This window comes from Lawsonibacter sp. LCP25S3_E2 (genome assembly GCF_052117285.1).
Classification (GTDB): domain Bacteria; phylum Bacillota; class Clostridia; order Oscillospirales; family Oscillospiraceae; genus Lawsonibacter.
This window is the reverse complement of record NZ_JBQKJL010000002.1, coordinates 166040-222089: the sequence shown is the minus strand read 5'-3', so window position 1 is coordinate 222089 and position 56050 is coordinate 166040. Positions and strand designations below refer to the sequence as shown.

Here is a 56050-nt window from a genome sequence, read left to right as displayed (position 1 = left end):
ATAAATCCTTGCAAAAGAGGGGAGGAGCGCTTATGATAGAGGGGTGTGTTAAAAAACTGTTAAGGAGAGCGCGTTTATGAGAGAGTTGACCCCCCAATTGGTCCATTCCTTAAAGAGCTATTCCAAGGAAAAATTTGTAAAAGATCTAATTGCCGGCATCATTGTCGCCATCATTGCCCTGCCTTTGTCCATTGCCCTGGCCCTGGCCTCTGGAGTGTCCCCGGAGCAGGGCCTCTATACTGCCATCGTGGCGGGCTTTGTCATCTCCGCCCTGGGCGGGAGCAAGGTGCAGATCGCCGGTCCTACCGCCGCCTTTGCCACCATTGTGGCCGGGGTGGTGGCCCGCAGCGGCATGGCCGGACTGGCCACCGCCACCGTTCTGGCGGGCGTGCTGCTGATTCTGATGGGCGTGCTGCGCATGGGCAGCATGATCAAGTTTATTCCCTATACCATCACCACTGGCTTTACCGCCGGCATCGCCGTGACCATCGTCATCGGCCAGCTGAAGGACTTCTTTGGCCTCACCTTTCAGAACGCTCCGGTGGAGACCATGGAGAAGCTGGAGGAGGTCATCCATACCTTTCACACGGTGAACCTGACCGCCGTTGGGGTGGGGGTGCTGGCCCTGGCCATTTTGTTCCTGTGGCCGAAGCTCTTTCAGAAGATTCCCGCCTCTCTCATTGCAGTTCTGGTAACGGCAGGTGCTGTAAAGGGATTAGACCTGCCGGTGAATACCATCGGGGACCTGTACACTATTTCCGGCAGCCTGCCCTCGCTCCAGCTGCCCGACTTCTCCTACGGCACCATTTCCGCGGTGCTGCCCGATGCCTTCACCATTGCGGTGCTGGCGGCCATCGAGTCTCTGCTGTCGGCAGTGGTGGCCGATGAAATGATCAAGGCCCGTCACAACTCCAACATGGAGCTGGTGGCCCAGGGGGTGGGCAATGCTGCCTCCGCCCTTTTTGGAGGGATTCCGGCCACCGGGGCCATTGCCCGTACTGCTGCCAATGTGAAAAACGGAGGCAATTCTCCGGTGGCGGGCATGGTCCACGCGGTGGTGCTGCTGCTGGTGCTGGTGCTGCTCATGCCCTACGCCGCCCTCATCCCCATGCCCTGCATTGCGGCCATTTTGTTCCAGGTGGCCTACAATATGAGCGGCTGGCGCACCGTGGTGAGCATGGTCAGGCATGCCCCGAAAAGCGATGTGGCGGTGCTGGCCCTCACCTTTGTGCTCACGGTGGTCTTTGACCTGGTGGTGGCCATCGCCGTGGGCCTGTCCCTGGCCTGCCTGCTGTTTATGAAGCGCATGGCCGATGTGGCCGAGATCAAGGAGTGGGACTATGTGGAGGAGACCGATGACGACACCGGGCGCATGATGCCGGTGCCCAACCATGTGATGGTCTATGAGATCACCGGGCCTATGTTCTTTGGGGCGGCGGACAAAATTCCCCACATGGACCGGGACACCCACCGCCGGGTGCTGGTGCTGCGCATGCGTGCGGTGCCCGGAATGGACATTACGGCCCTCAATGGCCTCATGCGCCTGTACATGGAATGTAAGGACAAAAACATCCAGGTGGTCTTTTCCCATGTGAACGAACAGCCCATGTCTGTGTTCAAAAAGTCGGGCATGTACGACCTGGTGGGGGAGGAGAACTTCCAGCCCAACATTCATGCGGCCATTGCCAGGGCCGTGGAGCTGGAACAAGAGCCTGTATAAACGAATCCGAAGGAAAACGGCGGGGATGCTTCCCCGCCGTTTTTTGCTTATTTACATTGCTGGTCCAAGGCATAGGGGTCCAGCACCCGTACGGTCCCATAGCCGACGTCCACCAGCCCCTCTCGGGCAAAGGCGTTTAAAATCCGGCTCACCGTCACCCGGCTCACCGACACGGCGGCGGCAATGTCCTCCTGGGTGCAATGGGCCTCTCCGCCGTCAGGGGAGAGGGAGAGGAGAAACCGGCCCACCCGCCACCGGGCGGGGCGGAAGGCCATCTGGTCCACCTGGCCGGACAGCAGGCGCACCGTTCGGGCCAGATATTTCATCATGGCCAGGGCCAGTTCCGGATGTTTGGCGATCTCCTGGGTGACCAGCTCCCGGTCAATGGCCACGATCTGACAGTCGGTGAGGGCCATGGCGGAGGACACACGGGGCAGCTCGTCAAAGAAGGAGGCCTCGCCAAAGAGGCTGCCTGCGCCGTACACATGGAGGATGCGCTCCTCACCGTCCTCCGACTGGATAAAGCTCTTTACCCGGCCGCTTTTCAGGTAGTAGAAGCAGGTGGCCGCGGTATTCTGCAAATAGATCAGATAGCCCGCCCCGCAGAGGATCGGGGGACGGCTTTGGGCAAAGGGCTCCCAGATGTGGGCGGGGAAGTCGGGGGTGAAGTCCATAGACGCTCGGCCTTTCGTAGAATTTTTTCAATTGTAACATAGTTTACATTCTTTTGACAAGGGGCCTGGTAAGATAGGGACAAATCATCCGACAGGGAGGAATATTCCATGGGAATGACCATGACACAGAAGATCCTGGCCAAACACGCCGGGTTAGATCAGGTAGAGGTAGGCCAGCTCATCGAGGCGAAGCTGGATCTAGTCCTGGGCAACGACATCACGACTCCGGTGGCCATCACCGAGTTTGAAAAGGCGGGGTTCACCCAGGTCTTTGACAAGGACAAGATCGCCATTGTTCTGGACCACTACACCCCCTGCAAAGATATCAAGTCCGCCCAGCTGTGCAAGCAGGCACGGGAATTTGCCCACAAGCACAGCATTACCAATTTCTTTGATGTGGGTCAGATGGGTGTGGAGCACGCCCTGCTGCCTGAGAAGGGCCTGTGTGCCCCCGGTGAGATCATCGTGGGTGCCGATTCCCACACCTGCACCTACGGGGCTCTGGGGGCCTTCTCCACGGGTATCGGTTCCACCGACATGGCCGCCGGCATGGCCACGGGCCTGCTGTGGTTCAAGGTGCCTGCCGCCATCAAGGTCACCCTGAAGGGAAAGCTGCAGCCCCATGTGTCCGGCAAGGATGTCATCCTTCACCTGATCGGTGAGATCGGGGTGGACGGGGCTCTCTACCAGTCCCTGGAGTTTGCCGGGGAGGGCGTTGCCTCCCTCACCATGGACGACCGGTTCACCATCTCCAACATGGCCATCGAGGCCGGCGGAAAGAACGGCATCTTCCCTGTGGACGAAAAGACCATGGAGTACATCAACGGCCGGGTGAACCGCCCCTGTGAGGCCTTCCAGGCCGACCCCGACGCGGAGTATGTCCGGGAGGTAGTCATTGACCTGGATCAGCTGGAGCCCACCGTGGCCATGCCCCACCTGCCGGAGAACACCAAGGTGGTCAGCGAGGTGGCCGGACTGCCCATCAACCAGGTGGTCATCGGCTCCTGCACCAACGGCCGGATCCAGGACCTGCGCATTGCCGCAGCCATTATGAGAGGCAAGAAGGTGGCCCCCAACGTGCGCTGCGTGGTCATTCCCGCCACCCAGGAGATCGTGCTCCAGGCCATGAAGGAGGGCCTCATTCAGGACTTTATCGAGGCCGGCGCCGCTGTCTCTACTCCCACCTGCGGCCCCTGCCTGGGCGGCCACATGGGCGTGATGGCCGAGGGGGAGCGTACCGTCTCCACCACCAACCGGAATTTTGTGGGGCGCATGGGCCATGTGACCAGCGAGGTCATTCTGGCCTCTCCCGCCGTGGCGGCCGCCTCCGCCATCGCCGGCTGCGTGGCCGACCCCCGCACGCTTTCTTAAAAGAAAGCTAGAATGTTGTGCGAAACTGCGTTTCGCCTCTGGGGTGTTCGGAAGGGGAGAGAAAAGAAAAAGTCTGATTCGTTTTCTGTTCCCGGCTCTGATTCCCGGTTTCGCTTCGATTTCCAACAATCAGAAAGGAATGACGTTCCATGAAGGTTTATAAATACGGCGCCAATGTAGACACCGATGTCATCATCCCGGCCCGGCACTTGAACGATCCCTCTCCCGCCGCTCTGGCCTCCCATTGTATGGAGGACATCGACGAAACCTTTGCTTCCACCGTCCAGCCTGGGGACATCATTGTGGCAGGACCGAACTTTGGCTGCGGCTCCTCACGGGAGCATGCCCCTCTGGCCATCAAGTCCTGCGGCGTGAAGTGCGTCATTGCCCCCTCCTTTGCACGCATTTTCTACCGCAATGCCATCAACATTGGGTTCCCCATTGTAGAGTGTCCCCAGGCGGCGGAGGAAATCCAGCCCGGTGATGAAGTGGACGTGGACTTTTCTACGGGTATCATCACCGATGTGACCCAGGGCAAGACCTGGCAGGCGGCTCCTTTCCCTCCCTTTATTGAGGGGATCATCCAGAGCGGAGGCCTGCTCAACTCCCTGAAAGCGCGGGGGGTGGCGAAATGAACTATAAGATCGCGCTGATCCGGGGCGACGGCATTGGCCCCGAGGTGGTGGGCGAGGCCGTGAAGGTCATGGACGCCATCGGTGAGAAGTTTGGCCACACCTTTACCTATACGGATGTTTTGATGGGCGGCTGCGCCATCGATGCGGTGGGTAAGAGCTATCCCGATGGCACCGCCGAGGCCTGCAAGGCCTGCGATGCCGTCCTGCTTGGCGCCGTGGGCGGACCCAAGTGGGGCCACTCCACCGACCCCCAAAAGCGGCCGGAGACCGCTCTGCTGTCCATCCGCAAGGATCTGGGGCTCTACGCCAACCTGCGCCCCGCCGCCCTGCGTCCCGCCCTGGCCGAGGCCTGCCCCCTGAAGAAGGAGACGGCGGAAAAGGGCATTGACCTGATGATCGTCCGGGAGCTCACCGGCGGCATCTACTTCGGCAAGCGGGAGCGCTACCAGACGGAGGACCGGGGGGAGGAGTGCGCCGACCGCATGGCCTACTCTGAGATGGAGATCGAGCGCATTGGCCGCCGGGCCTTTGAGCTGGCCCGGCTCCGGGGCAAGAAGGTAGCCAGCGTGGACAAGGCCAACGTGCTGGAGACCAGCCGCCTGTGGCGGGCCGTTATGCACCGTCTGGCGGAAGAATATTCCGATGTGCAGTATGAGGACGTGCTGGTGGACAACGCCGCCATGCAGCTGGTCCGGGATCCGGGGCAGTTTGACGTGGTGGTCACCGAGAACATGTTTGGAGATATCCTCTCCGATGAGGCCAGCATGATCACCGGTTCCATCGGTCTCTTGCCCTCCGCCTCCATCGGGGACCAGGCCCCCGGCCTCTACGAGCCCATCCACGGCTCCGCCCCGGACATCGCCGGGCAGGACAAGGCCAATCCCATTGCCACCATTCTGTCTGTGGCCATGATGTTCCGCTATTCCTTCCACCTGTCCCAGGAGGCTAAGGCCATCGAGGATGCGGTGGATGCCGTCCTCAACGAGGGCTGGCGCACCGCCGACATCGCCAAGGCGGGGGAGCAGGCGGTGGGCACCATCCGCATGGGCGAGCTCATCCGCCAGCATCTGTAAGGGAAAAAACCACCGGCCGTGGCTGGCGGTCAAATGTCTATTTTGCATTTTGAAAAGGGGAGCTGTGTCACAGCCCCCCTTTTTTTATGCCTTTTCCCTAAAATTGAGAAAATTCTGCAAATTTCCAATTTACCTCTTGCATTTTTGGGTCGGCACACATATAATAATGCGTGCATGATTTAAGTAACGGGAGGAATTTTGGTATGAAGGAACTTTCCAAACTGGCCCTGGGCGTGGAGCCCTCTACCACCATGGCCATTGACAGTATGTTCAAGCAGATGAAGGCGGAGGGATTGGATGTCATTGGCTTCGGCGCCGGTGAGCCCGATTTCGCCACCCCTGACCACATCAAACTGGCCGGCATTGCCGCCATTCATAATAACGATACCAAATATACCCCCTCCGCCGGTACTCTGGAGCTGCGCAAGGCGATCTGCCAGCGGCTGCGTGAGGACTGCGGCCTGGAGTATGAGCCCAGCCAGATCGTGGTGTCCAACGGCGCCAAGTCCTGCGTGTATGAGGCCCTTCGGGCCCTGGTGAACCCTGGGGACGAGGTCATCCTGCCCGCGCCCTACTGGGTGAGCTACATTGAGCTCATCAAGATGGTGGGCGGTGTGCCCGTGGTCATCGAGACACGGGAGCAGGACCAGTTCAAGCTGACCGCTCAGGAGCTCCGGGAGGCCATCACCCCCAAGACCAAGTGCATGATCCTCAACAACCCCTCCAACCCCACCGGCATGATGTATTCACGCAAGGAGCTGGAGGAGATCGCCAAGGTCTGTGTGGAGGAGGACATCTATGTCATCTCCGACGAGATCTACTTCCAGCTGGTCTATGATGAGGAGGAGTTTGTGAGCTTCGCCTCCATCAGCCCCGAGGCCAAGGAGCGCACCCTGATCATCAACGGTGTGTCCAAGTCCTACGCCATGACCGGCTGGCGCATCGGCTATGTGGCCGCCAACCCCCAGGTGGCCAAGGTCATCTCCAACTATGTCAGCCACTGTGCCGGTTCTCCCTGCGCCGTCTCTCAGAAGGCCGCCCTCACCGCCTACACCGCCTCTCAGGAGATGGTGGAGACCATGCGCCGCGCCTTTGAGCGCCGCCGCAACTATATGGTGGAGCGCATGAACCAGATCGAGGGCGTCAGCTGCATTCGCCCCCACGGCGCCTTCTATGTGATGATGAACATCGAAAAGCTCATCGGCAAGGAGATGCACGGCACCGTCATCAAGGACGCCGACGACTTCGGAAACCTCTTCCTGAAGTACGGCAAGGTGGCTGTGGTGCCCGGCACCGGCTTCGGCGCCCCCAACTTTGTCCGCTGGTCCTATGCCACCTCCCGCGCCAACATTCAGGAGGGTCTGGACCGTCTGGAGCGCTTCCTCAAGGGCGAGGTCATCTGATTTTTATCCTGCAAACGACTCCCCTGGCCTTTTGGCCGGGGGAGTTTTTTGTTGGAAGGGCCTGGGCAGGGGAGTGTGGGTGTCGTGGCCTGTTTGCAAAAGTTCTGTAAATTTTGCCGAGGGGAGTGGCGAAAAAAGGGAAACTGGTCTATAATGAAAACGGTAAACCCGCGCCCCCGAAGGGAAGGCGGGGAGAGAGATCAAATCGTCGAAAGAGAAGGTTGTGCCCATGTCAACAAACCGTTATGAAAGCCCCTTGTCCTCCCGCTACGCCAGCGACGAGATGCAGTATATTTTTTCCGCCGATAAGAAATTTTCCACCTGGCGGCGGCTGTGGGTCGCTCTGGCTCGGGGGGAGATGGAGCTTGGGCTCCCGGTGACCCAGGAACAGGTGGACGAGCTGGAGGCCCACATCACCGACATCGACTATGAGAAGGCCGCCCAGTGGGAGAAGAAGCTGCGCCACGACGTGATGGCCCATGTCCATACCTATGGGGAGCTGTGCCCCAAGGCTATGCCCATCATCCATCTGGGGGCTACCAGCTGTTATGTGGGGGACAACACCGATGTGATCCTTATGAAAGAGGCACTGGAGCTAGTTCGGGACAAAATTGTCCGGGTCCTTTCCCACATGGCCAAATTTGCCGATGAATACAAGGCCCTGCCCACCCTGGGGTTCACCCACTTCCAGGCCGCTCAGCTGGTCACCGTGGGCAAGCGGGCCACCTTGTGGATGAATGAATTGCTGATGGACCTGCAGGAGGTGGAGTACCGCCTTTCCACTTTGAAGCTGCTGGGCTCCAAGGGCACCACCGGCACCCAGGCCTCCTTCCTGGAGCTGTTTGAAGGGGACCATGAGAAGGTAAAGGCCCTGGAGGAAAAGATTGCAAAGGAAATGGGCTTTACAGCCTGTGTCCCGGTCAGCGGCCAGACTTATTCCCGGAAAATGGACTATAATGTCCTGTCCACCCTGTGCGGCATTGCCCAAAGTGCCAGCAAATTTGCCACCGACCTGCGCCTGCTGTGCCATTTGAAGGAAGTGGAGGAGCCCTTTGAAAAGAACCAGATCGGTTCTTCCGCCATGCCCTATAAGCGCAATCCCATGCGCTGTGAGCGTATCTGTGCCCTGGCCCGGTATGTGCTCGCCGACGCCATGAACCCCGCCATCACCGCGTCCACCCAGTGGTTTGAGCGTACCCTGGACGATTCGGCCAACAAGCGCCTGAGCGTTCCGGAAGCGTTTTTGGCGGTGGATGCCATTTTGAATATCTGGGCCAATGTGGCCGCCGGGCTGGTGGTCCATCCCAAGGTCATTGAGAAGCACATCCTGGAGGAGCTGCCCTTTATGGCCAGCGAAAACATTATGATGGATGCGGTGAAGCGGGGCGGGGACCGGCAGGCGCTCCACGAGCGCATCCGGGTGCTGTCCCAGCAGGCCGGTTACCAGGTGAAGGAGTTGGGCAAGCCCAACAACCTCATTGACCTGATGGCCGCTGACCCCGCCTTTGGCATGACAAAGGAGGAGCTCTCCGCCCATCTGGAGCCCAGCCGGTATATCGGCCGCTGCCCCCAGCAGGTGGAGGAGTTCTTAAAGCATGAAATTCAGCCTGTACTGGAGCGGTATGCCTGGGCTTTGGAGGGCCGGGATACAGAGCTGAATGTATAAGAGAGGGGAGAGAACGGGTTGCACAACCACCGAAAGAATCCATATGTGGCGGCAGGATTGACCGCCTTTGCGGTGATCGCGGGGGCGCTGCTGCTGTTTTTCTTCTTGTTCCATGCCAAGGAGGTACTTTCCTTTCTGGGAATGATAGGACAGATCCTGCGGCCCATCTTTATGGGAGCGGTGATCGCATTTCTGCTGCTGCCGGTCCACCGGAGGATTTTGTCCTTTTTACTTTCCATGACCCCGGATAAGCGGCTGGAGGACAAGAGAAGCCTGAAATTTCTCAACTTCCTGGCCATTCTGTTCAGCCTGCTGCTGGCCATCTTTGTCCTTTACATCCTGCTTGCCATGGTGATCCCCCAGGTGTGGCAGAGCATTGTGGACCTGGTCAACGCCATTCCCGGCTATATCGAGCAGGCCCAGGGGTGGCTCAGGACCTTCCTGGAGGATAATCCCGAGATCCAGGGGGCGGTGCTCTCGGGCTATGAATCTGCGGCCCTGTCCCTGGAACAGTGGCTCAACTCGGACATCCTGCCCAATCTCCAGTCGGTCAGCGCCACGCTGGACTGGATGCATAAGGAGGTTCTCCCCAACATCACGGGTGTGGTGTCCGGCGTGTCTGCCATTCTGCTTGCCACGCTGCTGCTGGTGAAGGACCTGCTCATTGCCATTATCGTTTCGGTGTATCTGCTGGCCATGAAGGACACCTTTTCCGCCCAGTCCAAAAAGATCGTCTACAGCGTGTTCCGCACCGATATTGCTGACCTGATCGTGGAGGAGACCCGCAACGCCTACCGGATCATGAGCGGCTTCATCAATGGCAAGATCGTAGACTCCCTGATTATCGGCATCATCTGCCTGGTGTGCTGCAACATCTTCAAATTCCCCTATCCGGCCCTGCTGGCCACCATCGTGGGTGTGACCAACGTGATCCCTTTCTTCGGGCCGTTTATCGGGGCCATTCCCTGCATTCTGCTGATTTTCATTATCGACCCCATTCAAAGCGTGTATTTTGCCCTATTTATTCTGGTGCTTCAGCAGTTTGACGGCAACATCCTGGGCCCGAAGATTCTGGGTGATTCCACGGGCCTGGCATCCTTCTGGGTGCTCTTTTCCATCTTGCTGTTCGGCGGCCTGTTTGGCTTTGGCGGGATGGTGCTGGGCGTACCGGTGTTTGCCATGTTCTACAGCGCGGTCAGCCGCCTGGTGCGCTATGGCCTGGGCAAGCGGAAGCTGCCTCAGAACACACAGGACTATCTGGGTAAAACAGGTCCGCTTAGGAAAGACCCCCTCCCAATGAAGGAAGAGGAATAAAAAAAGACCGCCCTCAGGGCGGCCTTTTTTTATTGGATCTTTGGGGCCTTCTCCTTGCCGGAGATATCCTCCATATCGATGCGCCAGACACCGGTGGCCTTCAGACTGCGGGCGATGGCCCGCTCAAACTGGTCAGCGTCCATGGCCTGGGGGGTGAGCTTCTCGCATAGAGCCCGGAGGGCCAGAATTTTCTCCGCGTCATCGGTGACCTCGTGGACTGTGCCGGTGACAATGGCGGACTGGAAATAGGTGGTGTACTCGTCGGGCTCCAGAAAGGCGGGGCGGTCGCCTCCCACAAAGGTGAGGCATACCTTGGGGCAGGCGCGCATAAGCTCCACCTTCCGCCCCTGGCGGGCGCAGTGGAAGTAAAGGGACCGGTCCACCCGCACCAGGGAAAGGGGCAGGCAGTAGGGGGTATCCTCGCCGGTGTTCAAAGCCAACACCCCGTGGCTGCACCGGTCTATGAGCTCCAGAGAAAACCCCTCGTCACGGGCGCGGTCCTTTCGTCTCATCTCCATGTTTACGCCTCCTCCTTCTTTTCCAGAAGCTTGGTCACCGCCAGATAGAACTTCCCAGGGTCGGCCCGGAAGACCTCGCCCCAGGCGTCGGCCTGGGCAGCGGTGGGGGAGAACAGCTCCAGATGGAGCAGAGGAGTCTCCAGGTCGTTGAGGGTCAAGTGGAGCGTGGCGGTCCCGTCGGGGTTGCCGGTGACCTTGGACTGGACCTGTGCCTCCCGGCGCAGGGCATCGTTCACCTTCACCAGGTTCTCGTCGCAGTGCAGACGCACCGAGTAGGGCAGGCTGCTCTCACAGATCTGGCTGTTGCGCCGGCCCTTGTCCGTGATGGAGTAGCGCCCGTCTTCCTTGGACAGCTGCCCTGTGGCCACCATGTGCTCCACTGCCTGGGTGAGGGAGAAGTAATCTACCCCCGCATCGCACAGTGCCAGTTCAAACAGCTGCAAAAAGGTGATGGGGCCGGCAGTCCGGTCCATGATGTAGAGGACCAGCAGCTTCAAATCCAGCTCGTCCTGGATAAATCCGATGGCCATCAGGCACACGCTCCTTTCACGCTTTCCATTCTCAAGCTACTATTATATCCAAAAAAAACAAAAAGGGCAAGCCCGGCCTGCCCAGTCGGGGCACCAAAATTCGCCTTGCACATAAGATGGAATGGAAGCAAACTCCAAATGGGCCTTTACCCGCCCATAACCATCCAAATTTAGGAGGGAACGATATGCCAGAAAAGGTCGTGCCCGGCCCCGTGTGCGATGAGCGCAATATCCGGGAGGCCGTGTGCATACACACGAAGAAAATCTTTGATTCCTGTAAGGATCGGGACTGTGTTGAGGATCTGCGGGTGTACCCCACCCGGTGCTCCCAGGAGGTCATTGACCGGGCCCAGTCCGTCAAGGCCAAATGTGCTGAGCTGCTGTACGCGTACATCGATGTGGAGCCTGTCACCTTTAACCGGGGCTTCTATACCGTGGATGTGCGGTTCTTCTACCGCATTACCGCCGATGCCTTTGTGGGTGCCGCCCGGCCGGTAGAGGTCTGCGGTCTGGCGGTGTTTGAAAAGCGTGCGGTGCTCTTCGGCAGCGATGGCGGCGCCAAGGTCTTCTCCTCTCAGGTAGGGGAGAACGGGGCTGAGATCCAGTGCCTGCCCCGGACCAGCGTGCCCACAGCGGTGGTAGAGGCGGTGGATCCGCTGATCCTCAACCTGAAGCTGGTGGACGTGTGCCACTGCCGCCCCTGCGACTGCTCCTGCACGGACATTCCCATGGGTGTGGCCGCCTGCTTCGGGGATGAGCTGATGATGAGCGGTGACCAGCACCGGCTCTTTGTCACCCTGGGCCAGTTCACCATCATCCGTATGGAACGGGATACCCAGCTTCTGATCCCCGCCTATGACTACTGCATTCCCACCAAGGATTGCAGCTGCACGGGCGGCTGTGACGATCCCTGCCAGGAGGACCCCTGCGAGATGTTCCGCAAGGTCCAGTTCCCGGTGGGCGAATTCTTCCCGCCCAGCAGCCAGACCGGCGGAAACAGTAACGGCAATAGCCAGCACTGCTGCCGCTAAGCAAAAAAGGCGCCGCCCCATGGGGCGGCGCCTTTTGGCTTAGTCACATCAGGGGAGCGAATACACGCAAAATGCTCCGGTACAGCTGGAGCAGGATGTTCAGGTGCTTAGCCCGGCGCAGGGAGATGGATTCGCAGACCTTTAAGGTCTCCTCAAAATCCTGGCGGATGTCCCGGATGCAGGGGGCTTCGCACAGCCACACGCCATCCTCAAAGTGGAGGAAGAGACTGCGGTAGTCCAGATTGACAGTGCCCACGGTGGCAAAGCGGTCATCCACCACAAAGTTCTTCGCGTGGATGAACCCAGGGGTGTACTCATAGATCTTCACACCTGCCTCCAGCAGGGGCGGGTAGTGGGCGCGGGTGACCTGAAAGACATATTGCTTGTCGGGAATGTGAGGGGTAATGAGGCGCACATCCACGCCGGACTTTGCGGCGTTGCACAGGGCGGTATTGGTGGCCACGTCAATCACCAGATAGGGAGTGGTGATGTAAATATACTTTTTGGCCTTGGCGATCATGTTGAGGTATACCGCCTGGCCCACCGCCTCGCTGTCCAGCGGCGTGTCGGTATAGGGCTGCACATAGCCCGTCCAGGGCCGCACCGGGGCGGCGGGAGGACGGAAACGGTCAAAGTCCTCATCCCAGGAGGCGATGTGGTCCCACATGGTGAGAAACATCACCGTCATGGACCAGACCGCGTCCCCCTCCAGGAGGATGGCACTGTCCTTCCAGTGGCCGAAGCGCTCCTTTACGTTGATATACTCATCGGCCAGATTGATCCCCCCGGTGAAGCCCACCTTCCCGTCGATGATCATCAGCTTTCGGTGGTCCCGGTTGTTCAGGCGCAGGGACATGACCGGAAGAAAGCGGTTGAACACCCGGCACTGGATGCCCTTGCGGGTGAGGATCTCATTATAGTCACGGGGCAGGGTAAACATGCAGCCCATGTCGTCATACATCACCCGGACCTCTACGCCCTGGGCGGCCTTGCGCTCCAAAATGGCAAGGATGCTGTCCCAGAAGACGCCGGGCTGGATGATAAAGTACTCCAGGAAGATATATTTCTCCGCCTTTTCCAGCTCCTCCAGCATACGGGGGAAGGCGGCATCTCCCAGGGGGAAATATTCCGTCTCTGTGTTGGTATAGGCGGGGCAGGCGGCCCGTCGCTCCAGAAAGCTGGCCTGGCCGGCGGCGTCTCCCCCCAAGGGGAGCAGGTCATCGGACTTGAAGTCATCCCGGAGGACCTGGGCGGTCTTTTTCAGCATGCCCTGCATACGGCGCCGGGTGCGCTTTGGCACCGCGCCTCCGCCTACCATCAGGAAGAACACTCCGCCAAACACGGGGAAGGGGAGGATCAGCAGCAGCCAGGCGATCTTGTACCCCGGCTCCATACGGCTGCCCACAATGGCCAGAGCGGCCAGGACGCTGATGGCGACGAGACACCAGTAGAAGGTTTCCGTATACTCGGAAAAGGTGACCACCATGACCAGCAATGTGGCGATCTGGGCCAGCAGGGACAGGCCCACAAAGACCGAGCGGTGGAACAGGATGTACAGCAGTTTTTTCAAGGGCAGTCACCTCCCGGCAAGAAAAAGAACATCAGGTTTGAGGATGGATGGAGCAGGAGATCCCCGCCTCATCCAGGGTAATGACCCCGTAGGAGGAGCGGCTGGAGCCGGGATTGAGCACCCACAGTCCATCCTCCAGCTGGCAGCACAGGGCCTGGTGGGTGTGTCCGAAGAGAAGAATATCGGCTCCCACGGCTCTTGCCTGGGCGTAGGCCCGGTCATAGCCGCTTTTCACGCCCCACAGGTGTCCGTGGGACAAAAGAATGGACTTGCCCCCCAGGGTAATCTGCTTGATGGCCTCCGCACTGGTCCACCCGTCGCAGTTGCCCGGCACCATGCAGATGGGCAGGGTGGGATAGACCATGGAGGCATACTCTGCATCCTCCATCAGGTCCCCAAGATGGATGACGTGGTCCGGCTTCTGGGTGTCGATGGCATGGTAGATGCCGGCCATGGAGCGGTGAGAGTCGGAAAGCACAAGAATTTTCAAAAGTGTCACCTCCGGATTTGGGGCGCATATACTGGAGTAAACCGATGGGGCGGCACAGCCGCCCTGGATGGGAGGAATTGCCATGAAAGAAACACAGGCTTCCGGGGCCATGGGCCCGGAGGAGATGCGGATAAACCAGCAGGCCATCGCTTCCCTGGCCGGAACGGAGGACGCCAAACGCCTGATGGAGCTGCTCCAGCGCCAGGGGGGACAGGTTCGCCAGGCGGCCCAGGCTGCCACCCAGGGAAATCCCCAGCAGCTCATGGAGATGATGGACCGGCTGATGAACTCCAAAGAGGGGGCGGATCTGGTGGAGCGGATCGGCGAGCAGGCAAAGAAGGCCGGACTATGAGCGCCGGCCCCGGAGGGAGGTGGGCAGGAAGTGGCGGAGTTTGATGAAAAACTGAATGCGATCCTGGGAAACCAGGAGGCCATGGCCCAGATCATGTCCCTGGCCCGCTCCCTGTCCGGGGACGGACCGGGGGAGGACCCGCAGCGAACAGAGGATGAAGAGGAACAGGAGATGGAGGGGGAGGAGGCGTATCATACCGCTGCGCCGGCCCAGCCGGACCTGTCATCCATGCTGGGACAGATTGACCCCGCCCTGCTGCGTACCGGCATGGAGGTCATCCGCCAGGTCCAGAGCACCGAGGACCGCAACGCCGCCCTGCTCCAGGCCCTGCGGCCCTTCCTGCGGGAGGAACGCCGGGGGCGGCTGGACCGGGCCATTCAAATTGCCCGGATGACCCGAATGATCCGGGCGGCCATCACCGCCCTGGGAGAAAGGGGGCAGGAGGAAGGTGTATAACCGTTACATACCCCAGGACAGCTGCAGCTGGGTCCCAACAGACCGGGAAAACGTCCGCCCTGCGTCCCGCCGGCAGGAGGGAGAGCGGGTCAAGCTGCCGCCCTTTTTGTCCGGGGAGGGGCTGTCTGCCCTGTTTTCCCACAAAGGCGGCGGAGGAGGGCTGACCAGGGCCCTGCGGGCCCTCCACCTGGAGGACATTGACACCGGGGACATTCTGCTGCTGCTCATCGTGCTCTATTTATTTGCCGAGGGCGACGACCTGGATTTGGTCATCGCCCTGGGATTGGTTCTCATTATGGGATTTGGGGAAGATCAGCAGCCTTAAGCGTCCCCTTCCAGGGTGTGAAGCACCGTGCCGTCGGGCAGCTCAAACTCTCCGTCGGTGGGGCAGGGGGACTGGGCGGGGGAGTAGGCGGTCATACGGTAGACCAGCACCCCGTCCTCTTCCGATTCGGCACAGACCAGCAGCCCGCTGTCTACGCTCACCCAGTAGCGCTGGACCACGGAGGAGTCGGGAAACTGGACCTGGGCATAGACACAGGGCAGATCTCCCTTTGTCACATAGCCTGCGTCGGTGATCCAGTCCTTCTCCAGCTCCACCACTGTCTCATAGGTGGGGATGTGCTGGCTGAGGTCAGAGGTAAATTCATCGGCTGGGGCGGTCTGATACTTGCTGGAGCCCTCGTACCAGTAGTAGAGGGTGCCATCCCCCGTCAAGTCGTGGCGGATGACTCCGGAGGGAAGGGCCTGGCGGCTGTGGGCCCAGCCTCCGTCCCGCCACACCTGGACCTGAACCGAGGAGGAACCCCCCTCCCAGAAGGTCTCTACCGTGAGCTCCTGGTAGTAGCTCTCCGGCCGTGCCAGGGTGGCTACCACGCTGCCCACGGTCTGGGGCGTGACCGACACCGATTGGTACTGGCCGGAGCCGGACAGGGAACCGGCGGAGGTGTCTGTACCGCTGCTGGAGGCAGGGAGGATGACCTCTGAGGTGCGCAGACCGAAGAGACTGCGGCCAAAGCTGGTAAACATGGCAAGGACAATGAGGACAATGATCGCTCCTACAATGATCTGCCGGTTTTTTTGTTCCACCCTTCACCCCCCTTTCCCATCTGTGGTTTTATTATGCCCCGAAGGGTTCTGGGGCAGTCTCCCGCAGGCCGAAGTGCCAGGCAATGGCGTCGGCGATGCGGCGGCAGGCCTGGCCGTCTCCGTAGGGGTTGACGGCGTGGGCCATTTTGTCATACTCGGCCTGGTTGGACAGAAGCTCCGAGGCCATGGAGAAGATGTCCTCCTCCTCCACACCGGCCAGGCGGACGGTGCCCGCGGCCACGGCCTCGGGCCGCTCGGTCTCTTTGCGCAGGACAAGCACCGGCTTGCCCAGGGCGGGGGCCTCCTCCTGAAGGCCGCCGGAGTCGGTCATCACCAGGTGGCACCGGGCCATCAGGTTGTGCATCTCGTCCACTGCCAGCGGGGCGATGAGGTGAATGCGGGGATGGCCGTCCAGATACTTGTGGGCCGCCTCCTGCACCACGGGGGAGAGGTGGACGGGATAGATGAGCTCCACCTGGGGGAAGGCATCGGCAATGCGGCGCAGGGCAGTCATGATGTTGGTCATGGGTTGGCCGTAGTTTTCCCGGCGGTGGCAGGTGACCAGGATGACCTTTCGGTTGACATAATCAATTTGATTCAACGCATCTTCTGCAAAGGTAAAATCCTTTACAACAGTTGTCTGCAAAGCGTCAATGACGGTATTGCCCGTGAGGAACACCCCTTTGGTGATGTTCTCGCGGGCCAGATTGTCCCGGTTGGCCACGGTGGGGCAGAAGTGGAGGTCGGCAATGGCACCCACCATCTTCCGGTTCATCTCCTCGGGGAAGGGGGACCACTTGTCATAGGTGCGCAGGCCCGCCTCTACATGCCCTACGGCGGTGTGGGAATAGAAGGCGGCCAGAGCCCCGGCGAAGGTGGTGGAGGTGTCCCCGTGGACCAGCACCAGGTCGGGCTTGGCCTCATGGAGGACCTCCTCCACGCCCAGCAGGCACTTGGAGGTGATGGCGGAGAGGGTCTGCCGGGGCTGCATGATGTTGAGGTCATAGTCAGGCTTGAGCTTGAAGATATTCAGCACGCTGTCCAGCATCTCCCGGTGCTGGGCAGTGACGCAGCACAGGGCCTCAAACTCCGGACGGCTGGCCAGTTCCAGGGCCAGAGGGGCCATTTTAATGGCCTCGGGCCGGGTGCCGAAGATAGTCATAACTTTGATCTTGTTCATTTGTCGGATTTGTCCTCCTCGCCAAAGAAGTTGTCATTGCCGGCGATCTGGGTGCCCCTGTGTTCCCTGCGGGTGGCGCTCCGGCTGTCCTTGCCGGAGGGGCCCTCGGGCCGGTTGTGATTCAGGAAGAGCATGGCGGCCACGCCCCCGGCGGCAAAGAGAGCGGCCAGGAAGAACATGGCCTTCACCACGCCGATGGTGGTGAGCACTACGGCGGAAAGGCCCAGAATAGCACTGATCACATAGAGGGTGGCCACCGCCTGCTTCTGAGAAAAGCCCATGTCAATCAGCCGGTGGTGGATGTGGCCCCGGTCGGGGGTCATGGGGGACTGGCCCTTGGCCAGGCGGCGGATGATGGCAAAGGTGGTGTCGAAAATGGGCAGGCCCAGCATGAGGAAGGGGACGGCGAAGGAGATGATGGCGTAGAATTTAAACAGCCCCTGAATGGACACCACCGCCAGGATAAAGCCCAGGAAGGTAGAGCCCGTGTCTCCCATGAAGATCTTAGCCGGGTTCAGGTTATAGGGGAGAAAGCCGATGCAGCCGCCTGCCAGGGCGGCGGTGAGCACGGCGGTCTCCGGCTCGGAGACGATGAGGGCGATGACCAGCAGGGTCATGGAGCTGATGGTGGATACGCCGCAGGCCAGGCCGTCCAGGCCGTCGATGAGGTTGACGGCGTTGGTGATGCCCACGACCCAGAACACGGAAATGGGGATGGAGAGAATACCTAAGTTCCAGAAGGGGTCGGAGCTGAAGACATTGGGGTTGGACAAGACCAGGATCTTGTTGCCCGCCAGCACGGCAATAAGGGCCGCGCCGATCTGAACCAGGAACTTGGGCACGGCGGGCAGGGCGTAGATGTCGTCAAAAATGCCCAGGATGACGATGATGACCCCGCCCAGGAGCATCCCCCGCATCTGGGGGGTGAGGGGCAGGAAGATGAGCACGCTGAGCATAAAGCCGAAGAAAATGGCCAGGCCACCCATCCGGGGGATGGGGTGGTCGTGCATTCTCCGGCTGTCCTTGGGCACATCGACCGCACCCACCCGAAAGGCCAGGGAACGCACTACCGGGGTAGTGAGCAGGGCCACCAGGGCGGAACACAGCAGGGCGGCGGCAGCCATGCCGATGACAGGAAGCTGAATGGTCATAGCGATTTCCTCTTTTGTCAGAATAGTCGCCCGGACTTAGCGGGCCACAAAGCCGATCTTCTTATACACCTTGCGCAGGGTCTTATTGGCCACATAGGATGCCTTCTGGGCGCCCTGGGTGTAGACCTGCTCCAGATAGGCCTTGTCGGCCAGAATGCGCTGGGCCTCCTCCCGGATGGGGCGCAGGGTCTCCACCACGGCGTCGCCCACGGCGGGCTTGAACTTGCCGTAGCCCTGGCCGTCAAATTCCTGCTCGATCTCCTCAAAGCTCTTGCCGGTGACGGCGGAGTAGATGTTCATCAGGTTGGCCACGCCGGGCTTGTTCTGGGGGTCATAGCGCACACAGCGCTCAGTGTCGCTGTCGGTGATGGCCCGCTTGAATTTGCGCTGGATATCCTCGGGCTTCTCCAGAAGGAAGACGCAGCCCTCGGGGATGGACTTGGACATTTTGGAGTCGGGGGTGGTCAGGCCCATGATCCGGGCGCCGGCCTTGGGGATGTAAGGCTCGGGCATTTTGAACACGTCGCCGTAGATGCCGTTGAAGCGCTGGACAATGTTTCGGGTGAGCTCCACGTGCTGCTTCTGATCCTCGCCCACGGGGACGAAGTCGGGCTGATAGAGGAGAATGTCCGCGGCCATGAGGGAGGGGTAGGTGAACAGGCCTCCGTTGATGTTGTCCTTGTGCTTGGCGGACTTGTCCTTAAACTGGGTCATGCGGGAGAGCTCCCCGAACATGGTGTAGCAGTTCAAAACCCATCCCAGCTCCGCGTGGGCGGGGACGTGGGACTGGATGAACAGGGTGTTCTTCTCCGGGTCCAGGCCGCAGGCGATGTACTGGGCCAGCTGCTCCAGGGTGCGCCGGCGCAGGTCGGCGGGGTTCTGACGCACGGTGATGGTGTGCATATCGGCCATGAAATAAAAACAGTCAAACTCCTCGGCCCTGGCCCCCCAGTTTTTGATGGCCCCCAGGTAGTTGCCCAGGTGCAGGTCGCCGCTGGGCTGGATGCCGGAAAGCATTACTTTTTTGTTTTCCATCGGTGTTGCTCCTTTGTTCCGGGTGTCCGGGCGGACGCCCATATAATATCACTATATTGTATCACTTCAAAGGGGAAATGGCAACAAAAACAGGAGCCTTTTTCTCCCGGCAGAGAAAACAAGTTTCCTTTGACATTTCCCCGGAAATCGGATATGCTGAAGGGGACAATTGAATCGATTTCCAGAGATTTTGCGCGCGGTGCGCGCAGGAAGCCGGGTGAGAATCCCGCACAGGAACGCTGCTGTATGGACGGAGCCGTTCCCCAGGGAAAACGGAGGTTTTCCAGCCACTGGACCAAAGGTCTGGGAAGGCGGGGGGCAGGTGTTGAGGGCCGAGTCAGAATATATCTCTGAAAATCATGTACGAACCGGATTTTTCCGGGGAAACTCTTCGGACTCAAGAGGTACAGGTGTTTGCATTGACGGGAAACCGCCAGTGCTTGTTTGCGCTGCAAAAAAGGCCTCTGAGTCCCCGGACTCAGGGGCTTTTTTATGCCCCGAAAAAGGAGGAACTTATGAACCACGTATGCAAACAGATCCTAAGTGCCGCCCTGGCCCTGGTCCTGCTGGCCGGCTGCGCCGCGCCCCAGACCCCTGCCGCCTCCCAGGCGGCCCAGTCCACGGCGGAAAGCACCCCTCAGGGGGATGGGCACTACCCGGTGACCATTACCAACTATAACTACGCCGGGGAAGAAGTCTCCTACACCTATACCCAGGCCCCCCAGCGGGTGGTGTGCATCTATCAGGGGTGCATTGAGACCATGATCGCCCTGGGGCTGGAGGACCACGTCATCGCCTCCTACGGCCTGGACAACCAGGTGAAGGACCAGTGGCAGGAGGGGTTTGCGCAGATGCACTATGATGAGAGCGTTTTCTCTCCCGACAAAGAGACCATGACCCTTCTGGAGCCCGATTTCATCTTCACCTGGCACTCCGCCTTCAGCGAAAAGAAGCTGGGGGACGTGGACGGCTGGAACCAGAAGGGGGTGGGCACTTACATGTCCCAGAACTCCGGGGCGGCGGCAGAGCGCACCATGGAGCACGAGTATGAGGACATTTTGAACATCGGGAAGATTTTCCACGTAGAGGACAAGGCCCAGGCCCTGGTGGACGAGATGTCGAAGGCCGTGGAGGAGACCCTGGCCGCGGCGGCAGGCCGGGAGGCGGTCACCGTGGCGGTGGTGGAGCCCCTGGACGGGGTGTTGAGCAATTACCACGCCAACACTCTGGCCGGGGACATGGTGCAAAAGCTGGGGGGTACCCTGGTAAAGCCCCAGGGCAATGAGATGGGCAAGGAGGAGCTGGTGGCCCTCAATCCGGAGGTCATCTTCGTGGTGTACATGGCCTACTCCGGGGATTCTCCGGAGCAGGTGATCGCCGCCCAGCTTTCCGCCATTACCCAGGACCCGGCCCTGGCCTCCCTGTCGGCGGTGCGCAATGGGCGGGTCTATCCCATTATGCTGGGGGACATGTACGCCAGCGGCCCCCGTACCCTGGACGGCATCCGGGCCTTTGCCGCCGGGCTTTATCCGGAAGCATGAGGAGGAACGCTGTGGCAAACAAACAAGGGGCAAGGGGCGCGGGGGTCTACCGGGCGGCTCTGCTGGCGCTGGCCCTGATCCTGCCTTTATCCCTCATGGGGGCGGTGTGCCTGGGGACGGTGGAGCTGCCCGTTTCCTCGGTCTATACGGTCATCCGCCATGAGCTTGCCCATCTGTTTCTGGGCACGCCTTTTCCCCCGGAGTGGGCCCCAGGGACAGCGGTACACGACGTGGTGTGGCTCATCCGCCTGCCCCGGCTGGTGCTGGCGGCGGCGGTGGGAGGCGGGCTGTCCCTGTGCGGGGTGGTCATGCAGGCGGTGGTCAAAAATCCCCTGGCCGACCCCTATGTGCTGGGGGTGTCCTCCGGGGCATCCCTGGGGGCCACCCTGGCCATCCTCCTGGGGACGGGGGCTATGCTGGGGGGCAACTTTGTGGGCCTTATGGCCTTCCTGGGGGCCTTCGGGGCCTCTCTGGCCGTGGTAGTTCTGGCCGGAGTGGGAGGGCGGGCAAGCTCGGTGCGGCTGCTGCTGTCCGGGGCAGCCCTGTCCGCGGTGTGCGCAGCGGTGTCCAATTTTCTCATCTACCTCGCGGACGCCGACCACGCTGCCGCCCAGGTGCTCCGCTGGACCATGGGCAGCTTTGGCTCCGCCAGCTGGCCGGGCAACGGGGTGATGTGTCTGGTGTGGGGAGGCGCCGCCCTGTTTTTCTGGAGCCAGAGCCGGAATTTGAACCTCATGCTCCTGGGGGACGAGACCGCCCTTACCCTGGGCACCGACCTGTACGGACTGCGGATCGTCTATCTGCTGATCTGTGCCCTGGTGGTGGGCTTTGGGGTCTATTACGCCGGGATCATCGGCTTTGTGGGGCTGGTGGTGCCCCATGTGCTGCGCCTGCTCTTCGGCAGCGACCACCGCAGGCTCATCCCCCTGTCCGCCCTGGGGGGCGGGGTATTTCTTCTGTGGGCGGATGTGCTGTGCCGCTCCATTCTGCCGGGCAATGAGATCCCCGTGGGCATTCTCACCGCTCTGCTGGGCGCACCGGTATTTCTCTGGCTTATGGCCAGAAAACCCTATGGATTTGGAGGCTGAGCCATGAAGCTGGAAGGAAAAAATCTGGAGGCCCTGCTGGGGGGAGCCCCCATTTTGAAGGGGGTGAGCCTACACGCGGAAGGCCGGGAGCTGGTGGGGGTCATCGGCCCCAACGGCAGCGGCAAGAGCACCCTTCTCAAGTGCCTCTACCGGGTGCTCCGGCCCAGCGGCGGGGCGGTGTGGCTGGATGGACAGGAGCTGGAGAACCTTCCACGGAAGCAGTCCGCCCGGAGCATGGCGGTGGTGGCCCAGCACAACGACCTCTCCTTTGAATTTACCGTTCAGGAGATGGTCCTTATGGGCCGCTCTCCCCACAAGCGCCTTCTGGAACGGGACAGCGGGGCGGACCTGGCCATTGCCGAAACAGCTCTGGCCCAGGTGGGATTGCTGGAGCTGGCCCAGCGGCCCTTTTCCTCCCTGTCCGGGGGAGAGCGCCAGCGGGTGATCCTGGCCCGTGCCCTGGCCCAGCAGGCCCCCATTCTCATTCTGGACGAGCCCAACAATCATCTGGACATCAAATTTCAGCTCCAGCTCATGGAGCTTCTCCGAGGCCTGCCCTGTACCGTGGTCGCCGCCCTTCACGACCTCAACCTGGCGTGTATGTATTGCGACCGGCTGTATGTGATGAAGGACGGCCGGGTGGCCGGGGAGGGGAGACCGGAGGAGGTGCTCACCCCCCAGCTCATCCGCCAGGTCTATGAGGTGGAGGCACGGGTGGAGCGAAACGGGGCAGGGGAGATGCAGATTTTCTACTGTGCCAATCGTCCGCGATAAAAAAGACGGCGGGGATGTCCCTGCCGTCTTATCTTTTGTCCTCCCGGACCAACACGCCGCCGTCCTCCCGAAGGGTGAGCAGCAGCCGCTTGCCTTCATAGGTTCCCCGGCACCGGGCCAGCAGGTCCCCATGTTCGCCCATCAGCTCCAGAGTAAAGGCCTGGGAACCGTCCTCCAGCTGAAAGCCGCAGCGGTCCCCCCGTTCCAGAAGCCCCACGTCCTGGGGGGCGCTGACCGATTCAGACTGGGTTTCCGTGGAGAGGGTGATGGTGTAGATGACCTGGGGGCTGTCGTTGCATACCACCACATCGGCATTCCCCACATCGGACAGGGCACATCCGGACAGGGCAAGGGCTGCCAGGACAGCGGAAAGAAAAATGGCAAGACGTCTCATAAGATTCCTTTCCAAGGACGTAAAAGCCCTTTTGTATCAAGTGATAGAAAGCAAAATTCCTTTATCGTTCCAGCGACCAGGGCTCCTCCGACCAGCCCAGGTATTCCCCCAGCAGGAAGGGGCCGTTGTAGCGGTAGTAGGAGTAGGAGGTCTCCATCCAGGTGAATTTCCGCATGACGATCTTCTCTCCCTGCCAGGTGCCCTCCTCCTCGGGGGCCCCGGTGAGGCCCAGGTAGAAGGTACCCACGGTGAGCACCGCCAGCACCGTCAGGGCACAGCCCACCTTCAGACAAAGGGGCACCCACGGTTTGGAAAAGTGCTTCCGGGCGTACCAGGCAATGGCCACAAGCAGGGCGATGGAGAGCAGGGCCCAGAGATAGACTGGGAGGCTGTGAAGCCAGTCCCTGAGATGAAACCCAAAGGCCTCCTCCGCTCGGGGCAGAAGGAGCACCAGGGCCAGAGCCGGGGCCCACAGGGCGAACAGCACCCCCAGCACCAGGCGGCAGCCCTTCTCCCGCACCAGGAGAAATACCCCCAGTCCAAAGGCTGGGATCCACAGGAACACGGACAAAAAACCGATCAAAACCAGATAGAGGGGCAGATAAAGAAGCGCCATAATTTACTCCTTTTCGTCAGGGACAAACTCCAGAATGTCCCCCGGCTGGCAGTCCAGGGCCTGGCAGATCGCTTCCAGGGTGGAGAAGCGGATGGCCCTGGCCTTGTTGTTTTTCAGGATGGACAGGTTGGCCATGGTGATGTCCACCTTCTGGGCCAGTTCCCCCAGAGACATCTTCCGTTTGGCCATCATCACGTCCAGATTGACCACAATTTTCATTCTGACGCCCTCCTTAGATGGTCAGGTCCTGGTCCTCTTTCAGCTCAGAGGCCTGGCGAAACAGGACGGACATCACCTGAAAGAGGAGCCCGGCCATGAAGAAGGCGGGAATGAACAGTGCGGTGTAGGTAAAAAGGGGAGCAGGCGTTCCGTCGGCCCACAGCCACAGCCCCAGACGCACCAGGGCCGCCCCGGCAATGATCCAGCAGCATACCGCCGCCCGGTGGAGGCAGCGTGCATTTGTCATTTGAAAAGGCTTTTGGGCCAGAATGGTATCCAGCACTTTTTTTGCCTGCCAAAGGATGACGGCGGTACAGATGCCGCACAGCCAAAGAAAGAGCGTGACCAGGCTCAGAATTTTGTCTGTCCATACTCCCCACAGGGCCTCGGACAGAAACTGCCACACGGACTCCAGCGCGGAGCCCCCCGACAGTCCAAACATGGCCCGGAACACCAGGAAAATCTGGTCGGTGCCTGCACCCACCGCACGGATCGCCAGCCCCGGCACCAGGGGCATGACCAGAAGGTTACAGACAAAGGCAATGAGCACCAGCGCCCGCAGCACCCTGGCCAGACGCTGTACGGAAGGTTGTTCCATGGGAAATTCCCCCTTTCAGTTGGCCCCATGCTATCACGGGAAAACTCGAATGTCAATATAAATTTATTGTTTTTCGATAAAATTAAGAAATGAAAAGAGGACGGCTGACAGCCGCCCTCCAGGGCTTATCTATAAGGCGAAATTGCTTTACAACGCCTGATTTTACACAGCAGGCTCCAGCAGCCCCGCCGCACGGCAGATCCGTTCCCGTGAGATGTGGTTGACCAGGGAGATGACCCGGCCCACGCCCACCATGGCCACCAGAGTGCCCAGGCCAATGCCCACCACATGACCTGCGGCGATCAATCCCAGCGTGCAGGTAGAGGCCACACAGCACACATCAAAGATATTTTTTGCCACGCCCTGCTCCCGGCCTGTCTTTTCCCCCAGTGCGGCCACAATGCCGTCTCCGGGGTTGGGGACCAGGCGCATGTTTACGGTGAACGCCGCCCCAATGCCGGTGCAGACGATGGCCAGCAGCAGCACCAGAAGATTTTTCCAAAGGGGCTCCTGGGCGGCTTGGTGGGGGATCAGGGCGGAGTAGAGGTTTAATACCCGGCTGAAAATAAGGCTCAAAGGGAGCTGCCCCAGGTCGTTGATGAGGTATTTGCCCCGGTGGAGGATCAGCTCGCCGATCACAAAGAGGGTGTAGAGGAGAAAGGTCATGTCGCCAAAGTTCAGGTGCCAGATCTCAGATACGGCATAGGACATGGAGATGATGGGGGAGACCCCCAGTCCGGACTTTGTGTTCAGGGTGAGGCCCAGGGCCAAAATCAGCATGCCGACGATGTAAATGATCCAGCGATTGAGGGTTTTCAAAAATGTTCGCGCTCCTTATGCATGGTATGGCTCAAGATTCGGTGCCGTTTTTGGCGAAGTAGTCGCACCAGGGCCGCAGGGTACAGCTTTGGCACTGGGGCCGCCGGGCAACGCACACCGCCCGGCCGTGGAGGACCATGCGGTGGCAGAAGTCGTTGGACTCCTCCGGGGGGAGGACCTCCCGCAGCTGCATTTCGACCTTTTGGGGGTCTTTGGTGCCGTCGGTGAGGCCCAGAAGGCCTGTGATGCGGATGCAGTGGGTGTCGGCCACCACCACACCGGGGGTGTGGTACACGTCACCCAGAATGAGGTTGGCGGTCTTTCGGCCCACGCCGGGCAGCTTCAGCAGGTCCTCCATGGTGTCGGGCACCTTGCCCCCGTACTGGGACAAGAGCATCTGAGAGGCCAGCACAATGTCACGGGCCTTGGCCCGGAAAAAGCCGGTGGAGTGGATGTACTGCTCCACCTCGGCAATGTCGGCCCCGGCCAGGGCCTCCAGGGTGGGGAAGCGGGCAAAGAGGGCGGGGGTCACCTGGTTGACCCGCTCGTCGGTGCACTGGGCAGCCAGGCGCACAGAGAACAGAAGCTCATAGTCCTTTTCATACTCCAGGGAGCAGATGCCGTCGGGATAGAGGCGCTTGAGCTCCTCAATGATGGCCCGGATGTCAGAGGGGGATTTTCGTTTGTTCATGGAAAAACTCCTTCAAAATATTTTTTCCATTGTACCACGGCACGTTCCAAAGATGAAGGGGGAGAACAATTTTTTTCTTGCCATTTCCATGGCTTTCCTTCATAATTGAGACGAGGTGAATACCATGGAAAGCCTGTTTTCCTGCCCCCTGTGCGCCGCCCCTTTGGCGTGCACCCACACGGGGCTTCTCTGCCCAAACCGCCACAGCTTTGACCGCTCGGCGGCGGGCTATGTCCATCTTCTGCCCCCCAACCGCAAGCATTCCCAAAACCCTGGGGATGACAAGGAGATGGTGGCCGCCCGGTCGGCTTTTCTGGACAAGGGGTACTATGCCCCCCTCCGGGAAGCCCTGTGCCAGCTGGCTTTGGACTGTGTGACCGGAGAGAGCGCCCCGGTGGTGGTGGACAGCGGCTGCGGAGAGGGGTACTATACCGCCGGGCTTTATGAGGCCCTCCAAAAGGCCGGACTGTCTCCCCGGATGGCGGGGGTGGACATTTCCAAATTTGCCCTGCGCCGGGCGGCCAAACGCCTGAAGGAGGGGGAGTTTGCTGTGGCCTCGGTCTACCGCCTGCCCCTGCCCGATGCCTGCGCCCACCTGCTGGTCAATGTGTTCTCACCCCTGGCGGAGGAGGAGTTTGCCCGTGTGCTGCGCCCCGGAGGACACTTTCTCTATGCCGTCCCCTCCCAGCGCCACCTGTGGGAGATGAAAGAGGTCCTCTATGAGCGCCCCTATGAAAACCCTGTAAAGCGGGAAGACTATACAGGATTTATCTGGGAAGGGGTGCGGGAGGTGCGCTATGCGGTCACCCTGGAGAGTTCCGAAGACATCATGGCCCTGTTCCACATGACCCCCTATGCCTGGAAGACCCCCAGGGACGGGGTGGAGCGGCTCAAACAGATGGAGCGCCTCACCGTTGAGATCGGCTTTGATTTTCACTGTTACCGGCGGGTATAACCGCCCAAAGAAAGGAATGTTATGAACCATCCGATTGTATGGGCCGCCGTGGGCACGGGCATCACCTTTTTGATGACCGCCCTGGGGGCGGCCACGGTCCTTTTTGTCCGGGGGAAGTCCACCCCAAACCTGCAGCGCCTGTTTCTGGGGTTTGCGGCCGGAGTGATGGTGGCCGCGTCCGTGTTCAGCCTGCTGCTGCCCGCCATGGAGGAGGCGGAGGCCTCGGGGCTTCCGGCGTGGCTGCCCACGGCCGGAGGCTTTGTGCTGGGTGTGCTCTTTTTGTGGGCCATGGACTCCCTGCTGCCCCACCTCCACCCGGAATCAGACGGGCCGGAGGGTCTGCCCTCTTCCTGGCGCAGAACCACCCTTCTGGTGCTGGCCGTCACCCTCCACAACATCCCGGAGGGGATGGCGGTGGGATTGTCCTTTGCCCTGGCCGCCCAGCACAGCGGCGGGGGACTGGGGGCCGCCATGGCCCTGGCCATTGGCATTGGCCTGCAGAACTTCCCCGAGGGGGCGGCCATCTCGCTGCCTCTGCGGCAGGAGGGGATGAGCCGGGGACGTGCCTTCCTCTACGGGGCCATGTCCGGCCTGGTAGAGCCCATTTTCGGCATTCTTGTCGTCCTCTTTGCCGGGAGCATCGCCCCGGTGATGCCCTGGCTTCTCTCCTTTGCCGCGGGGACCATGATGTATGTGGTCACCGAGGAGCTGATCCCCGAGGCCCATCTGGGGGAGCACTCCAACATCGGCACCATGAGCGTGATGTTCGGCTTTGTGGTGATGATGATTTTGGACATCGCACTGGCATAAAGAAGAAAGCGCCGCCGGTTCCCCGGCGTTCCATAGGGACAATTTATGAACCTACCCATATAACTTAATATTTGTTCCTGTGGTGGGAGGCTGTGTTTCGGCACAGCCTCCCTTTTTTTGCTCATGCAACCTCGTTTGGGATTTCTTCTGCCATGGACTCTGCCATACTCTGGGGCAGTTCATCCACCAGACCAATGTCGCGGTAATAGATACGCACCTCCTGCGGTGCTGTGCGGGAGTATTTCTCCGCACGCTCACCGACCTCCACTCGCTTGATGAAGATGCGCAGGATCTCAGCAGTCAGCTCCGGGATCTCGCTGTATCGCTTGGCATTCTCAATGAACCGGGCAATATTGGAGCTGGAGTCTTTCAGTTCCTGAAGCCTTACTTCCATGGCAGGGAGCTGTTCCTGGATCTCTTTCTGCTCGGCGGTGTACTCTTGAGAGAGGATGCGATACTGCTCGTCCGGGATGCGTCCAAGTACACTGTCCTCGTAGAGCCGTTTGAACAGCTTCGTCAGCTCGGACTGGCGCTTCTGCATGGTGTCGATCTTCTTTTGGAGCATAGCGATCTCCTGCTGTGCCTCCTTGCCCTGCTTCTTGCGGATATGCTCTGCAAACCGCAGCTCATTCTGACGAGCGAAGTGTGTGACACGGCGTATGTCATCCAACAGGATAGCATTGAGTTCCTGTTCCCGGATGTAATGAGCGGAGCAGATGTCTTTGCCTTTCTTCTTGTAGGTGGAGCACATAAAGTTGTTTTTCACCGCATCCATGGTGTGCGCCCGGTGCAGTACCATGGTGCCTCCACAGTCCAGGCAGTAGACCAGTCCAGAAAAGATATTCTGCTCAGCCATATTGGCTCTGCGCCGTTTGTGCTTGCGGATATCCTGTACGATCTCCCAGGTCTGTTGTGTAACCAGTGCCTCGTGCGTATTCTCAAAGCGGAGCTGCTCAGCCTCGGGACGCTCAATGCGCTTCTTATTCTTGAAGGACAGGGTGGTGGACTTCAAGTTGATGGTGTGGCCCAGATAAGTCTCATCCTCCAGAATGCCAGCGACAGTGTTGGTGGACCAGTTGTACGGCTGGGTGATATCCACTCCGGTCAGCTCTACTCCGTGCTTCTGGTACCGCTCGATGATGGCAGTCTCAAAGGACACGCCCTTGAGCCGGGGCATGTGGAGCGTGACGTCGCCGGAGGTTGTGGTGAGATTCCGGTCATAGTGGCCGCTGCGGTAGCCCTGACGGGCCTCGCTGCGCTCATAGCGGGCGGCCTGCGTCAGGGACTCCGCCTCCTTTTCCAGCAGCTCGTTCAGGGTTTCTTCTACACTTCCTCGAACTAATTCTTTGAGCTGCCCCTTGATAATTTCCTCATTCAGCTGTACAATTTTCTCGGACATAGTTTGCTTGCTCCTTTCGAATGTTTGTGTGGTAACTTCATTCTACCAGAGCCTGCAAGCTATGTCTTCTTTTATGCGATTTTCAATTTGCGCAACTTATTGTACCTTATCTAATGAAATGACGCGGTATCACTGTTAAAAGCGGCGGCTAAAGGAGGTAGCCGCCATGAAGCACATACCCTATCGACAAAATCCGACGGTCATTGACATATCAAAAAAAGCCCGACCACCGCCGGGAACCTCTCTACCCTTGACTATGAACTGTCTAATCATCTAAATACTGCTTACAATACCTATACGCCTGTCCGGGCTTTTCGGACAGGCGTATTTTGCTGCTCAAAAAATTTTTTGAAAAAATTTCAAAAAATCTTCGGCGTTTTTCAAAAACGCCGTATTGCCCCGCGAAAAGGGGGAAGCACCACCAACTTTCCAACGAGAAAGGAGGTGAGAATGTGGAACCTAATAGCAGGGAGTTTTACAAACAATGTGCTTTTCAGAAGTTTTGTAATACGGTGCTGCACAATGAAGCGTGTGACGCTCACAGGGAGCTGCACAGGCATAAGGCAAGGGAAGTCACCTTTTCCGATTTGCCCTTAGACGAAGCGCGGCAGCTTCATACCTTTGATGAATATTTCAAACGGGAAACCGCCGAAACCGTCTTTGAGAAAGCCGGGAAGAAAATCACGCCGAAGCTGCTTCTTGAAGCAATCCGTACTTTGCCGGAAGAAAAGCGCAAAGCCGTACTCCTGTACTATTTCGAGGGAATGAACGACACCGAGATTGCGAAGTTGTTCAATACATCGAGAAGCACGATACAGTACAGGCGGACAAGCTCTTTTGAGAAATTAAGAAAATATCTGGAGGAAAATGCTGATGAATGGGACGAATGGTAACGAACCCGGCTACCCGGAAAATGCCCTTGTTCCCTATCCTGTCATTGTGGCAGCGACAAAGGGCGACCCGGACGCCATGAAGATTGTCTTGCAGCATTTTAGCGGCTACATAGCCCGCCTCTCCATGCGGAAGCTGTACGACGAGCGCGGGAACGTCTATTTCGGCGTAGACCACGACATTCGGGAACGGCTGCAAGCAAAACTGATGATGGCTGTCCTCACCTTTAGGACAGAGGAATAACCGCAACGGCGGCGGGACGCTTTCTCTCACCCCCTTTTCCGTTCCGCTGTTGACGCGGGTAGCACAGCCATTTTGAACCTTGAAAAAGAAAGCGGCGCAAGATAACGGCGGCGCAGCATAGGGCAAATCGGATACGTTCCTTTTGCGTCGAGCCATACGGCGGGTGCGCCATGACGCTATCCGGGCGAGGTTATCACCGCCCGGACAGCCGAGCGACCAACACCGCGCCGGAAAGCAAGTGTAGCGGTTTGCGGGCAACGACACGCAGAATATACAATGATACTTCCTTACAGCCACAGTCCGAGCGTTAAGAGCGTCGCAGGCAGTGGGTAGGGCTGCATGAGAACCATGCCGGGGTGAAATTCCCATGAGGTTATGCTAATAACCGTCCGATTAAAGCCTTTGTTTTATTGAATAGTGGACTTGCTGCTATTCATAGACTGTATTATATGTTTGCGAAAGAAAGGGGGATTTTCTTTGACGCAAAACCAAACGCCCGTTACCACAACGGAGCATAAAATCGGAAAAGTTACTTACCTTGTATGTTCGTCTGCAAGTGAACGCGCAACGGACACACTGGATAAAAAGATAAAAAAGCTCATTCGCAAAGACATGGAGCTGAACCCCGTAAACGCCTGAAAATAGGGCGTTTCTTCACATTTTATACATGACACAGGCAGCGGTATGTGGTATAATATAAACAGTACAAATACCATGCTTGTCTGTCGTCGGAAAGGAGGACAAAATGTTACAGACAGACAAGATTACCGCTTTATATTGCAGATTGAGCCAGGAAGATATGCAGGCCGGGGAAAGCGAGAGCATACAGAACCAAAAGCTGATTTTACAAAAGTACGCTGACGAACACCACTTTTTCAATACGCGCTTTTTTGTAGACGACGGATTTTCCGGCGTGAGTTTCGAGCGTGAGGGGCTTCAAGCCATGCTGCATGAGGTTGAAGCCGGGAACGTGGCGACCGTCATAACAAAAGACCTTTCCCGTCTGGGACGCAATTATCTGAAAACCGGCGAACTGATAGAGATTGTTTTCCCCGAATATGAAGTGCGCTACATTGCCATTAACGACGGTGTAGACACAGCGAGGGAAGATAACGAGTTTACCCCTCTGCGGAACTGGTTCAACGAGTTTTACGCCCGCGACACCTCAAAGAAAATCCGGGCTGTTAAACAGGCAAAGGCACAGAAAGGCGAGCGTGTCAACGGCGAAGTGCCGTATGGTTACATAGCCGACCCAAACGACCGCAATCATCTATTGCCCGACCCGGAAACGGCGCACATTGTAAAACAGATTTTCGCTATGTATGTGCGCGGCGACCGTATCTGCGAAATCCAGAACTGGCTACGGGAACATGAGGTACTTACTGTTTCAGAACTGCGCTACCGTCGTTCCGGCAGTTGCCGCCACCCGCGCCCGCACCCGACCTGTATTTATAACTGGCCGGATAAGACACTGTATGATATTCTTGGACGCAAAGAATATTTGGGGCATACCATTACGGGCAAGAGCTATAAGGTATCTTACAAATCGAAAAAGACGAAAAAGAACCCGGAGGAAAAGCAATACTTTTTCCCCAACACGCACGAACCTTTGATTGACGAAGAAACCTTTGACCTTGCACAGAAACGGATTGCTACCAAACACCGCCCTACAAAGGTTGATGAAATTGACATTTTTTCGGGACTTCTCTTTTGTGGAGATTGCGGCTATAAAATGTATCTGCAACAGGGAGCCGGGACACTGGAACGCAAACACGCCTACACTTGCGGAAAGTACCGAAACAGGATAAGGACTGGCGAGCTTTGCACTACCCATTATATCCGAAAGAGCGTCCTTAAAGAACTTGTCCTTGCTGATTTACAGAGGGTGCTGTCCTATGTGAAAGAGCATGAACAGGAGTTTATCGAAACCGCCAACGAGTGCAGCGCAAAGGCAGTACAAAAGACGCTGACACAGCAGCGGAAAGAGCTTGACAAGGCGCAGAGCCGCATTAGCGAGCTGAACATCTTATTCCGCAAGCTCTACGAGGACAACGCTTTAGGGAAACTTTCTGATGAACAGTTTGCTTTTCTGACTTCCGGCTATGATGAAGAAAAAAAGACGCTGACCCGGAGGATTGCGGAGCTGTCACAGGAAATCGACAACGCCACCGAGCGCAGCGCGGACGTGAAAAGGTTTGTCGCACTGGTACGCAGATACACCGCCATTACCGAACTGACCTACGAAAACGTCCATGAATTTATTGACCGTATTCTTATTCACGAACTGGATAAGGAAACGAACACCCGCAAAATCGAAATCTTTTATAGCTTTGTCGGCAGAGTTGATACGGGCGACAAGCCTACCGAAAGTATCTCCTATTTCAGACAGATAGGAGCCGACGTAAAGAGTTATGCTATCTAACATACATCAAAAAGAGGTAAGATAACGCCCTCTGCAAAAAAGGTTACGTTATCTTACCTCAACAAAATTCGTTCCCGAGTAACCGTCGTCATACAGGAAGAGGGTGTTGGTGAATCCTTTCTCAGCTGCATACTTCTCCAGCAGAAGTTTTTGATTCTGAATACTGTTCGAGTCATCCGCCTTATTTGTTTTCTGCGTATCCTCCTGACTCAGTCGGCCATAGAGGACGGTATATTTTTCGTTGCTTGCCATTGCTACTCCTTTCCGGGCAAGCCGATACGGTAACAACAAACATACCGTATCTCCTGCCCAATGTCTATCCTCAAATCGAACCTTTTTCTAAATCACTGTCGATGATTTGGAGCATCTGTTCCGTAGGTGTTTTTGCTTTCTCGGCAGCTGAGAAGATGGAGCGGACAAAGAATTTGCGTCCGCCCACAATCATCTCACGGCGCAGCTCCGTACCATGTTCCGTTTCGTGATAGGATGTATCCCGGTAAATTGGCGTGATCGTATTCTCGTCCCGGAAGCCGATCGCTCGCTCCGGCATATAACTGCCCAGGATACCCGTCTCCATATACACTTCGAATTCACTTTTCATAGCGTTCCTTTCCCCCAAAACCAATTCGGGCAACAAAATAGCAGACCGTCACATGGTCTGCTGCCAAGTCTGTTCTTCTTCGTGATCGTCCTCGGCGTGGCCCTGGGCGATTTTCTTTTGCTGCTTCTTACGGAGCGTTTTCCTGTATGTATGCGGGTGCATTGTGGTGCTGTCCATCACGGGAGCATCAGACTGAGATTGCTCCAGACGGTATCCAAGCCCCACCACAGCAGAAGCAATGCTGCTGTCCCCATCAGCAGGACCGCCCATGTGGGGCCATCCAGGTGCGGCAGCCGCAGTCTGGGCAGCCTGATGCTGGGCAGAGAAAAACGCTTCTCGCTCTGTTTCCCAGCCTGTTCGCTCATTTGCTCCAGATGCTTCACCGCTTTCAGCAGTTCGTCCATCTGCGTCCGGGTCGGGAGCTGCGCCAGCAGTTCGCTGGCCTTCTTGAGATAGCCAGTCTGTCTCTCGGTGTGGTACCCCAGTGTGCAGAGGTCGCTCAGCAGATCCTCCCACTCCGCTTTCGTGGGACACACTTCGGGAGGCGGTGTCAGCTCCTGCGCTGGAGGCTGCGGCGTGGTCTGTACCATCTGCGCAGGTCGGTTCTTTTCCAGCAGCTCGTCCATGGATAATTTCTGCTCTGATCCTGAATTCATATTCCATACTCTCCTTCAGATATTTGTCCCCGAACAGCAGGCGGTCACGGCACTGCCAGCCGCTGGGTGTGGTGTAGGTGATATTCCGCCGGGAGGTTTCCCAGCGTACCTTGTAGCCCTCGCTCTCCATCAGCGCAATAAACTCCTCACGGGTAGAGGCGTGGCGCATACAGTCGTTGATGATGTTCATGAGCTGCAGTTTTTTGCTCTGGCCACGGGCTGCAGTGTGATACTCGCCGACCGTCATGGTCTTGGTTTTCTGCTTCCTATCCTTGGGCTGGAACACAGGAAGAGAAAATTCCATACAGACCTGGTCGTTGCGCTGCCGCAGTTCCTGGAGCTGCTCCTTTGCGATGTGCAGTTTCTTTCCCGTGTCGAAGTTGACCGAGTTGATGAGAAAGTGGGAATGAATGTGTTCCCGGTCTGTGTGAGTGCAGACCAGAACTTCATACCCCTCATAGTACTCAGCCAGCTTCAATGCTGCTGCATGAGCGGTGGCCGGATCGACCGCTTCACCTTTCGGGAAGCTCTGCACCATGTGGTAGAACAGTACGCCGTCGGTTTTGTGATGCAGCCGCTTGGTAGTCATGAAGTCTGCGTAGACAGATTCCGGCTGGCAGTTGATTCCTGTAATCAACCGCTGCCCCTCGAACTCAGTTTTCTTGTCCTGCATGGTGTACCGCATCACGGCTCCCATGCACCCGGTGGTCTGGCCCCGCTTATAATTGGTGAAGCTGATAATAGCCATCCCTCACCACCGCTTTCGTTCCAGGATTAACCGGACAGCGGCGCAGAGGTCAGAGAACGCCTGACGCACGCTGTCCAGATTGACCACCGTGACGCGCCCCATGTGCGCCAGGGTGACGAGCTGATTCAGATTTCTTCCGATGGACTTCAGCTCCTTGAGCACTTCTTTCAGTCCATCAACGATCACCACCTGCTTTCCCAAACAGCAGGCCGTCACATAGTCGCTCATGGACATCCCGGAGCGTTTCGCCAATTCCTTGATGGCCTCCCGGTCTGCGGACGCCATCCGGGTGCTGAATTTGATGTCTTTTTTCATGTCGTTTCCTCCAGTCTTTCGTAAAAATGGGGTGTGGGGCAGTGCCCCGCAAACAGGCGGAAGGCGGGCGGCGGCTGTGCCGGTGACCAGACAAACGCGATGCTGGCCACCTCCAGGGAGGTGATTTCACCGCGCCGGACACCTGCACTCCTCCTTCGGCCACAAACGGCCAACACGGCGTTTTTCTTGCTTTGCGGTGGGTTACTCGCTGCGCCCGGAAACCGCCCGCAAATGACCGCACGGCGCCCCGGCAGGGTCAACAGGGTCGACTGCCGGGACACCCTGGGTATCGTCACTTTCGGCACGGCGCAGCTCAATGAGCCGCTTTCCGTTGCTGCGGCGCACCACAACGGAAATGCCGATTTTGCTTAGTGCGTCAAGGTTTTGCACGATCTGTCGGGACACTTTCTTGGGGGAGATACGCTCCACACCCACAGGGTCGATTCGTTCAGACAGCTCTGTGGGAGTGCCGATAAATTCGGTTCGGTCACGCATCAGTTCAGAGAGAAGATAGACGATGCGATCGCCCAGCAGCTCTGGCTGTGTCCGGCTGTCCGACACCAACTCCCACACATTTTCACCGTTGCGCTCCAGTGTCAGCTCCCGGTATTCAATGTCACGGCCAATACAGGAAAGCTTTGCCCTGCCGCTTCCCCGCCGTTCCTCCACCAGCGTAAAGCTGGAATCCACCGCACCGCTGATGGCAGTGGTCCCGGAGATGCGATTGAACACATCGTCGGCGGTTTCCTTGCGCAGATGATGGATCAGCAGGATGGCGATACCGTGCTTGTCCGCCAACCGTTTCAGCGCAGAGAGGTCGCGGTAGTCGTTGGCGTAGGTTGCGTCACGAGCCGGACGAACCATCTGCAGCGTGTCGATGATGACCAGTACCGTGTCCGGGTGGGCAGTGAGGAATGTTTCCACCTGCTCCTCCAGCCCCTGTCCAATGAGGGCGCACTCCGTGCAGAAGTGGACGCTGCTTGGTGCGTCTTCGGTGATCTCAAAGAGCCGGTTCTGGATACGGAGAACGGAATCCTCCAAGCAGAGATAGAGGGTGGTACCTTGCTTCACGGACATCGCCCAGACGGGTTCGCCCTTGGCCACCATGACGGACAGCCACAGAGCCAGCCAGGACTTTCCCACCTTGGGAGAGCCGGCAAGGATGTGCAATCCCTGAGACAGCAGCGTGTCCACCACGAAGTTGAGTGGTGTCAGCGGCAGGCTCATCAGGCTCTCACCGTCGATGGTTTGCAGTCGTTTTGTTTTACTCATCAAGATCATCCCCTTGTAAAAAAGATAAGGACAGAACCACACGGCCACCGTGGCTCTTGTCCTTTCACTTGATTATTGGGGGGATTTTGATAAAATGAGAATATCGCAAGACAGGCTGAAAACAGATATAGGACAGAGGAGGTGGCCCTATGCCACTGGGGATCAGGCAGAACAACAATTTCCTTCATCTGACAATGGATGTCTGGCAGGATCAGATCTTTTTCAACGAGACCGTCTACCCGGCCGGCTACTTTGCCGCCGAACTGTTGAATGTTCCCGAGGAGACCATGCGGGAACTGGTCACCCACGGCGGCGCCATCAGCCATCAGGTGGAGGCCCTGGCCTTGGCAGAGAGAGGTGAATTTATCAACCTGCTGGACGGGACCCGAACCTCTCTGGAGAAGTTGCTGGATGCCCTGTGGCACTGTCCGCCGTACAGCCTGATGGACAAAGGGCAGGAGCAGCGCACATTGGAAGTGCTGTTTTCCCCGGCGTCCCACAACGACCTGCTGAAGCCGGCTTCGCCCGTCCGGGAATTTTTCTTCCGCTATCTGGTCGCTGCCTTCAGTATCCCCCTGGGCATCCAGCACTTCGCCGTGGCGGCACGATATTTTGAGGAGGGCTATCTGCGGCGGCTGAAGAAGCGGACGGAGACCTTCTTCGCCATGGCCGCCCACGACTGCTTCAACAGCGAATGGTTTTGGGATATGATGCGTGATTTGCCGGTACCGGATATTGAGCCATTCACCATCACACCGGATCTGAGATCCTCCTATGTCTTTGCCCGACACCCGAAACAGGAAAAGGAAACCGTATTTGTAAACCGGTATTTCTTTGACCATGCCATCAGCTTCTACATCTTTGACCTGATGAACGGACTGCAGCACGGCCATGCGCCCAGCCGGTGCTGTGGCTGTGGAACATACTTTCTGACCACCAACGGCCATATGCCAAAATACTGCGATGGGATTGCGCCTCAGGATCCCCGCATGACCTGCCGGCAGTACGGCGCTATGATGCGGCAGAAGGAGCAAAACAAGCAACACCCGGTCTACCGTCTGTTCACCACCCGTACCAACACCATTCGAAAGCACCACCAGAGAGGAAAGATCTCCGACGAGCTGCGCAATGAAGCGCTGTATGTAGCGGAGAGCCTGCGGGATAAGGCGCTCATGGACAACGACTATGCTGCCAACGGCTATGCCTGCGATATGGAGCAGGAAGCGATCTATGCCCAGGCAAAAGCGCGTATTGCCCAGGAGGAGAAGCCGTGAGCATGTACCGCTGTGATGATCTCTGCCTGAGTAACGAGGAGCTTGCACTGCGGATACAGGAAGGCGATCCGCAGGCCGCACCGCTCCTGCTTTCCCAGAACGAGGGATATCTGACTATGCTGGCCACAAGCTACTGCGAGCAATTTTCTCAGGATTTTTTGGTGGACGACCTCAAGCAGGAGGGGGCGCTGGCACTGCTGGACGCAGCAACGCGGTTTGATCCCTCCTATGGAACAAAGCTGCTGACCTACGCAACCCCCGCCATTGAGACGGCCATGCGGGACTGTGCTGCCCAAGGTTCTTTTTCCTTGTCGCTCCCGCTGGACCGTTACTACCAGCTGCGCCAGGTGGCGTTTCTCTATGCCACCCATGAGCAAGAAACCGAAACAGATTTTCTGCCTGCCATTCAAGAGAAGCTGACGGTCTCTGCCAAAGTAGCCAAGCGTCTGCTGGAGGAATACCGTACCGTGTTTCAGATCGAGTCTTTGGGCGAGCGTGTCTTTGACCTTGGTTGTGGTGGTGACCCCGCCAGGGCCTACGACCGCTTCATGCGCCGGAAGCTGCTCCTCCAGCGTATGGAGGAGCAGCTGAGCCCCAGAGAGCTGAATCTGGTGCGCTGTTATCTGGGGATTGGCCAGCCCAATGAGCAGGGCATGACCTTTCAGGAACTGGCCATCCGGCTCAACTACAACGGACCCAGTGGTGCGGAGAAAGCATATAAGGCTGCCATCCGGAAACTGAGAAAGCAGTTGAACGGCGGCACTTACGGCCAGTGGCTCTCCATCCAGAAAGCCATTCGCAAGGCCAGAGCGGAGGCAGAAGCTGATTCCGGTTACTATATGCCGCCGCAGACCACCTGGATGGACGAAAAAGAACTGGCAGAGCGGTTTCTCTGTGAAGTTGTTTCGCTGATCCATGTCCATGAGATATTCAGCGACGCATTGGAGCAGAACGCAGAATAAGCAGTGCGGCACCAGTCTTTGTCCTGATACCGCACTGCTTTTCATTTATCCCATGATCCCGATTTTATTACCGTTCTCGTACATATCCTCGGCGTATTCCGCATGGTTGGGTCCCTGGCTTTCTATCCAGCCGAAACCTGGCACGTAGACCATGTTGTCCGGTGCGCTGTCAGGCGAAGCCGGGGCAGGTTCTGGTTCTTGTGGGGTGTGACATCCTGTTCAGGTAGAACCGGTACTTCACTCGCTGATGGCGTTTGAGCAGGCGATGGCTCCGGGACAATGTCAGCTTCCTCACCCAGTTCCGGCAGTGTTGCTTCCGCCTTTTCATCCTCTGGTGATATAACTTCTTCCATCTCTGCTATCTCCGGAACTTCGGGCTGTGTGGCGATTTCAGCGGCTGGTGTGGGCAGTGCGGGTGTTTCCCCGGCTGGCTCGTCCTGCGGCCACACAGCGGCACACAGGGCCAGACAGGCGGCGAATGTTGCAGCGGCGACGATTCGTTTCTTCATGTTGCTTCCTCCATTCCGGACATGGAAAGAGCGCTCGATCTCTTCGCCGTACAGCGAGAGACTGAGCGCTCTTTTTCATATTGATTCAGTTCCATGGAGAGCTGCCACGCCAGCTCAAATCCAGAGATAAAGCTGTCGATGGAGCGTTCCTCCGCCATCAGACTCTGGGCATCCATGATTCGAAGTACCAGCCGCCGTTCCGGCTTTTCTAACGCTTTGATCAGTGCCTGGTGGCATTCTTCCACTTCCTGCTTCTGTTCCGAAAACTCGGGTGGGGTATAGAAGCAGTCGTACAGGTTCTTGAGTAATGTTTTCATGCGTTGCACCTCCTGGTAGCAACACACCATACCACAGAACGAGGGGAATAGCCAACAAAATATTTTAAAAATCACTCGTAGAGAAAAAGCGTTTAGATTCGCGATAACTTTAATTCATGCAATCGAAACAACTCGCGAAAAAGCGAAATATGTTGAAAACAGATGTGGTTCGTAGTAGTATAATTTTATAAATCCTTCTTATTCGGGGTGAAACCATGAAAGTAACTTACAAAAAATTATGGGTCCTTTGCGCTGAACGAGAGATGAGCAAAGCTGAGCTACGCAAGCGTGCAGGACTTTCTTCTGCTACTTTCACTAAACTTCGCAAAAATCAAGAAGTAAATCTATCGGTTCTCCTTAAAATTGCAGATGTTATGAATTGTAATGCAGGAGAAATGATGGATTTTATCAGAGATGACACATCGGCTTACAATTCCGAGTCGTTGTAACAAGAACGAGGGTGACGAGGGATGCCATTAACTCATGTATGCGTGTGGGATTCTAAAATTGGATATCGTCGTATCACGGTAGAAGAGGCTTGCAAGATGTATCCCTATGGTGCGTCAGCACGAAGCGGCCATTTTGTGTGTGAATTATGCGCACAAAATGTTTTACTTACCGCCCCTGGTATGAATGTTCAACACTTCCGTCATGATCCGGCCTCTCCCAATAAAGAATGCGACGAACGCCAAGCCTCTTTTGATCCAAACTACGGTCGATCGCTACGAGCACTTAACAGCCATATAATGCCTTTGCGCCTTGTTGTAACAGGATCGATATTTTCTCTACAATTAGGGTTCTTCTACCCTCCAGACAACAAGGCACACTGCGACAAAATTAAGATAGCCGGAGATTCACACCAAGTTTATGAGTACTCGTTTGAGCGAATTGAGCGGATTGGAACCACCTACTTGAGTGTTGGCTCTATTCCAAGCCAGATTTACTGTGTTGAATACATAAATGCTAATCCCGAATTAAGAAGATTTTGGTCCAACAATATACCGGGAATCAACCAGGCTGGCTCCTTCTTTGACGGACGAACTGGCCAGATTCTACAATCTGGCGGAAAGGCGTATGCCGGAAATTTCTATTATTTATTGCAACGGCATCCAATATATACTTTCCCTGCAGATATCGAAGCAATAGAAATAGCCAAAACGCGCGCAAACTCTTTCAATAGTTGGTATTTATATAAAATTCGCATTAAAAAGTTTTCAGAACGCTCCGCAAAGTTTTTCCTTAAATATGCTATTTTCTTAACTGAAAAACCAACCAAATTCTATCCTATATGGCCAGCATACATCCAGGATCCGTATTTTATATACCACAACTCAGCGGAATTTTACTTCTATTTATGCGGTGATGATGCCGAACTGAAATCATACCCCGCAACTGCGAATGTGCTGGGTACTCAAGACGGGAAATTATACAAGCTCTATACCAGGGAAAGAGAACAGTTAATCTCACTTGGAAAATCTGGAGCATTGGGATTCTCCTATTTGGTAAAGCAACCCCTGCGCAAAAAGGCGCCGTTACCAGCAATAATCATATCTGATCATTCTGGCAACACGCTAAATGAAGAGAGCTATGCAAAACTCCCTAAATTAAAGTGCATATCAGTTTCTTGCCCGTATGATGGGAAGGCTGTGGTTCAAAGAAACGGTAAGACCGAATATATCTACAAGCTTTCTGGCGAGGAGCATTTAACAATCGACGAACTATCATTTGGCACAGAGATACATTTTTATCAAGGCTGCGACTACATTCGCTCCATTCGTTTTGAGCAGGAAACCGTCAACATGGATGTTATGTTGCTGGATGCTGTACTTGTCAAAAAATTGAGTTCTTGCTCTGGCCCGATGATTCCTGTAACGCATGCAGTTGGAAGTTTTGTCAGTAAATTCTCGAAATATCCCCAAACGCAAAAATGGCTCTGCATGGCTTTGCGGCGAGGCGAAATTTCCCGTACAGCTTTAAATTTGCTCAGGAAAACCATTCAAAATAATTTTGGGAGGGATAACAATGGTTGATACCGAAGTTTCATTCACTTCGTTATGTTATATTGAAGACCATCATGATGATCGTGTATGGTTGCATCGTTTGGCAGACATTGAAAACGGCAAGTTACATATACCGTTTAAATCAGATCGTGAGGATAATCGATTTGAAAATCGTGATTGTTGGTATCAGTATCAGTTTCAATACCGAGATGGTGGACCATCTGCCATCGGAACAATAGGCGTATGGGAATGGAGCGCCATTCCCAAGCCCGATAACCCTGCAATCGATCAGATACTGTCTTATTATGTTCAGGATGTTTGCCCCGTTCGCATTGTGCCCCTCAAAGCAAAATCGATAGAGGATATCGTTGCACAACTCAAAACTGGAACTGTATATACCCAAACATATTTATGTAACACACTTTTTTGCTACGAATCGAAGTTTGGACAACTTTCGGGAGTGCTATGCCGCGCAAATGAATTCGATATTGTGGATCGATGCGCAAAACTTTCGGAAACTATCTACTACCTGCCCGTCTACACAATTTCCTCCGGGGATGTCTTTAATGGGGATGATCGCAACCTAAGATTTCTAAAAACACTTCAGATGGGAGAGCCTTCTGGATATATTTCAATAGGAAACACAGACGACGTTATTCGCACACTCATTCTTGAACGCACCACATGGCCTTTGTTTAGGGAGTGTATTGGTGCCACCAAGGCAGAATGGAAACATTGCAAACTTCTTCTTGAGAAGATTTGTGGAGAATCTTTGTACGACGCAATTGTTCAAAAACTAAATTGTACTCCGGACCAGGCAAAACAGACAGTAGATGATTTTGTTAATCGAGCAGATGCATTGATTAAAGTCGGCGATATCGACATTAATGTATTGGCTGAAATCGCAAAGAATCACGATGGATTAAGAGAATTATGTGAAAAAGCCGTATCCGTGGAATGGCATGATTCTCATGCTGCTGAAATTGCCAAAGCCGAGTCAGAAGTTTCAGAAATGGAACAAAAAATATCTATTGCAGAAAAACAGCACAGTGAGTTGCTTGGAGAAATTGCCGCAAAACAAGGTGAACTGGACCGGTTAATTGCCGAGATAGAGCAATACGAATCGATTGGAAAAGAAACGCTGGTCGCAGTGCGCCAGAAAATTGCTGACGCGCAAAAAGATATGGCAGGATTCATTGCTGATATTTCTGTTTTTCTGCCTCAGTCAAATGCAACCTTGCCGTATGGGAATCCCCCTGCCTCATGGCAATACAGCAGTACCAGTGGCCAATATTCTGATGAGGATATTGAACTCGCAGAAAGCTGGCGCAATGAATATGATGCAATCTATCAGAATTTGTCATGTGCGTTGGGCATTGAACCAGACTTCTGCTCAATGCTCACTGCTTTTCTGTATGCAACCCATATCAACAATGTGCCAACTTTGATTGCAGGCCCTGGGGGACAGGATATTGCTGAGGTGCTGTCTGTTTCGATGTACGCAAACGGAGCAGGACAATTGACTTTAGGAGATGAATGTGACCTTTCTATAGTGGAAAGAATCAGCGAGGCTGACGATTCTATTGTGTCGGTTCAAAATATGTTCGGAAAAGGGTGGACGGATGCATTACCGCAGAAGTTTACAAGACTCAAAAAGCAGATAATCTGGACCCATCCATATGTCGAGGATATGCTTATTGAGCCGAAAGGCCTTTATAATTACATGCTCCCCGTCCTGAGTGAATGTTTTATAGGAAGTTTACCTGCTCTCGAGACATGGCCAAGTAAACGCGCTGAGAAGTTCCAACCATATGTTTCTGAGGAAAAACAGTCTCTCCGGATATCTGCATTTAAGCGTTTGGGCCTTAGCAAACTCCTATTGGGCCAGTTAACTCGTGTCCTGTCCGATGCAAAATGCATTTTGGAGAATCCCGCAAAAGATAAGGACTTGGAACTGCTCTTTGGTGTGCTTCCTCTCTGCGTACTTACCGGGAGATTGGATGTCTTAAAGGATGTTATTGAAGGCGAGAGCGGAATCTCCAGTTCGGTAAAAGCTGAAGTTGCAAGATATATTGAGGAAGAGTGAACGATATGATAAACGACCTAATTGTTTCAATTGGAAGGCAATTAAATATTCCGCAGTCAGATGACAACGAATGGGTTTGTCGGGTCGTTTATAGTGTTGCTGGGCAAATGGCTCTCGCTTCGCTTTGGGATCACACCGAGGATGGAGGTTCAGTTTCTATTCAGCACTTCAAAAGCAGAATTGGCCAGATTTTTGATGCTTATGAAGGCATTTATCCGAAGATTGGATTTCTCCTCCCGCATGACAAGACGGATCTGATTGAGGAAATGTACTCTATCTATCTGCGAAATGGGTTCTTTTATCATTCCGCTTATCAAATATCCCCAGCCGCTCTTGCAACTGGAGGAAATGGGGATCTTGTTCTTCACAGAGGTATTTCACCTGACTTGAAGTTATTTATGAGCGGATTGGGTTTCTATTCCGTTCAAACTTCAACTTCCGACAGGACAATATCATCAATGTTTGGTTTGCAGAAGCAGTCGTTTGAAAGCTATCTCGAAGAACTGTTGGCGCATTGCGAATGGAAGCAAATAGAATGGCCAGATAACTCAGAGTTTCTGCGGCTTGATCCTCCATTTAAATGGGGGTATTGGCAACAGATTCCCGAAAAAAATGACCATATATCCCTTGCAAGATATGGTGAACCAAATAAAATTTTTGTATTTTATCGATACAGTAATGGGGTATTTCTGAATACACCGATTCCAGAATGGAGAATGCGGGACTATTTTTCGAATGTTCCAGGCAACCACGGCGAATATAGAAGGATTGCAATATCACTTCTAAAAAAACATGGAACACTTCCAGAAATCAAAACGAAGGCAAAGGGAAGTCTGATAGAAATCAAACTTGGCTATCGTCTGCCACCTTCGGAAGAAAACTTCTTCAAACTCTATAGCTGGCCTGTGCGATATGATTTTACATCAAAAACGCCCCAAGTCTTTACAAGAATGATGGCAAGGCAAATCTATCCTATGTTCAAACATGAGTTGGAATCAATGGGTTACTGCTTTGTGGAGGAATGATTATGTCCAATGGTGCAAACGGAGTTCACTTGCAACTGCGTGAAGCTCTGGAAAACTATATAAAGTCGCAATATTTTGGGAAGTCGCCTATCTTGCTGTCCGCTGCACAAAATAAGCTGAATCAAGAAGGTGTTCTTTATCAAAAACCGTATGTTGAATCATCACCTGCTTACAAAAGTACGACAAATGGAATCCAGTCATCTCCCAAGTTACCTGATTGGCTGAAAGACTATTTTAAGGCGCTATCAGATGCCAATCTTGGCGTATACCCATCACCTTTTTGTCACCAAATTTCCGCTTTGGAAGCGGCATTTGAGGGTCAGGATCTGTTTGTGTCAACAGGTACAGGCTCTGGTAAGACGGAATGTTTTATGTGGCCCTTGATGGCAAAACTTGCTTCAGAAGCAAGAAATAGCCCGGATAGCTGGGCTATGCGTGGCGTCCGAACGATTATCATGTATCCTATGAACGCCCTGGTTTCTGACCAGATTAGTCGTTTGCGCCGTTTGATTGGTGATCCAGACCACCGATTTATAAATATATTCCGCACCGCATGTGGAAATAATTCCCGCCGCCCTCAATTCGGCATGTATACCGGAAGAACTCCTTATGCAGGTAAGGAGCCCCGACGTAATGAGGACCGTTCACTTGCGGCAACATATTCCCGTATGGTCAATCCTGAAAACGATGAAGAAAAAGCTTTTTTAGAGAAACTCATTAAGGACGGAAAACTACCGGCCAAAGAAAATTTTGATGAATTCCTTGAAAAACTCTATAACGGAAAACATATTCCGAACGATGAGGATGCAGAACTGGTAACTCGTTTTGAAATGCAGCAATTCTGCCCCGATATTTTGATTACAAACTACTCCATGCTTGAATATATGCTTCTTCGGCCAAGAGAGCATAAAATATGGTCAGATACTCAGGCATGGCTAAATGCAGATCCGAATAATAAGCTTCTATTTGTCATTGATGAAGCGCATATGTATCGTGGTTCTGCAGGCGGCGAGGTATCATTGCTCATACGGCGTTTATTCCACCGTTTGGGCATTAATCGCAGTAGAGTTCAATTTATATTGACTACCGCAAGTATGCCCAACAATAACGAGAATGACCGGAAGGCCGTCAGGACATTTGCAAATGAATTGACTGCATCTGACGACATGCATCCGTTCTGTTATCTCACTGGCGAACGAGAGGAAATAGGCAGCGGAAGTGCAGTTCATATTCCCTTCAGTAAATTTAAAGAATCTATTCCGGATGCGTTTGAGGGCGATGATCCCGAGCGCCTTATGGCACTCAATGGATTTTGGACAGGTATTGCCAATAGTCCTGCTCCATTCGTTTCCTCTGAAGATGCATACCAATGGCTATACGACCATTTGGTAGACTATGTACCATTCTGCCAAATGTTCAAACTTTGCCGCGGAACAGCAGTCTCTTTACAAGAATTAGCGGAGTCTATCTTTCCTGATAACAGTTTAGAAGATGCCCTGCACGCTGTCAGTGTTATGCTTTCAATCGCACCTTTGGCGCGAAGCGAAAGTGGAAGTGTTCTGTTTCCAGCAAGAATGCATATGCTTTTTCGTGGAATCAAGGGCGTTTACGCTTGTACTAATCCAGACTGTCCTCATTCGCACACGGAAAATGGATTAACATTGGGTGAGGTCTATTTTTCGGATGGTAATCTTACTTGCAAAGAATGCGGAAGCACGATTTATGAGTTATACAATGATCGCCGGTGCGGTAGTATTTTCTTCAGAGGTTTTGTGCTGAAGCAAGATTTTGAAGCCAGAAGACGTACATACCTCTGGCATCAACCTGGTATGATAAATGAAGATGAGGTTAAAGAAATACATCTTTTCATTCCGTCTGCAGGTTATCGATTGCCAGAACGTCAAGGACAGAATAAAATTTCGCCTTGCTACTTAGATGTTCAAAGCGGCTTCATCGACTTTTCTGATGATTCCTTGGATGGAAAGCAGGGCATCAGAAAGCTGTATTATAGCGGCTTCACAGCAAAGGCCCGACCGGACATTCTGACATTTTCCACCTGTCCGCATTGTCGGCATGAACTATCTAAGATGCAACTGACCTCTTTTAATACAAGAGGCAACCAGTCCTTCTTCAATCTGATTAAAGCGCAATTCCAAGCTCAACCTGCGGTTCCAGGGAAAACAGGCGATCCCGATAGACTTCCAAACGAGGGGCGGAAAGTTCTGCTTTTCTCAGATAGCCGCCAACGTGCAGCTAAGCTGGCAAGAGATATGTCTGACGCATCTGATATGACTGCGGCCCGACAGCTTGCGGTGCTTGCCATTGATCGAATGGAACACGAAGTTGCAGAGCAGTCCATGAACTATTTCTATGACTACTTTGCAATGGTAGCTGTGGAGCATCATGTTCAAATTTTCCATGATAGCGAGACAGAAAAACAACGAGAACGGTTAATTGAGCATGGAACACAGGCACTGAAGAATTACACACGTGCAAGGAAACGTGGGCAACAGTACACTCCTCGCTTCACCATTGATAATGCGCCCACCCAAATGAAGGAACAGCTCATTCGCTTTTATTGTGGGGGATATAATACGCTGGTTGATTCAGCCCTCAGTTGGATAGAACCTACGGATGCTGCAAAATGGGATGCACTTGATGCGTTAGAGGAAGCAGGGGTCGAAGTAAGTGAGGAAGAATTCATGGAATTCTTTAACGCATGGATTCTTTCAACTTGTGACACTTCGGTGATCCTTGGACATACCATCCCGGATGTGATTCGTGAAAAAGTGCGTCCAAACTATGTGGGATATGGCATTGATAAGAACAAAAAGTTTTCTACCGATATCCGCGAAATAATGGGATGGAGCGATAATGATTCTGTTGCTGCAAAGTGGAGCCAAATTTTGCGGGAAACATTTATGGATGAAGGTTCATCTTCCAACGGAAAGTATTATATTGACCTTTCTCGTATAAAACCGCGCTTTGATTTAGAACACACGTGGTTCCGTTGTGAACGCTGTTCAGAGCTCACGCCGTATTTACTGAAAGGGAAATGCCCAAGTTGTCAGTGTGAAAAGATTCATCCCATGACAACGGAAGAAATTGATGCATTGGATTTTTGGCGTAAGCCCATTGAGGATGCGCTTCAAGGTGACACCATTCGTGTAATTGATACCGAAGAACATACTGCACAACTTTCCCATAAAGATCAGCGGGATGAACTCTGGTCCAGAACAGAGCAGTATGAGCTACGGTTTCAGGATTTTTTGCAGAACGGCGAAGCGCCTGTCGATATTCTAAGCAGCACGACTACAATGGAAGTAGGTATCGATATCGGATCGTTGGTTGCTGTCGGTTTGCGGAATATTCCTCCTATGCGTGAGAATTATCAGCAGCGTGCTGGTCGTGCAGGCCGTCGCGGCTCAAGTCTGTCTACCATTGTTACTTTTTGCGAAGATGGACCACATGATTCACTGTACTTTTCCAACCCAGTGCCTATGTTCAGAGGCGATCCCAGAAAACCGTGGATTGATATCAGCAGCGAGAAAATCACCCAGCGACATCTTGGTATGGTTGCACTTCAAACCTATCTGAGAGAGAAATCAAACAGTTTGGATGCTATTCCTGCCATTGAATTTCTGGATGAACACCTACAGCCTTTCAGCCGCTTTTTGGAAATCTTTGAAATTAGTAAAGATGATATTCTTGTGCCCGTTGGATCGAAAGGTGCATTAGGTAGCTACACAGATGAACTTAAAAAATCTCTGTCGGCGCTGAAGCAAAAACGAGATGATCATCCTGAATTGTTTGAAACAGATGATAGCAGTGATTCTGGGAAAAAATCGCTTTTGGATGCGCTTTATGAAGAGGGTGTTATACCTACCTATTCTTTCCCCAAAAATGTTGTTAGCACATATATTTCCGATGTCAGCGGGAAGGTAAAATATCAGGTTGAACGAGGGTTGGATGTTGCCATTGGTGAATATGCGCCTGGCAGAGCGATTGTTGTTGATAAGACGACCTACCAGATTGGTGGTTTGTATTATCCTGGAGGAGAGCGGAGCGAAAAAACTGCTGCATCTCCAGCCAAAGCATTTATTCAGGATGCAAGTTACCGGAAAAGCATTCGTACCTGCAGTCAGTGCGGTTGGTTTGGCTTAGAAGAGGATAACCCTGATACTTGTCCTTTCTGCGGCAATAAAGCATTGACAAATATGTTGCCAATGCTACGCCCATGGGGATTTGCACCACGAAATGCCACATCCATTGAAACGGCACAATTGAATGAAGAATACTCAGCAACTCAGCAACCTCTATATTCCACACTACCCGATGCAGATGATGTTACGGCGGTTAATGGATGCGCCAACATCCGAATGGCGGTTCGTCCCAATCAGCGAATCATCATGCTTAACAATGGTGTTAGTGGTAAGGGATTCACAATCTGCTGCGACTGCGGTGCTGCAATGCCCGGAGATGACCCCGCAGTCCTTAAGGATGTTTTGCGTCCGTATAGATCCAAATTCATTAAAACACGTTGCAAACATAGCGATACAATCAATGTGAATCTTGGATATGACTTTGTTACAGATATGCTTGTTCTGGAATTTGCTTTGGATCGACAGCAGATCGATACTAATCCCACCAGGAATTCTTGGCTTAACCGTGCTGGACAGTCTCTTGCGGAAGGCTTGCGCTTGGCAGCATGTCAGGAATTGGACATTGAATTTACAGAGCTTGTGACTGGTTTTCGTGTTCGACAAAATCGCAATGGAGATTTCGTTGATATCTACTTGTATGATAGCCTTTCAAGTGGTGCCGGTTATGCTGTTAGCATTGAATCCTCTATTCGACAGCTACTTACCAAAACTCGAGAACTTCTCGAAGGCTGTACCTGTGACAGCGCTTGCCACAGCTGCCTAAAGCACTATCGAAATCAATATATCCACAGCGTTCTCGATCGTAAGGCTGCACTTGATTTATTGAACTGGGGAGAAACAGGAGCAAGAGTATCTGCAGTCCCATACGAAAAACAGCAGTATCTTTTGAAATCCTTGGAACAAATCCTCCAGATTTCCGGCATACATATCGATGTTAATCACGAATCAGTTTGGGCAGAGGGGCGTTATAGCAAAAAGAAAGTAGTAGTATATCCGGCTATGTGGACAAAGCCAATAGAAGAAAACACCATTTTTGTGAGTGATGCGCATTTGAAATATGCTAAACCCTATGCATTAAAAACGATTTTAGACAGCCTATAATATGAATAGCCGCAAGCCATCACACGATAGCTTGCGGCTATTCCGTTTGTTCCGTACCGGTAGTGCCCCTGGGGGTTCAGTTTGTTTCCCTATGAGATGGAGCACTTTCCCGGCGGCGCTTTTTCAGCGGTGACCTATTGTTCGGAGTTGGAGGGGAGAGAAGCCCTGCGGCGGCCCAGCAGCTCCCGGAGTACCCGCAGGCCCCGGAAGAGCAGAAATCCCAGCAGTGCGCCTGTCAAGCCGCAGATCAGATCGTCAATATCAAAGCTGCGCCCCAGCGCCGGCTGCACCAATTCGAGAAACAGCACAGCAGCCATAGTCCAAGGCAGAATATTTCGCCCGTGGACCCGGCCGAACAGGCAGGGGAGCAGGAACCCCAGAGGAAGGAACAGCAGGGCGTACCCCACCCACATGGCGGCTATCCAAGGCCCGATGATGTAGGTCCCCTGAATACAGTCCAGTATGCGGGAGTTCAGAGAAAAGACCCCGGAGAAGGGCGGACCCCCCGGTTCCCAGATCAGGAGCAGCAGACAGGCCAGATAGGCGGCAAACAGCACTCGGGGCAGTTCCAGCTCCCAGTAAAAGGCTTTTCCCGCTGCTTTGCCCCAGCTCACCCGGATCAGCAGATACCCGCAGCCGGACACCAGAGCGGCGCCGAGCAGGGGAAGCAGATGATAAACCAGCACCTCCAATAATAGCGCGATCATGGTAACCCTCCTCAAATGGAATCAAACACCAGGCAACGGATGGAAAAGTGCCTTACCCTTGTCCCCATTGTATCGTCTTCTTTATTATTTGTCAATAAAAAATATTGTTGACAAACCAATAATGGAAATCTACAATAAAATCAGACTAACAAGAGTGGGAATTGCCATGGAACAGAAGAAAAAGGGTGCAGGAACATCCACAAACATTCAAATTGCGCTAAAAAAGGCCACCACGGAGATGATGGTCCTGGTTTTGCTGCGGGAACGGCCTATGTACACCTATGAGATGATGGCCGCCATCCAGGAGCGCAGCGGCGGCGTCATCACCTTCAATACCATGTACCTGTCCATCTACCGCCTTCAGGACCGGGGATATATCCGGGAGCAGGAAAAGGCAGTGTCCCCGGATAACCGGGTGCGGATCTATTTTGCCATTACCGATTCCGGGCGGAGCTATCTGGAAGAGCTGCTCCGGGAATACCGGCAGTTTACGGCCGCCCTGGACGGGATCATTGATGGGGCCTAAAATGGAATGAATGAAAAAAAGGACCGGAAGCGAAATGCTTCCGGTTCCTTTGCTGTTTTATGGTATGGAGCTCAGCCCAGCTTTTCCAGGCCCAGCTTCAGACGGCGCACCGTCTCCTCCTGGCCCAGGATCTGGCAGATCTCCACGGCGCCGCCGGGGGTGACTGCCTTACCGGCCACGGCAATGCGCACCGGCCACATGAGGGTGGCATTTTTCACCTGCATGCCCTCAGCCAGCCCCACCAGGCTGTCGTGGATCATCTCCTGGCTCCAGGTGTTCAGGTTGCCCAGCATGCCTACAGCGGCGGCGAGCATGTCCTTGGCCACCTCGGGGGTGCACTTGGACTTCTTGTTGGTAAACAGGTCCACGCTGTACTCAGGCAGCTGGTCGAAGAAATCCACCTTCTCGGGGATGTCGGTGAGGCGCTCGCACCGGGCCTGGAGCAGGGCGGCAATGTCGGAGACCGACAGGCGCTCATCCTTTACGACCTGGCGGATATAAGGCTCAGCGGCCTTGGCAAAGTCCTCGGGGGACATGGCGCGCAGATACATGGCGTTGAAGTGGGTGAGCTTCTCGATGTCAAAGATGGCGGGGGACTTGGACATGCCCTCCAGGTCGAAGGCGCGTGCCAGCTCCTCCAGGGAGAACACCTCCTGCTCGGCGATCTCTCCACGGGGGGACCAGCCCAGCAGGGCCACATAGTTCAAAATGGCGTCGGTGAGGAAGCCCTGGTTGCGCAGGTCCTCATAGGAGGGGTCCCCGTGGCGCTTGGACATCTTGTGCTTGGCGTCCCGCATAACAGGGGAGCAGTGGACATAGGTGGGGATCTCCCAGCCAAAGCCCTCGTAGAGGAGGTTATACTTGGGGGCGGAGGACAGGTACTCGCTGCCCCGGACCACATGGGTGATGCCCATCAGGTGGTCGTCAATGACGTTGGCGAAGTTATAGGTGGGCAGGCCGTCCCGCTTGAGCAGCACCTGGTCGTCCAGGGTCTTGTTCTCCACGGTGATGTCGCCGAAGATGGCGTCGTGGAAGGTGGTGGTGCCCTCCTGGGGGATTTTCTGGCGGATGACATAGGGCTCGCCTGCGTCCACACGGGCCTGGGCCTCGGCCAGAGGCAGGTCGCGGCAGGGGTCGGCGGCGCGGTTAAAGTCCCCGGAGTCCTCCTCGCTCTCGGTCTTCTCGCAGAAGCAGTAGTAGGCGTGGCCCCGCTCCACCAGCAGGCGGGCGTACTTGCCATAGGTGTCCCGGCGCTGGGTCTGGATATAGGGGGCCACAGGGCCGCCCACATCGGGACCCTCGTCGTGGTCCAGATGGCACTCGGCCAGGGTCTTGTAGATGAGCTCGGTGGCGCCCTCTACCTGGCGGGTCTGGTCGGTGTCCTCAATGCGCAGGATAAAGGTGCCCCCGGCGTTGCGGGCGATGAGCCAGGTGTACAGGGCGGTGCGCAGGTTGCCGATGTGCATATAGCCGGTGGGGGAGGGGGCGAAGCGGGTACGGACCTTGACGTGGGGGATCTTGGCCTCCATCTCCTCAAAATACTTCATGTCCAAAGCCATAATTTCTTCCTCCATTACATAGTTTGCGCTGTGGGGCCATTATATTTGATTTTTCCCCGTTTGACAAGAGGCTAGGGATTCTTCAGAAATTTTAATCTGTTCTTCATTGCTTTTTTTCCCGAAAGCGTATATCCTATAACTAATTTTACGGCGGGACTGCGCCGTGTCAAAAAGGAGAAATCAATTTGAAAAACAACGATTCCAAGGCCCGCAAGCCCATGGGAAAAGGGGGCAGGATCCTGCTGAGCCTGCTCATCACGGCGGCGGTGGGGTTTGTAGACTTCTATGTGTCCCTGCCCGCCCTGAACCCCCAGTCAGCGGACTTTTACACCTTCCTGGCCCTTTTGTGCGTGGTGTATACCATCTCCATTTTCATTCTCTCCGCCAAGGCGGGGGACAACGTGGTGCGCACCCCCAAGGCCCAGGTGCGGGAATGGCTGAAGTTTATCAAGCAGAGCTGCCTGCCTGTTGGCATTTTGTTTGTGGCCGTGGTCGCCGTGGCTCTGGTGGGGCAGATCATCTCTCTGCCCATCTTCCGGGCGGGGGCCTACCGGGAGCTTCTGACGGTGGAAAAGGGCACCTTTGCCCAGGACATCAGCCAGATCTCCTTTGACAAGATCCCCACCCTGGACCGGGACAGCGCCGAGTACCTGGGTGACCGCCAGATGGGTACCCTCAGCGACATGGTCAGCCAGTTTGAGTACTCCAACGACTCCACCCAGATCAATTACCAGGGCCGTCCTGTGCGGGTGGCCCCCATTGCCTACGCCGACCTTATCAAGTGGTTCACCAACCGGGGAGAGGGCCTGCCCGCCTATGTGCTGGTGGACATGGTCACCCAGGAGGCCAGCGTGGTGCGCCTTACCGAGGGGATGAAGTACTCCTTCTCTGAGCCCCTCAACCGCAACATCATGCGCCACCTGCGCTTCCAGTATCCCACCTTCATGTTCGACACCCCTCAGTTCGAAATTGACGAGGAGGGCCAGCCCTGGTGGATCGCCCCCCGTGTGGTAAAGACCATCGGCCTGTTCGGCGGCAAGGACATCAAGGGGGCGGTGCTGTGCAACGCCGTCACCGGCGAGAGCACCTACTACGACATCGCCGACGTGCCCACCTGGGTGGACAACGTCTACACCCCCCAGCTCATCATGGAGCAGTATGACTACTACGGCACCCTCATCAACGGCTTTATCAATTCCATTCTGGGCCAGCGGGATGTGACCGTGACCACGGAGGGGTATAACTACATCGCCCTCAACGATGATGTGTATGTCTATACCGGCGTCACCTCCGCCAACGCCGACCAGTCCAACCTGGGCTTCCTGCTCTCCAACCAGCGCACCAAAGAGACCAAATTCTACACCGCCGCCGGCGCCACCGAGTACGCCGCCATGTCCTCGGCCCAGAGCGTGGTCCAGGACCTGGGCTATATCGCCACCTTCCCTCTGCTCATCAACATCGCCGGGGAGCCCACCTATTTCATCCCCCTGAAGGGCCAGGACAACCTGGTGAAGATGTATGCCATGGTGAACGTGGCCCAGTACCAGATCGTGGCCACCGGCACCAGCGTTTCCCAGTGTGAGCAGAGCTATATCCGCTATCTCTCCGACAAGGGAATCACCCAGTCTGAGGAGCTTCCCCAGACCCAGGCCAGCGGCATCGTGGCTGAGATCCGCACCGCCGTTCTGGAAGGGAACACCTATTACTTCATCCGCCTGGAGGGGGAGGAGGTCTTCTACTCCATCTCCGCCGCCCAGAACCGGGAGGTGGTGACCCTCAACGCAGGGGACCAGGTGACCATCGACCACGCCGTTCCCGCTCCCCAGGACGAGAGCGCCGTGGCCCAGCCCAGCTCCATCCTGGACGGGTACAGCCTGACCATCAACGCCCGGAAGAGCGCGGATGCGGTGTTGAATGCCTCCGCTATCCAGCTGACCCCTGACCAGGGGGAGGCCCTCTTCTCCGGTATAGAGGGAAAGAAACTCGACCCCCAGAACAGCGAAAACGCCGCCTAACGACCAAAACTGCCGGGCCTATGGAAAAACCAGGGCCCGGCGGTCTTTTTTTACTTCTGTTTGCCGCCCCTTCCCTCATACAAATAGGGGAGAGGTGATCTGCAATGGAGGGGAAAAGCCGGAAAAGCGGCATTTTGGAAAAGACGGCCCAGGTCTTTGACCTTCCCGCCGACGCGGTGGCGGGCCTGCCCCGGCTGGAACTGGTGGGGGACAAGGAGCTGCGGGTGGAAAACCACCGGGGGATTTTGGCCTACGGCCCGGAGGAGATCCATGTCAGCGGCGGGGCCTATCTCATTAAAATCGCGGGGGAGGGCCTGGAGCTGCGGGCCATGACAGGGCTGGAGCTGCTTATCACCGGGCGGATCGTCCAGATCGCCCTGAACTAGGGAGGCTGGGAGATGAAGTGGCTGTTCAATTTTCTCCGGGGGATGGTGGTGATCCAGGTCACCGTGCCCTTTCCCGAGCGGTTTGTCAACCTGTGTGCCCAGGAAAATCTGGAATTTTGGGCCATGGACTGGCTGGACGGGAACACCGTCCGCCTCACTGCCCGGCGGCGGCACCGGGACCGGATCCTGGAGCTGGCCGGACAGCTGGGGGGCGAGGGAGCGGTGGAGCGCAGCCGGGGCCTGCCCGATTTTTTGGCGCGCTTTCGCACCCGCTATGCCTTTTTGCTGGGGCTGGGGCTTACCCTGTTGGCGGTGCTTGTGTTTTCCCGGTTTGTCCTCACCATCGAGGTGAAGGGCAACGAGCGGGTGCCTACGCCGGTCATCCTGACCCAGCTGCGCCTTTTGGGGGTGCACCCAGGGGTGTATGGCCCGGCTCTGGAGCGCAAACAGCTGGCCCAGGACGCCCTGGTGGAGCTGCCTGAGCTGTCCTTTATGGCATTAAACCTTCACGGCACCCGCCTGGAGGTCATCGTACGGGAGGTGGTGGAGCCCCCAAAACGGGTGGATGTGGCCGAGAACATCGACCTGGCCGCCCAGGCCGACGGGCTTGTTTTGAAGGTGGAGCCCGAGCTGGGGGACAGCCTGGTGAAGGCGGGGGACACGGTGGCAAAGGGGGACATTCTCATTTCCGGCACCGTCACCATGGAGCCGCCCCTTTACAGCGACGCCCCCACCCGCTACTTCCAGACCCACGCCCGCGGGCGGGTATGGGCCCGCACCTGGCGCACCCTCACCGCCTCCATCCCCCTCACCGCCCAGGGCAAGGACTACACCGGCCGGGAGGCAAGCTGCTGGTCGCTGAACGTCTTTGGCCGGCGCATCGAAATTTTCGGAACCACTAGCATTTCCTGGCCCATCTATGATAAAATAACCACAGTACGTCAGCTTCCCCTGGACATAAGCCTCCAGCGGGAGGTGTTTCGGGAATATGAGCCCGTCGCCCTCGCTCTGGACCAGCAGGCCGCTCAAACTATGCTGGAGCAGCGCCTGAGAAAGCAGCTTCATACCCTCATTGGAGAAGATGGCACCGTGTCCGCCAGCCGGTATGAG

The 56050-nt window shown here is 55.7% G+C and carries 56 protein-coding genes, 1 pseudogene and 1 riboswitch (1 of these 58 only partly in view); of the genes and pseudogenes, 31 read left to right on the top strand and 26 right to left on the bottom strand.

The features are described 5' to 3' along the window. The first annotated feature begins 76 nt into the window (after positions 1 to 76). Entirely contained in the window at positions 77 to 1720 is a 1644-nt protein-coding gene (locus tag ACTQ3R_RS03265) for a SulP family inorganic anion transporter (RefSeq protein ID WP_441777965.1), read from the top strand. Positions 1721 to 1767: 47 nt separating this feature from the next. Here the strand turns inward: ACTQ3R_RS03265 and ACTQ3R_RS03260 are convergent, their stop codons facing one another. Next, positions 1768 to 2394, bottom strand: a complete 627-nt coding sequence (locus ACTQ3R_RS03260) for a Crp/Fnr family transcriptional regulator (protein ID WP_441777964.1) — start codon at positions 2392 to 2394, stop codon at positions 1768 to 1770. Positions 2395 to 2502: 108 nt separating this feature from the next. Here ACTQ3R_RS03260 and leuC point away from each other — a divergent pair, with 108 nt between their 5' ends. The 6 genes from leuC (at position 2503) to ACTQ3R_RS03230 (ending at position 9856) form a co-directional block, all read left to right on the top strand. Continuing rightward, positions 2503 to 3765: a 3-isopropylmalate dehydratase large subunit gene (leuC, locus tag ACTQ3R_RS03255; RefSeq protein WP_441777963.1), complete on the top strand. Its 1263-nt coding sequence runs from the start codon at positions 2503 to 2505 to the stop codon at positions 3763 to 3765. A 149-nt stretch (positions 3766 to 3914) separates the two neighbouring features. Then, positions 3915 to 4400 (top strand): 3-isopropylmalate dehydratase small subunit, encoded by a 486-nt coding sequence (locus ACTQ3R_RS03250; protein ID WP_441777962.1) that lies wholly within the window; start codon positions 3915 to 3917, stop codon positions 4398 to 4400. Continuing rightward, entirely contained in the window at positions 4397 to 5473 is a 1077-nt protein-coding gene (gene leuB, locus ACTQ3R_RS03245) for a 3-isopropylmalate dehydrogenase (RefSeq protein WP_441777961.1), read from the top strand. The genes ACTQ3R_RS03250 and leuB overlap by 4 nt, the downstream gene beginning before the upstream one ends. Positions 5474 to 5676: 203 nt before the next feature. Further along, entirely contained in the window at positions 5677 to 6876 is a 1200-nt protein-coding gene (locus tag ACTQ3R_RS03240) for a pyridoxal phosphate-dependent aminotransferase (protein WP_441777960.1), read from the top strand. A gap of 229 nt (positions 6877 to 7105) precedes the next feature. Continuing rightward, complete coding sequence (purB, locus tag ACTQ3R_RS03235) at positions 7106 to 8542, top strand: adenylosuccinate lyase (protein WP_441777959.1); 1437 nt, start codon at positions 7106 to 7108, stop codon at positions 8540 to 8542. Positions 8543 to 8560: 18 nt separating this feature from the next. Continuing rightward, positions 8561 to 9856 (top strand): AI-2E family transporter, encoded by a 1296-nt coding sequence (locus ACTQ3R_RS03230; protein ID WP_441777958.1) that lies wholly within the window; start codon positions 8561 to 8563, stop codon positions 9854 to 9856. A 29-nt stretch (positions 9857 to 9885) separates the two neighbouring features. On the opposite strand, the gene ACTQ3R_RS03225 is transcribed toward ACTQ3R_RS03230, so the two are convergent. Next, positions 9886 to 10374, bottom strand: a complete 489-nt coding sequence (locus ACTQ3R_RS03225; RefSeq protein ID WP_441777957.1) for a pyridoxamine 5'-phosphate oxidase family protein — start codon at positions 10372 to 10374, stop codon at positions 9886 to 9888. 2 nt (positions 10375 to 10376) lie between these two features. Next, positions 10377 to 10904 carry a DUF4364 family protein gene (locus tag ACTQ3R_RS03220; protein WP_441777956.1) on the bottom strand — a complete coding sequence of 176 codons (528 nt, stop codon included), beginning with the start codon at positions 10902 to 10904 and terminating at the stop codon, positions 10377 to 10379. A 185-nt stretch (positions 10905 to 11089) separates the two neighbouring features. Here ACTQ3R_RS03220 and ACTQ3R_RS03215 point away from each other — a divergent pair, with 185 nt between their 5' ends. Next, entirely contained in the window at positions 11090 to 11935 is an 846-nt protein-coding gene (locus ACTQ3R_RS03215) for a hypothetical protein (RefSeq protein WP_441777955.1), read from the top strand. Between the two features lie 43 nt (positions 11936 to 11978). On the opposite strand, the gene cls is transcribed toward ACTQ3R_RS03215, so the two are convergent. Together cls and ACTQ3R_RS03205 are read right to left on the bottom strand one after the other, a co-directional pair. Further along, positions 11979 to 13511 (bottom strand): cardiolipin synthase, encoded by a 1533-nt coding sequence (cls, locus tag ACTQ3R_RS03210; protein ID WP_441778053.1) that lies wholly within the window; start codon positions 13509 to 13511, stop codon positions 11979 to 11981. 25 nt (positions 13512 to 13536) lie between these two features. Beyond that, positions 13537 to 13995 carry a YfcE family phosphodiesterase gene (locus tag ACTQ3R_RS03205; protein ID WP_441777954.1) on the bottom strand — a complete coding sequence of 153 codons (459 nt, stop codon included), beginning with the start codon at positions 13993 to 13995 and terminating at the stop codon, positions 13537 to 13539. A gap of 82 nt (positions 13996 to 14077) precedes the next feature. Between ACTQ3R_RS03205 and ACTQ3R_RS03200 the strand changes: the two genes are divergently transcribed. From ACTQ3R_RS03200 to ACTQ3R_RS03190, 3 genes are read left to right on the top strand one after another with little or no spacing between them, the layout of a single operon-like run. Then, positions 14078 to 14347: a hypothetical protein gene (locus ACTQ3R_RS03200; protein WP_441777953.1), complete on the top strand. Its 270-nt coding sequence runs from the start codon at positions 14078 to 14080 to the stop codon at positions 14345 to 14347. 30 nt (positions 14348 to 14377) lie between these two features. Then, entirely contained in the window at positions 14378 to 14803 is a 426-nt protein-coding gene (locus ACTQ3R_RS03195) for a hypothetical protein (protein WP_441777952.1), read from the top strand. Next, positions 14796 to 15128 carry a hypothetical protein gene (locus tag ACTQ3R_RS03190; RefSeq protein ID WP_441777951.1) on the top strand — a complete coding sequence of 111 codons (333 nt, stop codon included), beginning with the start codon at positions 14796 to 14798 and terminating at the stop codon, positions 15126 to 15128. The genes ACTQ3R_RS03195 and ACTQ3R_RS03190 overlap by 8 nt, the downstream gene beginning before the upstream one ends. On the opposite strand, the gene ACTQ3R_RS03185 is transcribed toward ACTQ3R_RS03190, so the two are convergent. Genes ACTQ3R_RS03185 through trpS form a run of 4 tightly spaced genes read right to left on the bottom strand, consistent with a single transcriptional unit; the run spans position 15125 to position 19258 of the window. Beyond that, positions 15125 to 15892, bottom strand: coding sequence for a hypothetical protein (locus tag ACTQ3R_RS03185; RefSeq protein ID WP_441777950.1), 768 nt, complete (start codon positions 15890 to 15892; stop codon positions 15125 to 15127). The two genes, ACTQ3R_RS03190 and ACTQ3R_RS03185, sit on opposite strands and share 4 nt — an antisense overlap. Positions 15893 to 15923: 31 nt before the next feature. Continuing rightward, positions 15924 to 17072: a non-hydrolyzing UDP-N-acetylglucosamine 2-epimerase gene (gene wecB / locus ACTQ3R_RS03180; RefSeq protein ID WP_441777949.1), complete on the bottom strand. Its 1149-nt coding sequence runs from the start codon at positions 17070 to 17072 to the stop codon at positions 15924 to 15926. After that, on the bottom strand, positions 17069 to 18223 hold the full coding sequence (locus tag ACTQ3R_RS03175) for an MraY family glycosyltransferase (RefSeq protein ID WP_441777948.1): 1155 nt from the start codon (positions 18221 to 18223) through the stop codon (positions 17069 to 17071). Before ACTQ3R_RS03175 ends, wecB begins: the two co-directional genes overlap by 4 nt. Before the next feature lie 36 nt (positions 18224 to 18259). Continuing rightward, positions 18260 to 19258 (bottom strand): tryptophan--tRNA ligase, encoded by a 999-nt coding sequence (gene trpS, locus ACTQ3R_RS03170; RefSeq protein WP_441777947.1) that lies wholly within the window; start codon positions 19256 to 19258, stop codon positions 18260 to 18262. 168 nt (positions 19259 to 19426) lie between these two features. After that, a riboswitch (cobalamin riboswitch) is annotated at positions 19427 to 19624 on the top strand. 149 nt (positions 19625 to 19773) lie between these two features. Between trpS and ACTQ3R_RS03165 the strand changes: the two genes are divergently transcribed. From ACTQ3R_RS03165 to ACTQ3R_RS03155, 3 genes are read left to right on the top strand one after another with little or no spacing between them, the layout of a single operon-like run. Next, complete coding sequence (locus ACTQ3R_RS03165) at positions 19774 to 20799, top strand: ABC transporter substrate-binding protein (RefSeq protein WP_441777946.1); 1026 nt, start codon at positions 19774 to 19776, stop codon at positions 20797 to 20799. Between the two features lie 11 nt (positions 20800 to 20810). Further along, on the top strand, positions 20811 to 21887 hold the full coding sequence (locus ACTQ3R_RS03160) for a FecCD family ABC transporter permease (protein ID WP_441777945.1): 1077 nt from the start codon (positions 20811 to 20813) through the stop codon (positions 21885 to 21887). 3 nt (positions 21888 to 21890) lie between these two features. After that, positions 21891 to 22661 carry an ABC transporter ATP-binding protein gene (locus tag ACTQ3R_RS03155; protein ID WP_441777944.1) on the top strand — a complete coding sequence of 257 codons (771 nt, stop codon included), beginning with the start codon at positions 21891 to 21893 and terminating at the stop codon, positions 22659 to 22661. Positions 22662 to 22689: 28 nt separating this feature from the next. On the opposite strand, the gene ACTQ3R_RS03150 is transcribed toward ACTQ3R_RS03155, so the two are convergent. The 6 genes from ACTQ3R_RS03150 to nth all read right to left on the bottom strand — a co-directional run bounded on the left by ACTQ3R_RS03150 (position 22690) and on the right by nth (position 25998). After that, positions 22690 to 23055 carry a hypothetical protein gene (locus tag ACTQ3R_RS03150; protein WP_441777943.1) on the bottom strand — a complete coding sequence of 122 codons (366 nt, stop codon included), beginning with the start codon at positions 23053 to 23055 and terminating at the stop codon, positions 22690 to 22692. A 61-nt stretch (positions 23056 to 23116) separates the two neighbouring features. Then, a complete protein-coding gene (locus ACTQ3R_RS03145) occupies positions 23117 to 23671 on the bottom strand; it encodes a hypothetical protein (RefSeq protein ID WP_441777942.1) in 555 nt (184 codons plus the stop codon). A gap of 3 nt (positions 23672 to 23674) precedes the next feature. Then, the gene (locus ACTQ3R_RS03140) at positions 23675 to 23890 is read right to left on the bottom strand and encodes a helix-turn-helix domain-containing protein (RefSeq protein ID WP_441777941.1); all 216 of its coding nucleotides are present in this window, start codon (positions 23888 to 23890) and stop codon (positions 23675 to 23677) included. 13 nt (positions 23891 to 23903) lie between these two features. Continuing rightward, positions 23904 to 24488, bottom strand: a complete 585-nt coding sequence (locus tag ACTQ3R_RS03135; RefSeq protein WP_441777940.1) for a DUF2975 domain-containing protein — start codon at positions 24486 to 24488, stop codon at positions 23904 to 23906. A 162-nt stretch (positions 24489 to 24650) separates the two neighbouring features. Next, complete coding sequence (locus tag ACTQ3R_RS03130; protein WP_441777939.1) at positions 24651 to 25307, bottom strand: YczE/YyaS/YitT family protein; 657 nt, start codon at positions 25305 to 25307, stop codon at positions 24651 to 24653. A gap of 31 nt (positions 25308 to 25338) precedes the next feature. Continuing rightward, positions 25339 to 25998, bottom strand: coding sequence for an endonuclease III (gene nth, locus ACTQ3R_RS03125; protein WP_441777938.1), 660 nt, complete (start codon positions 25996 to 25998; stop codon positions 25339 to 25341). Between the two features lie 124 nt (positions 25999 to 26122). Here nth and ACTQ3R_RS03120 point away from each other — a divergent pair, with 124 nt between their 5' ends. Together ACTQ3R_RS03120 and ACTQ3R_RS03115 are read left to right on the top strand one after the other, a co-directional pair. After that, on the top strand, positions 26123 to 26953 hold the full coding sequence (locus ACTQ3R_RS03120; protein ID WP_441777937.1) for a putative RNA methyltransferase: 831 nt from the start codon (positions 26123 to 26125) through the stop codon (positions 26951 to 26953). Positions 26954 to 26974: 21 nt separating this feature from the next. Next, a complete protein-coding gene (locus ACTQ3R_RS03115; protein WP_441777936.1) occupies positions 26975 to 27763 on the top strand; it encodes a ZIP family metal transporter in 789 nt (262 codons plus the stop codon). Between the two features lie 121 nt (positions 27764 to 27884). On the opposite strand, the gene ACTQ3R_RS03110 is transcribed toward ACTQ3R_RS03115, so the two are convergent. After that, on the bottom strand, positions 27885 to 29162 hold the full coding sequence (locus tag ACTQ3R_RS03110) for a DUF4368 domain-containing protein (protein WP_441777935.1): 1278 nt from the start codon (positions 29160 to 29162) through the stop codon (positions 27885 to 27887). A gap of 452 nt (positions 29163 to 29614) precedes the next feature. On the opposite strand from ACTQ3R_RS03110, the gene ACTQ3R_RS03105 reads away from it, so the two are divergent. The 4 genes from ACTQ3R_RS03105 (at position 29615) to ACTQ3R_RS03090 (ending at position 32718) form a co-directional block, all read left to right on the top strand. Further along, complete coding sequence (locus ACTQ3R_RS03105) at positions 29615 to 30055, top strand: sigma-70 family RNA polymerase sigma factor (RefSeq protein WP_050636981.1); 441 nt, start codon at positions 29615 to 29617, stop codon at positions 30053 to 30055. Further along, positions 30036 to 30296 carry a helix-turn-helix domain-containing protein gene (locus ACTQ3R_RS03100; protein ID WP_016289899.1) on the top strand — a complete coding sequence of 87 codons (261 nt, stop codon included), beginning with the start codon at positions 30036 to 30038 and terminating at the stop codon, positions 30294 to 30296. The genes ACTQ3R_RS03105 and ACTQ3R_RS03100 overlap by 20 nt, the downstream gene beginning before the upstream one ends. 417 nt (positions 30297 to 30713) lie before the next feature. Continuing rightward, positions 30714 to 30935, top strand: coding sequence for a transposon-encoded TnpW family protein (locus ACTQ3R_RS03095; protein ID WP_118092135.1), 222 nt, complete (start codon positions 30714 to 30716; stop codon positions 30933 to 30935). A 106-nt stretch (positions 30936 to 31041) separates the two neighbouring features. After that, entirely contained in the window at positions 31042 to 32718 is a 1677-nt protein-coding gene (locus ACTQ3R_RS03090; RefSeq protein WP_009447114.1) for a recombinase family protein, read from the top strand. A 63-nt stretch (positions 32719 to 32781) separates the two neighbouring features. Here ACTQ3R_RS03090 and ACTQ3R_RS03085 read toward each other — a convergent pair. From ACTQ3R_RS03085 to ACTQ3R_RS03065, 5 genes and pseudogenes are all read right to left on the bottom strand, one after another. Then, positions 32782 to 32970: pseudogene (locus tag ACTQ3R_RS03085) on the bottom strand (recombinase family protein); the annotation flags it as partial. A 70-nt stretch (positions 32971 to 33040) separates the two neighbouring features. Then, entirely contained in the window at positions 33041 to 33319 is a 279-nt protein-coding gene (locus ACTQ3R_RS03080) for a hypothetical protein (protein ID WP_441777934.1), read from the bottom strand. Positions 33320 to 33367: 48 nt separating this feature from the next. Continuing rightward, a complete protein-coding gene (locus tag ACTQ3R_RS03075) occupies positions 33368 to 34723 on the bottom strand; it encodes a relaxase/mobilization nuclease domain-containing protein (RefSeq protein ID WP_441777933.1) in 1356 nt (451 codons plus the stop codon). A gap of 3 nt (positions 34724 to 34726) precedes the next feature. Continuing rightward, positions 34727 to 35038, bottom strand: a complete 312-nt coding sequence (locus tag ACTQ3R_RS03070) for a plasmid mobilization protein (protein WP_441777932.1) — start codon at positions 35036 to 35038, stop codon at positions 34727 to 34729. A 201-nt stretch (positions 35039 to 35239) separates the two neighbouring features. Next, positions 35240 to 36310, bottom strand: coding sequence for an AAA family ATPase (locus ACTQ3R_RS03065; RefSeq protein ID WP_441777931.1), 1071 nt, complete (start codon positions 36308 to 36310; stop codon positions 35240 to 35242). Between the two features lie 149 nt (positions 36311 to 36459). Between ACTQ3R_RS03065 and ACTQ3R_RS03060 the strand changes: the two genes are divergently transcribed. After that, a complete protein-coding gene (locus tag ACTQ3R_RS03060) occupies positions 36460 to 37584 on the top strand; it encodes a DUF6076 domain-containing protein (RefSeq protein WP_441777930.1) in 1125 nt (374 codons plus the stop codon). Positions 37585 to 37586: 2 nt separating this feature from the next. Further along, positions 37587 to 38546 carry a sigma-70 family RNA polymerase sigma factor gene (locus ACTQ3R_RS03055; protein ID WP_441778052.1) on the top strand — a complete coding sequence of 320 codons (960 nt, stop codon included), beginning with the start codon at positions 37587 to 37589 and terminating at the stop codon, positions 38544 to 38546. A gap of 45 nt (positions 38547 to 38591) precedes the next feature. Here ACTQ3R_RS03055 and ACTQ3R_RS03050 read toward each other — a convergent pair whose 3' ends face one another. The 3 genes from ACTQ3R_RS03050 to ACTQ3R_RS03040 are packed head-to-tail and all read right to left on the bottom strand — an operon-like array spanning position 38592 to position 39372. Then, entirely contained in the window at positions 38592 to 38699 is a 108-nt protein-coding gene (locus tag ACTQ3R_RS03050; protein WP_441777929.1) for a DUF6550 family protein, read from the bottom strand. After that, on the bottom strand, positions 38669 to 39055 hold the full coding sequence (locus ACTQ3R_RS03045) for a hypothetical protein (RefSeq protein ID WP_441777928.1): 387 nt from the start codon (positions 39053 to 39055) through the stop codon (positions 38669 to 38671). The genes ACTQ3R_RS03050 and ACTQ3R_RS03045 overlap by 31 nt, the downstream gene beginning before the upstream one ends. Further along, positions 39052 to 39372 (bottom strand): DUF6809 family protein, encoded by a 321-nt coding sequence (locus ACTQ3R_RS03040; RefSeq protein ID WP_441777927.1) that lies wholly within the window; start codon positions 39370 to 39372, stop codon positions 39052 to 39054. The genes ACTQ3R_RS03045 and ACTQ3R_RS03040 overlap by 4 nt, the downstream gene beginning before the upstream one ends. A 215-nt stretch (positions 39373 to 39587) precedes the next feature. Between ACTQ3R_RS03040 and ACTQ3R_RS03035 the strand changes: the two genes are divergently transcribed. The 5 genes from ACTQ3R_RS03035 (at position 39588) to ACTQ3R_RS03015 (ending at position 49747) form a co-directional block, all read left to right on the top strand. Beyond that, entirely contained in the window at positions 39588 to 39821 is a 234-nt protein-coding gene (locus ACTQ3R_RS03035; RefSeq protein ID WP_087348015.1) for a helix-turn-helix domain-containing protein, read from the top strand. A gap of 96 nt (positions 39822 to 39917) precedes the next feature. Next, a complete protein-coding gene (locus tag ACTQ3R_RS03030) occupies positions 39918 to 41402 on the top strand; it encodes a hypothetical protein (protein ID WP_441777926.1) in 1485 nt (494 codons plus the stop codon). Beyond that, the gene (locus tag ACTQ3R_RS03025; RefSeq protein ID WP_441777925.1) at positions 41395 to 43458 is read left to right on the top strand and encodes a coiled-coil domain-containing protein; all 2064 of its coding nucleotides are present in this window, start codon (positions 41395 to 41397) and stop codon (positions 43456 to 43458) included. Before ACTQ3R_RS03030 ends, ACTQ3R_RS03025 begins: the two co-directional genes overlap by 8 nt. Before the next feature lie 5 nt (positions 43459 to 43463). Continuing rightward, positions 43464 to 44483 (top strand): hypothetical protein, encoded by a 1020-nt coding sequence (locus ACTQ3R_RS03020; RefSeq protein ID WP_441777924.1) that lies wholly within the window; start codon positions 43464 to 43466, stop codon positions 44481 to 44483. Positions 44484 to 44485: 2 nt separating this feature from the next. After that, positions 44486 to 49747 (top strand): DEAD/DEAH box helicase, encoded by a 5262-nt coding sequence (locus ACTQ3R_RS03015; protein ID WP_441777923.1) that lies wholly within the window; start codon positions 44486 to 44488, stop codon positions 49745 to 49747. A 134-nt stretch (positions 49748 to 49881) separates the two neighbouring features. Here ACTQ3R_RS03015 and ACTQ3R_RS03010 read toward each other — a convergent pair whose 3' ends face one another. Beyond that, positions 49882 to 50454, bottom strand: coding sequence for a VanZ family protein (locus tag ACTQ3R_RS03010; RefSeq protein ID WP_441777922.1), 573 nt, complete (start codon positions 50452 to 50454; stop codon positions 49882 to 49884). A gap of 166 nt (positions 50455 to 50620) precedes the next feature. Here ACTQ3R_RS03010 and ACTQ3R_RS03005 point away from each other — a divergent pair, with 166 nt between their 5' ends. Next, positions 50621 to 50980, top strand: coding sequence for a PadR family transcriptional regulator (locus ACTQ3R_RS03005; protein ID WP_441777921.1), 360 nt, complete (start codon positions 50621 to 50623; stop codon positions 50978 to 50980). Positions 50981 to 51051: 71 nt separating this feature from the next. Here ACTQ3R_RS03005 and gltX read toward each other — a convergent pair whose 3' ends face one another. Further along, positions 51052 to 52539 carry a glutamate--tRNA ligase gene (gltX, locus tag ACTQ3R_RS03000; protein ID WP_441777920.1) on the bottom strand — a complete coding sequence of 496 codons (1488 nt, stop codon included), beginning with the start codon at positions 52537 to 52539 and terminating at the stop codon, positions 51052 to 51054. A gap of 185 nt (positions 52540 to 52724) precedes the next feature. On the opposite strand from gltX, the gene ACTQ3R_RS02995 reads away from it, so the two are divergent. The 3 genes from ACTQ3R_RS02995 to ACTQ3R_RS02985 all read left to right on the top strand — a co-directional run. Next, complete coding sequence (locus ACTQ3R_RS02995) at positions 52725 to 54554, top strand: CvpA family protein (protein ID WP_441777919.1); 1830 nt, start codon at positions 52725 to 52727, stop codon at positions 54552 to 54554. Between the two features lie 104 nt (positions 54555 to 54658). Then, positions 54659 to 54940: a YabP/YqfC family sporulation protein gene (locus tag ACTQ3R_RS02990; protein WP_441777918.1), complete on the top strand. Its 282-nt coding sequence runs from the start codon at positions 54659 to 54661 to the stop codon at positions 54938 to 54940. A gap of 12 nt (positions 54941 to 54952) precedes the next feature. Further along, positions 54953 to 56050, top strand: partial view of a sporulation protein YqfD gene (locus tag ACTQ3R_RS02985; protein ID WP_441777917.1) — the 5' portion only. It continues 123 nt past the right edge of the window; 1098 of the gene's 1221 nt are visible here — the first part of the coding sequence; it begins with the start codon at positions 54953 to 54955; its stop codon lies beyond the right edge, outside the window.

Bases quoted from the DNA above. Each gene is read 5' to 3' on its own strand.
- ACTQ3R_RS03265 (WP_441777965.1), top strand. From the start codon at position 77: ATGAGAGAGTTGACCCCCCAATTGGTCCATTCCTTAAAGAGCTATTCC.
- ACTQ3R_RS03260 (WP_441777964.1), bottom strand. From the start codon at position 2,394: ATGGACTTCACCCCCGACTTCCCCGCCCACATCTGGGAGCCCTTTGCC.
- leuC (WP_441777963.1), top strand. From the start codon at position 2,503: ATGGGAATGACCATGACACAGAAGATCCTGGCCAAACACGCCGGGTTA.
- ACTQ3R_RS03250 (WP_441777962.1), top strand. From the start codon at position 3,915: ATGAAGGTTTATAAATACGGCGCCAATGTAGACACCGATGTCATCATC.
- leuB (WP_441777961.1), top strand. From the start codon at position 4,397: ATGAACTATAAGATCGCGCTGATCCGGGGCGACGGCATTGGCCCCGAG.
- ACTQ3R_RS03240 (WP_441777960.1), top strand. From the start codon at position 5,677: ATGAAGGAACTTTCCAAACTGGCCCTGGGCGTGGAGCCCTCTACCACC.
- purB (WP_441777959.1), top strand. From the start codon at position 7,106: ATGTCAACAAACCGTTATGAAAGCCCCTTGTCCTCCCGCTACGCCAGC.
- ACTQ3R_RS03225 (WP_441777957.1), bottom strand. From the start codon at position 10,374: ATGGAGATGAGACGAAAGGACCGCGCCCGTGACGAGGGGTTTTCTCTG.
- ACTQ3R_RS03220 (WP_441777956.1), bottom strand. From the start codon at position 10,904: ATGGCCATCGGATTTATCCAGGACGAGCTGGATTTGAAGCTGCTGGTC.
- ACTQ3R_RS03215 (WP_441777955.1), top strand. From the start codon at position 11,090: ATGCCAGAAAAGGTCGTGCCCGGCCCCGTGTGCGATGAGCGCAATATC.
- ACTQ3R_RS03200 (WP_441777953.1), top strand. From the start codon at position 14,078: ATGAAAGAAACACAGGCTTCCGGGGCCATGGGCCCGGAGGAGATGCGG.
- wecB (WP_441777949.1), bottom strand. From the start codon at position 17,072: ATGAACAAGATCAAAGTTATGACTATCTTCGGCACCCGGCCCGAGGCC.
- ACTQ3R_RS03175 (WP_441777948.1), bottom strand. From the start codon at position 18,223: ATGACCATTCAGCTTCCTGTCATCGGCATGGCTGCCGCCGCCCTGCTG.
- trpS (WP_441777947.1), bottom strand. From the start codon at position 19,258: ATGGAAAACAAAAAAGTAATGCTTTCCGGCATCCAGCCCAGCGGCGAC.
- ACTQ3R_RS03165 (WP_441777946.1), top strand. From the start codon at position 19,774: ATGAACCACGTATGCAAACAGATCCTAAGTGCCGCCCTGGCCCTGGTC.
- ACTQ3R_RS03155 (WP_441777944.1), top strand. From the start codon at position 21,891: ATGAAGCTGGAAGGAAAAAATCTGGAGGCCCTGCTGGGGGGAGCCCCC.
- ACTQ3R_RS03150 (WP_441777943.1), bottom strand. From the start codon at position 23,055: ATGAGACGTCTTGCCATTTTTCTTTCCGCTGTCCTGGCAGCCCTTGCC.
- ACTQ3R_RS03145 (WP_441777942.1), bottom strand. From the start codon at position 23,671: ATGGCGCTTCTTTATCTGCCCCTCTATCTGGTTTTGATCGGTTTTTTG.
- ACTQ3R_RS03140 (WP_441777941.1), bottom strand. From the start codon at position 23,890: ATGAAAATTGTGGTCAATCTGGACGTGATGATGGCCAAACGGAAGATG.
- ACTQ3R_RS03135 (WP_441777940.1), bottom strand. From the start codon at position 24,488: ATGGAACAACCTTCCGTACAGCGTCTGGCCAGGGTGCTGCGGGCGCTG.
- nth (WP_441777938.1), bottom strand. From the start codon at position 25,998: ATGAACAAACGAAAATCCCCCTCTGACATCCGGGCCATCATTGAGGAG.
- ACTQ3R_RS03120 (WP_441777937.1), top strand. From the start codon at position 26,123: ATGGAAAGCCTGTTTTCCTGCCCCCTGTGCGCCGCCCCTTTGGCGTGC.
- ACTQ3R_RS03115 (WP_441777936.1), top strand. From the start codon at position 26,975: ATGAACCATCCGATTGTATGGGCCGCCGTGGGCACGGGCATCACCTTT.
- ACTQ3R_RS03110 (WP_441777935.1), bottom strand. From the start codon at position 29,162: ATGTCCGAGAAAATTGTACAGCTGAATGAGGAAATTATCAAGGGGCAG.
- ACTQ3R_RS03100 (WP_016289899.1), top strand. From the start codon at position 30,036: ATGAATGGGACGAATGGTAACGAACCCGGCTACCCGGAAAATGCCCTT.
- ACTQ3R_RS03090 (WP_009447114.1), top strand. From the start codon at position 31,042: ATGTTACAGACAGACAAGATTACCGCTTTATATTGCAGATTGAGCCAG.
- ACTQ3R_RS03080 (WP_441777934.1), bottom strand. From the start codon at position 33,319: ATGAAAAGTGAATTCGAAGTGTATATGGAGACGGGTATCCTGGGCAGT.
- ACTQ3R_RS03075 (WP_441777933.1), bottom strand. From the start codon at position 34,723: ATGGCTATTATCAGCTTCACCAATTATAAGCGGGGCCAGACCACCGGG.
- ACTQ3R_RS03070 (WP_441777932.1), bottom strand. From the start codon at position 35,038: ATGAAAAAAGACATCAAATTCAGCACCCGGATGGCGTCCGCAGACCGG.
- ACTQ3R_RS03065 (WP_441777931.1), bottom strand. From the start codon at position 36,310: ATGAGTAAAACAAAACGACTGCAAACCATCGACGGTGAGAGCCTGATG.
- ACTQ3R_RS03060 (WP_441777930.1), top strand. From the start codon at position 36,460: ATGCCACTGGGGATCAGGCAGAACAACAATTTCCTTCATCTGACAATG.
- ACTQ3R_RS03055 (WP_441778052.1), top strand. From the start codon at position 37,587: ATGTACCGCTGTGATGATCTCTGCCTGAGTAACGAGGAGCTTGCACTG.
- ACTQ3R_RS03050 (WP_441777929.1), bottom strand. From the start codon at position 38,699: ATGGTCTACGTGCCAGGTTTCGGCTGGATAGAAAGCCAGGGACCCAAC.
- ACTQ3R_RS03045 (WP_441777928.1), bottom strand. From the start codon at position 39,055: ATGAAGAAACGAATCGTCGCCGCTGCAACATTCGCCGCCTGTCTGGCC.
- ACTQ3R_RS03040 (WP_441777927.1), bottom strand. From the start codon at position 39,372: ATGAAAACATTACTCAAGAACCTGTACGACTGCTTCTATACCCCACCC.
- ACTQ3R_RS03035 (WP_087348015.1), top strand. From the start codon at position 39,588: ATGAAAGTAACTTACAAAAAATTATGGGTCCTTTGCGCTGAACGAGAG.
- ACTQ3R_RS03030 (WP_441777926.1), top strand. From the start codon at position 39,918: ATGTATCCCTATGGTGCGTCAGCACGAAGCGGCCATTTTGTGTGTGAA.
- ACTQ3R_RS03025 (WP_441777925.1), top strand. From the start codon at position 41,395: ATGGTTGATACCGAAGTTTCATTCACTTCGTTATGTTATATTGAAGAC.
- ACTQ3R_RS03020 (WP_441777924.1), top strand. From the start codon at position 43,464: ATGATAAACGACCTAATTGTTTCAATTGGAAGGCAATTAAATATTCCG.
- ACTQ3R_RS03015 (WP_441777923.1), top strand. From the start codon at position 44,486: ATGTCCAATGGTGCAAACGGAGTTCACTTGCAACTGCGTGAAGCTCTG.
- ACTQ3R_RS03010 (WP_441777922.1), bottom strand. From the start codon at position 50,454: ATGATCGCGCTATTATTGGAGGTGCTGGTTTATCATCTGCTTCCCCTG.
- ACTQ3R_RS03005 (WP_441777921.1), top strand. From the start codon at position 50,621: ATGGAACAGAAGAAAAAGGGTGCAGGAACATCCACAAACATTCAAATT.
- gltX (WP_441777920.1), bottom strand. From the start codon at position 52,539: ATGGCTTTGGACATGAAGTATTTTGAGGAGATGGAGGCCAAGATCCCC.
- ACTQ3R_RS02990 (WP_441777918.1), top strand. From the start codon at position 54,659: ATGGAGGGGAAAAGCCGGAAAAGCGGCATTTTGGAAAAGACGGCCCAG.